The organism is [Clostridium] fimetarium (genome assembly GCF_900111235.1).
In the GTDB taxonomy this organism is placed as follows: domain Bacteria; phylum Bacillota; class Clostridia; order Lachnospirales; family Lachnospiraceae; genus Clostridium_N; species Clostridium_N fimetarium.
Genome location: NZ_FOJI01000022.1, coordinates 1 through 57671, shown reverse-complemented (window position 1 = coordinate 57671; position 57671 = coordinate 1). Strand labels below are relative to the sequence as shown.

Below are 57671 nucleotides of genomic sequence, written 5' to 3'. Positions count from 1 at the left end.
GTTGCATCAATTCCCATAAAACTACTGTCAATTAGTATATTTCTATGGTTAATGTCTTCTGGTAAATATTTTGCATATCTCATTTGATAAGCCGCTCTTGCTTTATCAACTTCATAAATCATTTTTCGGGCGACATCTTGCTTCATATGTAAATATTCCACACAATTTAAAAATCTATTTTCATAAGGAGCATATATATATATGTTCATCAAGTTTTCTTTGTCTTGTAAAATATAATCCGCACATCTTCCAACAATAATACAACTTTCTTTTTCTGCTAATTCAGTTATTATTTTTCTTTGTACATCAAAGATATGGTCCTGTATATCTGATGTGTTATTTCCCAAAGGAAGTTTCATATAAAAGAAGTTACTTCTTGCAATCTCTTCTTGATTACTGACTGTTGAAACAGGAAGTTTTATTTTTTTTGCTGCTTCATCCACAATTTCTCGATCATAATATTCTATTCCTAAAATTTCAGACATTTTTTTAGCAATTGGTCTTCCTAAGCTTCCAAATTGCCTCGTAATAGTAATTGTGTACTTCTTCATATATGCCTCCTCGTCTATTTTTTACTTTTATATTTATCCATTGTCTCAGCATTGATTCCAAGCGGCGGTTTTGTACCTTCTGGGAGCAACGAACGATACGTTCTTCCATTCATTCTTTCGCACCACTCTTTCTGCGCCTTGACAATTATATCTGGCTGCAAAAACAAATCAATTCCTGATACCGCTAATAATTTAGCTGCCTGAATCATAGATTTCATACCAATACTACTTCCTACACTAGAGGTAACCTTCCAGTTATGCCATCCCCCCTCCGGTGCTGCTGTCATCCAAAAGGTTGCATATGGAGCATTCCAACTGAATTCTGAGGTGTCACATAATACAGTTCCACTTGTTCCAAACTCCATGATATCCGTATCTAAACCAGTTTCTTCTACTTCATCTGCCTTTTGCATTGATCTAGCCATGCTCTGTTCTTCTTCTGTAAATGCTGGAGCTCCCAACTCTACAAAATTATCATATAATACTCTAGACAGTATTTTATTAGGTATTTTTTCATGACTTGCTGTAATAAATTCCCTTTCAACACTTGTATCGGTTGCTAATGCTCCACCCTGTGCACATTTATCAACACGATCAAGGATATCTTCCAACTGTTTTGAAGTATTAAACCTTCCAATGCACCACAACGTAGCTTTATCTGGTACAACACTTGGAAACTCCGGACCTGTTTCAGAAAACGTATAATTAATTGTATTGGCTCTATCGGCTGCTGCCGGCTCATAATGTTCTCGTAGAAATTCAATGGATGTACCCATAAGTATTGCTGCATCCAACGCACTTCTACCTTGCCAAGGAGAATTCCCATGACAATTTTTCCCTTTAAAATGATATTTCACACTAAAATAAGCGCCGCAAGTATCATAGTGTGCTTTGTTATAGCTCCATGGATGCCAATCTAAAAAACAATCAACGTTTTTATAACAACCGTCTTTTGCCATAAATGGTTTCCCTACACACAATTCTTCAGCTGGTGAGCCAAATACTTTTATTGTTCCAGGAATATTTTTTTCTTCCAATACAAAACGCAACGCCACTGCTGCTAGGACTTGCGATGTTCCTAATATATTATGGCCACATCCATGCCCAGGTGCCCCTTTTATGATTGCTTTTTTATTATCTGTCATACACTCTTGAGACAATCCAGGAAGGCAATCATATTCAGCATTATAAGCAATAATAGGTTTTCCATTCCCATATTCAGCAATAAATGAGGTTGGCATTCCTGATAAGCCTCTTTTGACTTGAAACCCATATTTTTCTAATGTTTTTACTAAAATATCAGAAGCCTCATATTCTTCTAGTCCTAATTCAGGATTTTCCCATATATACTTTGCAATATCACTGAATTCCTCCTGATGATGATCAATCCAAGAGAGCATTTCATTTTTTAACTCTTTCATTTTCATCATTAATTCTCCTATCATTCATCTTCATTTTGAATCAACATAGCCATACCTTGACCACCGCCGATACACATAGTAACTAACCCATTCTTGACTTTTCTTCTTTTCATTTCATATATTAATTTAGTAATTAGTATTGCACCTGTAGCAGAAAGTGGATGTCCTAAGGCAATCGCTCCTCCATTTACATTTACAATATCTCGATTAAAGTTTAATGTCCTTAGGCATGCAATTGACTGACTTGCAAATGCTTCATTCAATTCAATCAAATCTATTTCTTCTTTTTTAATACCAGTTTTAGCAAGTAGTTTTTCTACTGCATAGATAGGACCTAAACCCATCTTTTTATAATCTAAACCAACAGCCGCTGCCGAATGAACACTTACCATAATTTTACATCCAAGCTGGTTTGCTTTTCTACGGCTCATAACAACCAATGCCGAAGCTCCATCGTTCATGGAGCAACTATTTCCAGCGGTCACTTTCCCACCTGTACGGAATAATGGTCTCAATTTTGCAAGTTTTTCCGGACTCGTTTCTATTCTTGGTCCCTCATCTAGATCAAAGCAAATGCTTCTTTTTTTTTCTAAAATCTCTACCGGTACAATCTGATTTTTAAAGACTTGATGTTCTATAGCTGCCAGTGCTTTTTGATGGCTTTCATATGCATACTGATCTAATTCTTCTCTAGATATATCATACTCATCCAAAATATTTTCAGCAGTATCACCCATTCCAATTTGTTCAAACCCAACTTCTGGTACAAACATATTCCCTAAAAAATGCGGTGGGTTACCATCATACCCACGTGTCTGTTTCGCCATATAGTAAGGTCGATTTGTCATGCTTTCACAGCCTCCGACTATATATACCTCTCCCATACCGCTTCGAATCATTGCCGTAGCAATACTTAGTGCTTCTAAACTTGATGCACATTGCCTATCTATAGTAACTGCAGGCACATGATCTGGTAACCCAGCCGCCATCGCTGCAACCTTAGCAACATTTCCTGGCACCCCTAGTAAATTACCAAAATAAACATCATCAATTTCATTTCCCGATAATCCTGCCCGTCTGATTGCTTCTTTGATAACAATACCACCCAATTCATAATCTTTACAAGGTGCTAGAGTTCCCGCATATTTACCAACTGCTGTTCTAACTGCTGAAACGATAACTACATCGTTTTCCATTTATATCACCTCATTTTCAGAAAGTTCTATCGGTATAATTTTAATTTGTTTATCCACTATAATTTCTGCTTCTGTCTTATCTATTACTTCCTGCACCGTTGTATCCGCAAATATCTCTTTTAATACCAGTTTTTGATTCTCAAACTGAAAAACTGCCATATCAGTAATAATCATATCCACACAATTTTTTGCCGTAATTGGCAATGTACAATTTTTTCGTATTTTTGACTCTCCCTTTTTATCTGTTTGCATTGAAAGTATAATTACTTTTTTTGCATTTTGTGCCAGTTCCATTCCCCCACCCATTCCGGGTACTATTTTACCAGGAACAATCCAGTTAGCCAAATTAGCATCCTGATCCACTTCCAATGCTCCTAAAAAAGAAATATCAATATGACCTTTACGAATCATCCCAAATGAAGTTCCACTATCAAAAAAAGAACCCCCTTTTACTAATGTACATGGAATTCCACCTGCATTAATAATATTGGGGTCTTCCATTCCAGCGTTTGGAGCTTTTCCTATTCCAAGAAGTCCATTTTCTCCTTGAATCATTACATACTTCTCTTCTGGGAGATAATTTGCTACCATAGTTGGAATTCCGATACCAAGATTGATCACACTATATGAAGGAACTTCCATCGCTGCACGTTTTGCCATTAATTCTTTTTTTCCCATGCCCATTTCCATTCGCCTCCTTTTCCTGAAATAATCATATCTACATAGATTCCAGATGTTATAATTTCTTCTGGATCCAGTTCACCTAACGCAACAATTTCGTCTGCCTGTACGATGACATAATCGCAGGCCGCTGCCATAATCGGATTGCTGCATCTAGCAGTCTTATCATAAACAAGGTTTCCGTATGTATCTGCCTTTTTTGCATAAATGATTGCAACTTCTGCTGTTATTGCAGGTGCAATCATATAATCTTTATTGTTTAATTTATATTTTTCATAGCCCTCGGCAATAATCGTATCAATTCCTGTATCAATCAATACTCCACCAAGACCCATAGCGCCAGCACGGATTTGTTCGCAAAATGTTCCCTGCGGTATGAATGTCACTTCCATCAGTTTATCGTTCATTCTCTTTCCGGCAAATGGATTGGAACCAATGTGCGTGGTAATCATTTTTTTCACTTGACCATTACATACAATAGGACCAACTCCTACATTCGGAAAACTTGCGTCGTTACTAATCAAGGTTATATCCCGCACATTTTTATCTAGGATACCCTTGCAAAGCAAGGGTGGAGCTCCAACGCCACCAAATCCGCCTACCATGAGGGTTACTCCATCCTGAATATGTTCCATTGCTTTATCTAATGTTTGAATTTTTTTAAATATATTTTCTATCATAATTAGCACCTCATAATCCCAGTTGTTTTTCAATCTGTATGATTGAATGATCAATCCGTCTTACAATTTCATCAATTTCTTCTAATGTTACTATGTAAGCTGGTGCTATCATCGCCATATCTCCCTTATTACCATGGTTGCAACCTGTACTTGTTTCTATAAACATATTTTCGCTTAAAACTGCTTTTGAAAACATTGCGCTCACTTTTTGTTCTGGTGGAAATGACTCTTTCGTATCTTTATCCATTACAAATTCGATTCCAACCATGAGACCCATGCCTCTGACATCTCCAATGATTTTATGCTTTTGGGCTACTTCTAGCAGTTTGTTTTTTAGATATTCCCCTTTTTCGGATACGGACTCCACTAATTTCTCTCTTTTTAAAATTTCAAAGTTTTTGCAAACAACAGCCGCTCCTAATGGATTCCCTGCCCATGAATATCCTGCTGGAAACTCTGCTGTGTTAGCATCAATTGCATCATAGACTTTCTGTGAGCACGCAACTGCTCCTACTGGAAAATATCCTCCAGATATTGCCTTTCCTAAAGCAACGATATCAGGCTTTACATCAAAATTCTGATATGCAAATACTTCTCCTGTTCTTCCAATTCCACACATTACTTCGTCAAAAATAAGGAGTACATCATATTTATCACAAATCTGTCGTATTTTCTTAAAATATTCTTTATCTCCATGTGCTCCAACCAAAGACATACCAGATACAGGTTCCATAATGAAAGCCGCTACTGTGTCAGGTCCCTGCTTTAATATTTCTTCTTCTAATGCTTCTGCACATTCATGATTACAGGAATTGCAGTCTTTTCCATACCAACAACGATAGCAATAAGCCGGTGCAATATGTCCCTGATTAAACAAATAATCTTTATAGCCTTCCTGTCTTGCTGGAAAAGCAGTCAAGGAAAGGGCACCCATCGTACTCCCATGGTAACTTTGATGTCTGGAAATTAATTTAAATTTTTCTTTTTTCCCCAAATTCAAGAAATAACGTCTTGCCAACTTCATAGATATTTCTACAGCTTCCGAACCCCCGCAGACAAAAAACACTTTCGTGAAATCGCCATCTGATACATCACACACACATTTACTTGCATCTTCTAGAACTTGTGTTATACAATCCCATCGATATGCAAATGAAATTTTATCAGCCTGCGCTTTTAATGTTTCTCCCATTTCACTTTGTCCATGACCGAGACTTATCAAAACAGATCCACTCGATCCATCAATAATTTCTTTTCCATCTTCGGTATACATATAGATTCCATTTCCACTTTCAATGACAGGGTAATCTTTTTTAAAATATGGATTTAATATATTTGTGTTTCTTTTCATAATTCGTTTTCTTCCTTATCCCAAAATAATGTTACTACTTAAAAAACTCTGAAGACGTTTGTGTTGTGGATTACTAAAGATTTGTTCTGGATTTCCTTCTTCTGCAACTAATCCTTCATGTAAGAAAATAACCCGATCCGAGACTTCTTTTGCGAATCCCATCTCGTGTGTCACAATGATCATAGTCATACCCTCATTTGCCATTTTCTTAATTACACTAAGTACTTCTACTACCAGTTCAGGGTCAAGCGCGGAGGTTGGCTCATCAAAAAGGACCACCTCTGGATACATCGCCAATGTTCTGGCTATTGCAGCTCTTTGCTGTTGACCTCCAGATAGTTTACTTGGATATACATTCGCTTTTTCCTCCAAGCCAACCTTTTTGAGCATTTCCAAAGCTATTTTTCTTGCTACTTCTTTATTCTTCTTTTGGACGATTAATGGCCCACTCATCACGTTCTTTAGAATAGTCATATTGGAAAATAAATTAAAGCTTTGAAATACCATTCCAACTTTCTGTTGTAACAAATGGATACTTTTCGCATTCTTTCCAATGATTTTACTATCGAAAATAATATCACCTAATGTTTTTTCCTCTAAAAAATTCAAACATCTTAAAAATGTACTTTTCCCAGAGCCACTAGATCCAATGATACTTACGACTTCACCTTTACTTATGGAAAAATCAATTCCTTTTAACACTTCCAAATCACCAAATGTTTTAACCAAATTTTTAGTTTCAATTATTTTGTTCATCGTTCGTTCACCCTCAATCTCTGCTCTAATTTTTTTAATAAGTACCCTAATGAATAGGTAAGTATCATATATATAATAGCTGCGTCAAAGTAAATTGGGAAGATTGCATAGGTTGCTGAAGCCAACTGCTTTGCTTTCATCATTGTTTCCGTTATTGTAATTACACTAACTAAAGATGAATCTAAAATTGCTAGTAAAAACTGATTTCCAAGAGCCGGTACCGAAATTTTAAAAGCCTGAGGGAAGATAACATGAATAAATGACTCAAATTTGGTCATTCCAATGGCCGTTGCCGCCTCTTGCTGTCCATATGATATTGATAAAATTGAGCCTCTAAATATTTCGCTTATATAAGCCGCGCTATGGAGCGCCAGTCCCATAACCGCGGTCATATAACTGCTAAAATAAATACCAAGCTGTGGTAATCCATAAAATATAAAAAATAACTGGAGCAACAATGGAGTACCTCTTATGATTGCTACATAGCCTCCAGCTATCCCTTTTAGAATCTTTATTTTAGACATCTTCATTGCACATATCAAAACACCAATAACTGTACCTAATAAAATGGACCAAATTGAAAGACTCAATGTCATCAGAATACTATTTGTAAATTTCGGAAGATTTTCAAACGCTGTCATAAAAAATTCTGTTAATCCACTTAACATTCTGTTCACCAACTTTCAATTCTTCTATTTTGTTTCAAGGATATTGCATCCAAAGTATTTTTCACTAATTTTATCATATGTTCCGTTATCAATTATTGTTTTCAACGCTGTATTTAGCTGATCTAATAATTCAGTATTTTCTTTTGTTACTGCAATTCCAATTTTTTCGTTATATAACAAATCTCCTACTGCTACCAAATTGTATTCCTTAGGCGCTTGTAGTCCAACAAAACGACTAGTAATGAGGCCATCTGTTCTTCCTTGATTTGCTGCAATGAAATTTTCCACATCACTGGAAAAATTAAGTACATCCTTAACATTTGAATATTTTTCTAACTCTTTCTGGAATGTTGTTCCTGTTACGACTCCAACTTTAGTTACTGCCGAATCAGCTAAAGACTTAAACCCTTTATTTTGTGGAGCAAAAAACTGTGCACCATCATAATAATATGGATTTGTAAAATTAACTTGCTCTAACCTTGCATCTGTTATTGCCATACTTCCAATAACTGTATCAAATCTCTTTGCAGTAAGACCTCCTAGAATACCATCCCACTCTGTTGTAATTCCCTCTGCTTTCACTCCCATGACTTCTGCAAGCGCATTTGCAATATCAACATCAAATCCAACTAATTTTCCACTATCATCAATATAGTTGAATGGTGGATATCCACCTGAACAAGCAAAAGTGAATTTTCCTTCTTTTTTAATGGCACTCCAAGTAGAAGTGTCTACCTTTCCACATCCTGCAATACTCATAATTGTTATCAACATCAGTAACATTGCTACCATTCTCATTACTCTTTTTTTCATAATTTCTCTCCTTTGATTTAATTATTATAAAAAAAAACAGAGAGGACCTATTTATCCTCTCTGATTTTTTTATGCACCTTAATTGGCTACAAACTTTATTTAATTTTTATCATTATAACAATCAATTATTATAAATTCAATAGACACGCTCCCAATCATTTTTATGCACGCGCATAACTCATAGCAAATCATGTATTAATAAGCAGATCTGTATTTTTAACCGATCACTCCAATCTTCCAAATTTAAATCTATTATTTTTTCGATTTTTTTTAAATTGTAAGTGATTGTATTTCTATGTACAAAATTTTCCTTTGCCATATTTTGAATCCCTCCATTGAGGCTCATATATTGTTTTAAATATGTGATTGAATCGGTTTGATTTATTTTGTCATACTCATCCAATCGTCCTAAAATATCATTATAATAATCTTTTAATACAGTTGTATGATTGATAACTAATAATAGTTTGTAAATATCTAATTCATCATAAAATAAATAATTTTGTTTTGTACGCTTTGCCAAAAGTAAAGCAGTATCCATATCTTTATAATATCTTCCGATATCTAAAAATTCCATGTTCTTTGGTCCCATCAGCATAAATATATTATAATTATTATATTTTTTCAAAATCATCTCATGTATAGTTTCTATAATCCTTTTCATTTCTATATGATTTTTATCTATGATCAAAACAATCAGTTGGTCATAATGAGATATTATCACATAACGCTCATGATATAAATTAAGGCTTTTTTCAACATCATTATGGATGCTTTCAATTGGAACCTCCAATGTATTATTAATTTCATCCGCCTTATATTCAAATAATAACATTTGATATTTCTCTATTTCTCTAAAGCCGTTTTTTTCTAAAATATCTTTACGTTCCTGTTTAAGTTCCGCTGAAAAAATATAATCCTTAAAAATCTCCGCAATATTTTCTTTCATATGTGAACTATATATCATTAATTGATCAATTTCATTTATTATATCAATTAGTCTTACTTCCCATGGTAATGAGAAAAGCGGAAATTTCTTACTTTTGCAATAATCAATTACACTTTCGGGTATTTCAGATATATATGGTCCAATATTTATGATAAAACCACTGACTGATTGCTCCTGTAACAAAATACAGGTTTGTAACAATTCGGTTTCATTTTTGATTGCGAACCCCGTTGTAACAGCCAATTCAGTGGCCCTCATATATGGAATAACATCATTATTATCAATAACACTCATCCATTGCACCATATTATGAATTCCCTTTTCTCCGGAAATTAATTTTAGCTGATACTTATCTTTTAGTACCTGATACATTTTTTCTACCGTCACTGACAATATTTACCCCTCCCTAGTTCTATTTTCTCTGATGTACTATCTTTTTCAATTACATCCGTAAGGAAGTTTCTCCATTCGTATAATATAAGTTTAACATATATCTCTCCATATCAATACATTATTATCATTTCGAACCAATAGCACCCATCTGGAATACCTGGTCGGCATCCTCAATCGTAGACAACCTATGTGCAATAATAATCGTAGTCCTTGTTTTTCCATAGTTGCGTAGTGTTTCTTTAATTAATCTCTCTGATTCTGTATCAAGTGCGGAAGTAGCTTCATCCAACAAAAGAATCGGTGCATTCTTAAGAATTGCCCTTGCGATTGCGATTCTTTGACATTGTCCACCTGAAAGTCGAATGCCCCTTTCACCAACCTGAGTCTCATAACCATTTTCCTGTTCAAGTATAAAATCATGCGCATTTGCGGATTTTGCGGCTTCAACTACCTCATCGTCCGTCGCATCCGATTTTCCATATCTAATATTATCCATGATAGATACACCAAATAGCATAGCTTCCTGAGGAACATAGGACACCTGACCACGCATTTCTTCTAGTGTCATATCCGAAATATTTTTTCCAGCGATTGATATGCTTCCGCTTTGTGGCATATAGAATCCCATCAGCAATTTCGCGACAGAACTCTTTCCACTCCCACTTTCCCCTACAATTGCAAAGGTCTGTCCCTTATTTACCTTCATATTAAAGTCAGTTAGTACTGGGTTTTCTTTCTCATATCCAAATGTAACATTTCTAAATTCTATGTACCCAGGTTCCTCCATCCTATCTAGTGGATAAGCTTTTTTCTCCTCTTCGAGATCCAGAAATTCATATACTCGTTCGGTTCCAGCCAAACAGTTATATAATTGTGGAAAATATTCTGCGAATTCTCTAAAATTCAGATCCAAGGCTGTTTGTAAACTCATAATTCCTAAGATATCACCAAATGTGGTGAGCTTATATTGAACCATAATTGTACCTAACACCAAAAACACAGTCATCTGAATCATAGATACCAGGAAAATATAGGAAGTCAGAAATGCGGTAGTTTTACTGTTTCTTTTGTTTAAATGTGATACCACCTTATTATTCTTCCTAAAATCCTCTTCCATTCGTTTCGCCTGATGATATATTCTAATTACAGACATTCCGCTTAAAATATCAGAAATTGTGGCATTCATATTTGCCAATTCATTTTGAATCGTCTTCGATCTAGCTCTCATTTTCTTTGCAATTGAGGTATTCACCCAGAGCGTTAAAATATTTAGTACAAAAATAATACAAGTTAGACGATAATCAAATAGGAGCATTGGCACTAAATATATAATGATTGTAGTTAATGATGCCACTGTTCTTCTCAAATGACGCATAAATATAACTGATAGAACCCAGCTATCATTATACAAAACTGACATAATCTTGCCGCTGTGATTCTTCTCATAATAACCAACTGGTATCTTCCCAAATTTCCCGTATATTACCTTATTAACATTGCCATGCCCATATTTTGCTGTTCCATTGAACATAAATGTAAACTTAGGAAGGAATTTCCATATCAAAATCAGATAAATCAGTACTGCACCGGTAATATACATAATCACTTCCATATTTACCTTTGAATTCAAATTCAAGAGTCTCTTTATCAGGTATGATTCCAAAATTGCTGTACTCGCATATAAAAGTGTCATCCCTATAATTCCTGAATAATATTCCAAATAATGCCCTTTTAAAAATACCATGGTATTTTTCAAGTCTTTAAATAATCGAATCACAGGACACCTCCTGATTTTTATAGAGTTTTGCATAGAGACCTGCCCCTGAAATCAACTGCTTGTGATTTCCAGTTTCTGCAACTTTTCCTTCATTTAGCACTACAATCTTGTCAGCATTTACAATGGTAGATAATCTGTGTGCAATAATAATCACTGTCTTTGATTTGCTATAATCTTCAATCGCCCTCTGAATTGATTTTTCTGACTCAACATCCAATGCAGAAGTCATCTCATCTAATATGAAAATTGGGGCATCCTTTAAAAATGCTCTGGCAATTGAAATTCTCTGTCTTTGTCCACCTGATAGATTTCCACCCCACTCTGATAACTGTGTCTGAAATCCTTCAGGCATTTCCATAATAAAATCATAAGCAAATGCCTTTTGAGAAGCCTGTACTATCTCCTCAAATGTTGCATCCGGTTTTCCATATCCAATATTTTCTGCAACTGAGCCGTTGAACAAATATGTTTCCTGCGATACATAAGAAATCTTCTCTCTGGCCGCTTCAATATTCCAGTCCTGCAAATCCATCCCATAAAGCTTCACTTTCCCCGCATTAGGAACATGAAAGCCCAGCATTAATTTAAACAAAGTACTTTTTCCATTTCCACTTGGTCCGGCTATTGCTACCGTTTTTCCACGCTCAATCGATAGGTTCAAATTCTCAAGCACCGCTTTTCCTTCATCTGAATATGAAAAGCAGACATCTTCAAGTTCAAAAACATCTTTACTTGTCTCATCAAAAACATCTTTACTTGTCTCATCTGCAACTCCAGTTCCAAATTGCTCGTCCTCGTACTGAAACAGTTCAAGCACTCTGTTCATCGAAACCGTCGCTTCTTTTAACTCAATCATATATTGTGGCAAGGTAGAAAGTGGATTAGACACATTTCTCATAAGTAGTATAAATGCGATAAATTCGCCACTTGTCATCTTGCCAAAATAAGCATTAATAAATCCAACAATAATACAGATAAATGTTGGTGCTGCTTTTATCAAATATTTATATGGACCCGCGTTAATTACACGTCGCTCATATTCTCTATAACACTCTGTTGCCTCATCCATATTTTTCTTAAAATACTCATTTCGAACTTTATACAGATTATAAGCTTTCTCTACCTTAATTCCTGTAACAGAATCCTGTCCGATTTCTGATACCTCATCCATCTTATTTTCAAATTTTTCCATTGTTTTATATGTAGGCGCTGCAACCTTCTTCGTAAGAAAGAATGCTGCTGGGACGCAAATCGAGCACACCAATGTCATTGACAAATTTACTGTCAACAGATATGCAAAGCTCAATGTAAACATAATCATGCTACTAATGAAAGCAGGAAAACTACCAGACATATAGCTTGCCACATTTCCCATATCATAGTTCATTTTGTTTTTTATCGTACCCGAGTGCTCATTTTCAAAATATGAATATTTGCAATTGAGCATCTTTGAAACCAGCATTCCTCTCATCTTTTCCACCAGATTAATGGAATAAATGGATCTTGCATATACACCTATGTAGTTCATTAACATCCCCACACATGTAATCCCCAAAATCACCATAAGAGTCTTACTGATATCACTGATTTCTAATCCAATATCCACAACATTCTTTGCAAAATCACTGACCCAGATAGAGATCAAAACAATTCCGATATTCATTATAATCTGCACTGCCACAAGATATTTTTTTCTAGATAACTTCCAAATACTTAACACTTACTCACCCCTCTATTTATCCTTCTAAAAAAGCTATAAACTCCTGCTGGGAGTTTATAGCTTTTTCACTAATAAATTTACCTTAATTTCCCTCAATTATTTTATTATATTCTTAGTTCTCTTTGTTATCAAGAAATAATTACATATTATCTTCCTGATTATAATATGCTCTTTTCTAGGCACCTCATATTTTTCGTTCCATACAGATGGAATCTGGCATATCCGCATACTGACCATAATTAGGAATAATTTTATATCCTGCTTTATTGTACATATGAAATGCTGCTTCCAACTGTTTTCCAGTTTCTAAAATACACCATTTATATCCTAAGATTTTTGCCTTTGATTCTAATCGCCTTACCATTTCTGCACCTAATCCTATATTTCGACAAAATGTATCTGTAAATATACGTTTTAACTCTGCATGTTCTTCGTCATACATTTTAAATGCACCACAGGCAACCGGAATTCCATCTCGATAAGCCACAATCACATTATGAATATTATCTCTTTGGTTATACTGATCATACTGACTTCTCTGAGATTTGGTGCCAACAAGTTCATCCAACGCATCGTCTAGTTTTCTGCAAAGAAGAATAAAATCCGGATCTGATCCATCTGTATCTTTAAAATGTAGCTCAGATAACTCTGAAAATTGCATTCTTGCCTTTTTAATAAGTTTTCCTATTATCGCATCGTAAGCTTCATCAATCATTTGGAATAATAATTCCATATCTAAGAAGCGATCTAAGTTAATGGTATTCCAATATGGCTGTTGAACTGGTGGACAATGATATCCTCGTACCACCAGCTCTGGATAAAGCTGCCTATAAAGATTCGCCTTTTCTGGTTCACACTTTAATGTAATTTTATAAAACTTTTCTTCTGGATTAAACTGAGCGAATATTTTCCCCATTACCCGATAGCAGATTGGATACTTCCCAAATGGTCTTGTCTCATATGCTCCTGGCAGATTCAAACAATATTCTTCTATTGACTGAATTATTCTTTTGTTATTTTGCATAAATAATCTCCTTGATTTGATACACGTCCTAAATAAATATGGAATTTATTTGGAATTTGTAATTATTTTAAATTATGTACCATTATATATTCCTCTTCATTTTCATCTACAATTTGAAAACCTACAAATATGTACATTTTCACAGCATAATTATCTTTCTGCACAGCTAATGAAGTTTTTGAGTATCCTCTTTGTTTCAGATGCACTATCATCGTTTTCATCATTTGCATTCCAATGCCATGTCCTCTGAATTTTTTATAAAGCGAAATCGCAAATTCTGGCGTATTATTATCAATACTTCCATAGGCACTAATATTTCTAACCCACACCGCACCAACTATTTCCCCATGAACTTCTGCACAAAAGCAATAATCATCCTTCTCATTTCCAAAGTTCTGAATATATACCTTTAGTTCTGGTTTTTCAATTACTGATTTGGGTAATAAATTCATTTCATCACGTTGAAATATAGCTTCGTATAAAAAACATCCAGCAACGGATATTCAAAGGATTCCATTTCTCTAATATTGTATTCCATATAATCCTCCGATTTTACATTTTAATTGCACTTATTTGTGCTTAATTTCTGTTTGCATAGATTATAATTTTTATAATATTATATCACTCACTATTCAGTAAGTCATCAAGAATAATTGAAGTCTTTAGTGCTATAACGAGCAGAGGAAAGAAAATTATCCATAATTGATAATTTTCTTTCCTCTGCTCGTTATATAAGGGCGAGTAATATTTTATGCTTTGCTAAATCGAGGTAGATAACATTTTACGTCTTGTTACTTCTTTTTCCGTGAACAAATGACGCTCTGAAGTACAATAAAGAAGCAGAGCATTGCCGCACGTGTGATCTGTGGCCACCATGGATCCTGGCTACCTATTGCAGTAACGATTAGTAATACGATACCGCTTGTTAATACACCAAATAAAGTACCAAAGATATTACCTATTCCACCCGTAAGCAATGTTCCACCAATAATAGACGCGGCTATAGCATCCATTTCGAGGCCTGTTGCCTGCTGAACCGATCCGGACCGCGTGTGAAAAAGGTATATGAACCCCCCGATACCTGCAAGCAGACCACAAAGCAAATGGGCATAGAACCTAGTTCTCTTGACGTTTATACCAAGCATCATGGCGCTTTGTGAATTTCCACCCACGGCGTAAAAACTGCGTCCGAGCTTTGTCTTCTTTAGCAACAAGAACATCAAAAATACGATGATAAGTGCTACAATAACACCATACTCTAGCTTTGATTGAATAAAAACACCTTTTTTATTAATATCGCCCAATAATGGTATCAGTATTCTCGCACCCGACAACTTCTCAAATCCAGGGTTAATAACCTGTATCTGATTGACTTCTATCAGAGCAACTAAACCTCGACCTAAGAACATTCCTGCCAGAGTAACGATAAATGGCTGCATCTCCAGATACGCGATTAAAAACCCTTGCACCGCGCCGAACGTGATACCGATTGCCAAGGCCAAAACTAAAGTTGTTACAAAATCGAACCCATAATTATTAAGACAAACGATACAGGATGTACAAATAAGTGCGGTGGAACCACCTACAGAAATATCAATACTTCCTGTTATCATAACAATCGAAAGTCCGCAGGCAATTATGATCAGCGCGGCATTTTCGTTCAAGAGGTTAAAAAACATTTGAATCTTACTGAAACCTTTATCTCCAAGGAATATAATGGAGAGAATATAGAGTGCAATAAACAATGAAATAGTAATTGTCAGTAAGAAAGCTGTATCAGTCAGAGCCTTTTCTCGTTTCAGCTTGTTCTGGATAACTCCTATACTTTCGGTTCCCTGCGCTTTTTTTAAAAATAACATATTAACCACGCTCCTTTCCATCGCCTACGGCCAATTTGGAAAATTTGACTCTATTGCTGAAGAAACTTTTAACAATTGGAGTTTGAATGGCTACAAGTATAATAATTATTACAGCTTTGAATACAGGAACGGCATTTGTATTAACATTAAGTGTGGTCAACATAGAGGTCAAAGTCTGAATGGTATACGCTCCAATAATTGAGCCCATCATATTGAATTTGCCGCCACCGAGTGAATTGGCACCAAGGGCAACTGCCAAAATAACATCCATTTCAATACTAGGCACTATTGTGTACGGATTTACAGTCTGTACCCTGCTTGACTGAACAAAACCGGCAATACCAACGCAAAGGCCCATAATAACAAATGCCAAGAATTTAATCATTGCAGGATTAAGACCATTCAGGCTTGATGCTTTATCATTAATACCTACAGCCCTAGTGTAGAGACCAAGATTGGTTTTTTTCAACACGAGGAATGTTAGCGCGACAACAACAATCGTAATAAGTATTGGGGTCGGAACAGGAAATCCTGGAATAAAGTTGCCGTAATAACCAAATGAAGGCACAGCTTTGGGCTTAAGCCCACCCATAGCCATTGAGCCTATCGACCTTCCGGCCGTAAAGAGGATTAGCGTTGCTACCATAGGCTGTATTTTGAATTTTGCAACAAGTAAACCATTAAAAGCTCCACAAGCCATACCAGCAAGGCAGCCGAGTATGAATGCAACAATAATCGGTGCATGTAACATGGCTGGCTGGGTTTCGCTCCCGCACAGGACCCTCATAACCACTCCGCCGACTATCGCGACTGTAGCGCCTACACTGATGTCCTGACCTCTGGAAGCAGATGTAACGAGTGTCATTCCGATAGCAAGAATAACAAGTTCAGTCGCATTGCTCAGAATATTGATTAGATTCCCGATCAAGACATTATTACCATTACTGTCGCTGCCCATGCTAATTCTAAGAAAACCCGGATTGATGAACACATTAATTAATAGAAGAAATGTTAGAAACGCAATAGGTATAAACAATTTGTTTCTGATTAATGCTTTAAAAATAGATCTAAAATAGTTGGTATTAAGTTTATTACTATTTTTGGACATTATTACTTACACCCCCCGCTATGGTATACATTATTTTATCCTGTGTCATATCATCACCCTTTAATTCTCCAACTACATAAAGGTCACGCATAACAATTAGTCTGGAACAGGTTCGCAGCATTTCTTCAATCTCAGACGAAATGAATGTGATACTCATACCCTCTGATGCAAGCTTTAGCACTAGTTTTTGAATTTCAACCTTCGTGCCAATATCAATTCCGCGTGTCGGCTCGTCAAGAATAAGATAATCGGGATTAGTGAGCAGCCAACGAGCAAGAATTACCTTTTGCTGATTTCCACCGGACAATGAGTTGATTGTGGTATCCGATGAAGCGGTTTTTATGCCGAGCAGACTGATATACTCATCTGCAAATGCTTGCGCCTGAGCCTTAGAAAATGGCTTAAAGAAACCTTTCATAACCTGCAGCGCGAGTATGATATTCTCGCGGACTGACAAGTCACCAATAATCCCATCGCACTTGCGATCTTCGGAAAGATATCCAATTCCTTTCTTCATCGCTTTTATTGGCGAAGTAATTTTGACATTCTCGCCTTTGATTTTCAACTTGCCTTTCATGATCTTGTCTGCGCCGAAGATTGCACGCACGCACTCGCTACGCCCAGATCCGAGTAGCCCGGCATAGCCCGTCACCTCGCCCTTGTACGCAATGAAATTGAACGGCTTTATTCCAGAAGTACTAGAAAGCTCATGCGTTTCGATAATCACTTCTTTCGAGTCACCAGTACCAAGTTGCTCTTCGTTATGTATGTCAGCCAAATCGCCAAGTTCTTTGCCCATCATTTTGGCAACAAGCTCTACCCGAGGCAATTCCTTAATTTGATATTCTCCTACAAGCTCGCCATTACGTAGTACTGTAATTTTATCACACAGCTCATACACTTGTTCAAGGAAATGGGTAACAAAGATTATGCCTACCCCCCTGCCCTTGAGTTCGCGCATCAGGGTAAACAACTTGGTGACCTCTAGTTTATCCAACGATGAAGTAGGCTCATCAAGTATCAATACCTTGCAATCCATATCAATGGCACGGGCGATTGCTACCATCTGCTGAACCGCTAAAGAGCAGTTTGATAATTGCTGCGTTGGTTCTACCGCTATCCCCAAGCCTTTTAGAATGCTTTCTGCCCTGTTGTTGATTTTCTTCCAATTAACGATTAAATCATTGGTTCTGCCAATAAACAGATTTTCGGCAACCGTCAAGTTCGGGCATAAGGTAATTTCCTGATACACCGTGCTTATTCCGAGTCTTTGGGCCTCCTGAGTCGACTTGATATGAACTGGTTTATTGATTCCTTTAATGCAGATTTCTCCGGCATCCTTAAAATATACTCCGGTCAAAACCTTAATCAAGGTTGACTTTCCGGCACCATTTTCGCCCATCAAAGCGTGAATTTCACCTTCACATAAAGTGAAATCCACATTTTGTAAGGCCAGTACGCCAGGAAAGCTTTTATAGATATTCCTCATTGTAAGTACTTTGTCCTGCATAGTTATAGTCAAACCTCCGATCAGACACGATACCAAGATATCAAGATATCAAGACATTATCCTGTCAGTTCTATAATTTATTTTAATTTAATAAATACGCGGTACCAAAATCTGTGAAAATATCCACAGACCTGGTACCGTGTTTTACAATCAATATTTTTTTACTTGCTCAAAATCTCCGGATATTCAACAGAAACGATTATTAATATTTACGTGCATCAATAATGGCTTGTGTGATAGAATTAATGTCAAATGTTGTTTCATCAACATATGCATTCTGCTCAACCTTTTCCCCAGCCTTAAGACTATTAATAAGCTTAACAATACGAGGTCCATGGAGAGGATTACACTCTACATCAAGGCTGAATTTACCAGAGAGAACATTCTGAAGGCCCCACTTATTTGCATCAAAAGCGATAACTTTTACAGTACCATTTTTACCATATGTAATACCAGCAGCATCCATAGCAGTGCAAGCACCACGAGCCATGTTGTCGTTCTCAGCATAGATAACAGTGAATTTCGTTCCTGTAGCAATAAGATCAGCAACAGCCTGCTTTGCAAGCGTTTCGTCCCAACCTTTCATATTTTGGTTGAATACAATATCCCATTTGTTTGCTTTTGCGCCGTCTTCAATCGCTTTGGAACGACCGAGCTGAGCGGAAGAACCTGTGTCGCCACCAAGCACAACGATCTTGTAAGCATCGAGTTTTTGAGTCTTCAACCAATCAACTGCCTTATTGCCTTCAGCTAGAAAATCGGAACACACCATTGCTGTATAAAGATTCTCCGACAAGTCAAGTTTACGGTCAGCCATAATAAATGGTATTCCGGCTGTCTTAGCTGCCTTTGCCACATCTTCCCAACCAGCCGACTGTAATCCTAAAACAACAAGATAGTCAACCTCTTCTTGGATAAGCTGCTGTGCCTGTGAAATCTGTTTTGCGTGGTCACCCTCACCGAAAACCATTTTAAGTTCAAAACCAGCTGTCGCAAAAGCCTCGTTGAATGATTTTGTGTTTGCAGTACGCCAGTCTGACTCGTTCGCATTTGTCTGCACTACACCTACTGTGATTTTTTTGTCTTCTTTGGTGGCTGAAGTCTCAGCATCTTTCTTGCCACATGCAGCAAGTAGTGTAAACATGAGCATCAATACAAGAGCGGTAGAAAAAATTTTTTTCATAGATATCTCCTCCAATCAATTTAACCAAAACATTCAGTTCAGTTATAGGATAACTATATATAACTTATACACATAAAAATACGGAAATTAATCCTAACTTTGTAGTTTTTTTTACTGTACTTCTGTTGTGTTTCATTTTTGGTTGATAATTCTATGAATTATGTTTGTTATTTTACGTTTTAGCGTATGATATTAAATTTATTTTTAAAAAAAGAACAGGGTACATATTTCTACATACGCTGTTCTTGAAACCCATATAGTATATTATCTAAACTAAATCACATTGCTAATAGCTCCGCGCAAAACGTTCTATACCAGCATCTTTTGCTTCAAAAACCTGCTCTTTCACATAGGATATTTTCTCAAATGCTTCCCCTTTTTCTAAACATTCTATTATCTGTGCAATCCGTGGTCCCTGTAATGGATTACATTCAATATCCACATTAATTAATCCGGCTTCCATCATATCAAAAGCCTTTGATACCGCATCAAAAGAAATGACTTTAATCTTACCGTTTACCCCACATTTTAATCCAGCTTCTTGTATCGCCTCTATCGCACCAAACGTCATATCATCATTTTGTGAAACCAAAATATCAATATCATCAAATTTCTGTAAATACTTCAACATTACTTCCTTGCCCTTTGCCTTAGTAAAGTCACCATTTTCAAATGCAAGAATATTCCAATTCTCATGAAGTACGGCTATATCCTCAAATCCTTTCGATCGTCCAATCTGAGCCGTTGAATTTAAAGTTCCCTCAAGTACAACGATATTTATAATATCCGTATTTTGTCCACTCTCATCCTGCAATGTCACCTCCGAAAAAGGATCATTTTCCTGCAAAGCATCATACCCACTTTTCTGTTCCTTCAGATATTTTTCCAGCCACAGTCCAGCCGTCTTGCCTTCTGCATATTTATCAGTACCCACGCTTGCGACATAAAGACTCTCATCTTCTGTATCAATCATACGATCCAAAATTATAACTGGAATACCGGCTTCCCTTGCCTCATTCAACACCGTATCCCATCCAGTCTCCGTTACCGGAGCAATTATAATATAATCTACCTCTTGAAAAATAAAACTCCTTACATCCTTAATCTGATTTTCCTGGCTCTGTCTTCCATTAGAAAAAATCAACGAGAATCCATTTTCTTTTGTGAGTGCATTCTGGATAGATTTCGTATTTGCAGAACGCCAGTCTGATTCAGAACCTAGCTGGGAGAAACCAACAACAATCAAATCAGAATCAATATCTTCTGTATTTTCTGATTCACTATTTTGAAGGCTTTTCATCGGCATAAGACTCCAAGTAGCAATCACTATCAACCCAATAAAAAAGGCCCATAATATTATTTTGATTTTTTTATTCATATCCTACCTCAATTCGTTCATTCTCCTGCAGCCTTGCCGGAATTTTGATTATGATATCTGTGCCTTCTCCTTTTTTGCTTTGAATATCCAGTCTATACATATTACCATAGTTCAATTTGATTCGTTTATTGACATTTGCAAGACCAAAACCGGTACTCAGCTCGCTACCTGGCATTTCAACTTCTTTTCTTAAAGCATTTAACTCCTCTTCATTCATTCCTATTCCATTATCAATCACATGAAAACAGATGACCTCACCCATAATTTCACCTGTTACCGTTATTTTCCCTCTTGCCCTTAACATTTTAATACCATGGTATATAGAATTTTCAATGAGTGGTTGCAGAGTCATCTTCAAAATTTGATATCCGTATAGTTCTTCCGGGATATTAATCTCATAATCCAGAATATCTTTATATCGTGACTGTTGTATCTGCAGATAACTTTTAATATGTATTTCCTCTTCACGAATTGTAATGAAATCTTTTCCTTTACTCACAACAATCCTAAAAAATTCAGAAAGGGATACAACGATATCGATTGCTTCTTTATTTTTATCTCCTTCTATTAGCCAGATAATTGTATCTAATGTATTATATAAAAAATGAGGATTAATCTGCGCTTGTAGAAGCTTTGATTCCATATACCTTAAGTTTTCCTGTTCCAGCCTGATGCTTTTAACCTGCTGTTCCAGTTTGAAAGCCATATGGTTAAAGCTATCGGATAATATTGATAATTCATCATGATTTGCGCAGGTTGCTCTCGTTGTGAAATCTCCCCTTGCCACCATTGCAGTCTTATCGCATAACATCCTGATTGGTTTTGTAATGCTATCTGTTACAAGGATATTAACCAAGACGGATGCAATTATAATGGAATATAATGCCACTATCATGGTCTGAATTACATATTTCACCTGCTCATCTAGGCTCTGCCTTATCGCCTCAAAATTCTGGGTTTCATAATAAATATAATTCTGGATTTCTTCCTGAAACAGTTCTGTCAAAATATAGATATCAGATTCCAGCATTTTAATATTTTCTTCATAGTGGCCTGTCTGCTTCAGATTTTCACGTATTTCATTAATTCTATCCTTTAGGGTATCAAGATTGAGCAGAATACGTTTAATCCAATCAAGACTTTCTCTGCTTGATGTTATTTCCTGCAGATTAGTAAAACTGTCTTTTGCTGCTTCTATTAACTTATACGGATTTTTTAAATCGTAATTGTCATCAATGGATTCGAACGATTCTGCTTCAACAACGATTTTATACATGCTTTCGTCCATTTCCTGTTTGAAATTGAGGTTATAATTATTAGCTGAAGTAATCCTTCGTACTATCGTATCATATGCTGTACTATAATTATGCAGAGCCACAATCTGGTAAACCGATAGAATAATCATCGGTATGATTATGACAACGGATACCAAGAAGAGCTTCACCCTTAAAGGGTATTTGATTGGTTTTCCATTATTATAGTTTCTCATTCTTGCTCCAATTCGCCGCTTCAGCGGCACTCAAAATCAGGGATATGAAAGATTTATCTTTCATAATTCATCCTTACCCTGTAGCCTGTATTGTGATGGTGTACAATTCTGTGTCTTTTTAAATATGTAACTGAAATAATGGGAATCCTGATATCCTACTGAAAATCCAATATCAGTTATCTTTCTACCCGAACATCTTAAATAATCTTTCGCCTTTTCCATACGGATATCCGTTAGATATTCGATAAAAGTCATCCCAGTCTCCTGATTGAATAGTGAACTGAAATAATTGGGGCTGACATTAACCGTAGATGCAACCTTATCCAGCGTAAGATCACTCATTGAAAATTTTTGATGAATATATTCCCTTGCCTTTTCGATGAGAGCAACATATCTTTTCTGACTGTTCTTATTACGCAAATCAATTACTTCCTTTAGTATTGATTTATAAAATTTAGAGCAGTCCTCCAAGCTAGAAAGCTGCTCAGCGACAGTATTCATACTCTTAAGGCTTTTGTCTATCTTTTCCTTTGGATAATTAAGCGTTTTAAGGAATTTCATAATAACAGTATATCCATCCATTATGATATACTGTCGAAAAATGGCTGAACTGATTGCATTAGAACCGAATCCGTCAAAATAGCTGTCTACAAATCCATCAACATCATGTATGGTCCCCCTCTTCAAAAACTCTTCCAATAGATTCCTATCAAGCTTCTCAAGATTCAACTCACTGACATTAATCCGACTTCCCATCTGCGCCTTAATATTACGCACCTCATTATAAGATAAGAACTGATCCCTACTTTCAAAATAACGCATGGAAAAAGCACTGTTAGCATCGAGATATGACTGCCGTAAATCACGGACACGATAAACATCCCGACCAATTCCACCAAAATAATGTACCTTGTCATCACAGATATGAATTAATAAATCACACAATTTCTTGGTTAAAGCATTAATCTGCAATTCATTTTCGCCCAGAAGGATAAACGCCCAACCATCCATACCACGTTCAAATACTTTTATGTCAGCATATTTCGTTAGATCTTGCGTCATTCTTGCTTCACATTGTGCTATTTCATCAGAATATTCATACATATCTTCGTTTACTTTGAATTGAAATAGGAAAACGCAAAAAGCACTTGCCACCATATTGATTCCAAGTTCAACCTCCTGTTCAATAATCTGTGAAAGAGACATTTTCCCACTGACTAAAGAATGAAAAAAATCTTTTCTTTTTTCGCCCTGTTTCTGATAAACCAAATGCTTATACTGTTCCAGTATCTGTTTTTCATTTCGTTCCTTTTCAATTGCTACCGCTGCATTTTTAACTGCCTCCACCAACTTAATTGATATAACCGGTTTTAGCAGATATTCGCTGATGCCAATGTCAATTGCTCGTTGCGCATATCCAAAGTCACTATATCCGCTGATAATAATAATTTTTAACTGCGGCATATCTTTTTTTAATAATTTACTTAACTCAAGACCGTCCATGAACGGCATTTTTATATCTGTAATCAGAATATCTGGCTGTTCCCTTATTATCATCGGATATGCCAATTCACCGTCACTTTCATCCCCTACTATTTCAAATCCCTCTTCATCCCAGTGAATTATGTTCTTGATACCTTCTCGTATTATAATTTCATCTTCCACTAAAAAAACCTTATACATAATTTTCCTCCCCCGAAAAACTTCATAAAATATATATCTTAAGATTTAATACCGTCATCTATATATAATCAGGTACATTGTAATGAGTTTAACTTGTTAAAATGGTTCTAAAGCCAATCGTAGGGTGCAACCCAACGGAACTGCACCCCAACACTTAGCAATGAATACTATCATTAATTTTTTGATTAAAACACCACTACTGGAATGGTTACTCTCAATTTTTCTTATTTGACTTGTCTTTATATTATATAAAAATTATACGGAATTTATATTCTATTGTCAATTGGATTGTTAAGATTTTTCCACAACCATTGCCACCTAAAATCAAAAATACTATAGTCTTTTTTAGGATTCAATAGCAATATATACATCCATATAAGAAACACCGTCTTTTTCATACACTTTTTCAAAACATGACAGCACATCTTTTATTTGTTTGTGTTTGAAATTGTTTACATCCATATAGCGCATAAGTGTCTTATATGCATTAGGAATCAATGAAAATGGTGCCTTGAAAGGCTCTTTAATTGTAATGACTGCATATTGCTGATCGGTTTGTGTAATCACCTCAATCTCTGATGAAGTTGTAATAAAATCTTTGGGTATAATACACGCGGCTGCATACCCATGCATATGATACACATTTATTTGTTCCTGAGATACCTTGGGGAAATCCCATCCAATAATTTCTGGCTGTTCAATTTTGTAAGAAGAGGCCCAATCTTTGATATGCTTTATCGCATCATCTTCAGGCGAACCACTAATTACTACATATCTGGTATATCGGAATGGAAGCACCTTTTCTACCCGCATATTTGTATACGCCTCACTGTCTGAATTCATATTTTTCCTTAGCAATTCATCCAAGGAGCAAGCAAATAGATTGCACAGCGCGATAGCCTTTTCCATTTCTGGAAAAGCAGAATCTATTTCCCATTTTGATATTGTCTGTCGTGATACCCCCATTTTTTCTGCTAAATCCTCCTGCGTCATACCTTTACGCATTTTTCTAAGAAACTGCAAATTTTGTCCAAAACTCATTTCATTATTCTCCTTCCTATTTGATAAATACACTATACCAAATGGAAAATGGTAAATAAACCAACTTGCATTTTCTCTTTGACAAATAAATGCTACCTGAAGTTGCGCACATATATCCGTTCTATTTCTGAGTAGCGTATTCATTCTGTGGAACTGTTTACAATCAAATAATACCAACTCATATTAAGTGCACCCTTATGCTGAACAACAATTACTTTTTGTCCGCTTATAGCAGACTTATAACTTTCTTTATCAACTTCAATGTCAACATTTTCTTTCTGATTATCCCAAGGTGTTACAGTTACATATAAAGTTTGTGCCTTTCCTGATGTAACATATTTATCAACAATAGATACCCAATACCCCCGTGGCTTGCTAAAATCAAACGAACTATTTATATTGCAAAGAGAACCAAAAGTGAAGAAAATAATACAAAATGAAAATCCCAGTGCAATTGTTATCTTCTTTCTATACTCCTTTGTGAAAATAAAAAACGGTACATTAAAAATAATGGGTATTGCTGTAAGCAACGACCAAAACAATGTGCTATATTCATGATTGTGAAAACCCCAAATCGTGAACAAAAATGAAGGCGCTAACATTGCTGCCACGGTTGGTGAAAAATCATTTTTGGTTTCGCCACTAAAGCTTATCCTGTCATTATAGCGAATATATCTATAAATAGCTAAAACAGGAAAAATAATTGCGGCAGCCGTAAAAATAAAGCTTATGTATGTGGAAATCCAAAGCAGTAATAAACTAAGGTATGTAAGTGTCTTATAAAATTGCGTTCTTCTGTCGCCATTTTTGCACTTTTTGGCGAAACACTTGTAAAAAGGAGCTTTGGTGGGGATTTTATTAATAATGGATAGCCTTATCCCACTATTGTCACAATAAAATATTACAATTAACATCACCAAAAATAAGATGGGTTGCATTATAGATGTGGGAGTCTTCCAAGTAATCCATATCCATGCACACATGCCAAAAAGGCATAATAAAAAGCATATTATTACGCCGCTCCAATCAGAAAAACTATTCTTCTTTGCGATTTTACTTTTCATCTTCTTACCCCTATTATATTTCTTATAATCTTGCTTACATAATTGGAAGTTATTTGATAGTCATCAAATATATCACCAGAACAAAAATCACAAGCGCGCCCACGATACCGACGATTTGCGCTATCTTTCCCGAACCTATATGATAATCAAACTTATTCTTTTTGATTATCATATAAAGCAGAAGCACCTCCAACAAAATACAGATTCCTAATACAATGCGCAGCTTATATAAATTGCTACCTATTGTATCAATATAATACTGCTGGATTATATGAAATTCTAGACCATTTTTCGAAAACGTATCTTTCACTTCATTTAATCTGGTCTTGGCTTGATCCGGAAGTTCCTTGATTCTTCCCTTGATGATAACTTTTTCTGTGCTTTTCCAGACGGAATCAAATGATTCTCCAAAATTTTTATCCGCTCTTATGGTAATTGCGGTGGAATAGTCATCTGACAAAATCAGGTAATAGTATTCATTCCCTACCGGAATTAAATGGTCAATCTTATGATCAATTTCCAAAAATGCAGGTGACGCCGCCTCTACACTTCCCTCAAATAGATTTCCTTTTTCAAATGACTGTGTAAATACCTGATTCAATGATTGTTTATCGTTTTCGATGATTCCCCATACACCTGAAGCAATACAGTAAATTCCTGTGCCAATCACAATCAACACAAAGAGAAACATCTGTAGTGGTGTTACTTCCCTCTTATTTTTCATAATACTCAACATTTCCTACTTTCAGTAATATTTTTTTAAGTTAACTTTGCTGACTTTGAATATTAATAATAACTTTATTAACGATTTGTATTTATTTACTTTGCTCTAACTAATTTTATAATGAAAAATATCATTGATCCAAATTCTAAAATCAAAAATATAGGCAGAAACCACACGGACAATGATATTGCCTGGGAAGAATTTATAGTTAAATACACAAAAACTGCTACCGTTATTAATTTAACTGTATTCAATAAATTCTTTGTAATTCGATATACACGTTCTTTGTTTTCTTCTGTCACTGTAACACCTGTATTCCAAATCTGTGGAAATTTTTCAATTACTGTCAAAAATAAGTATATCAGCCAACCAATAATCGGAAGTATCAACAATTCACCCTTACTTCCCATTCTATCAATCTGCCCCATTGCATTATAATGGCCTGGAATCTTATCTGGAATAGTACTCCAATTTAGATATAAGTATATCGATACTCCTATTAGTAAAGTTAAGCATACTATTTCTACAAATATATCATACTTAGTCTTTTTCACTTTCATTATAAAAATCTCCTCCGTTTCAAATTATAGTTAATGCTCTAACATTAAGTCATTCAAATAATCTAATAATAGTGTTTTCAAAAATGCTTAACTGAACATTTACCTTTGTTCAAATACAATTGTCCAAATTTTGCCGCATCTTTAGGCGACATTGAGTCCTCATAAATTATTAATTACCATCGTCCCATATTTTTTCGATCACGATACTTTGCATCGTCCGTTTTCCATTTGCAATATTTTGTCTGCATGTTCTATAGTAGATTCACGGTGAGCAATTACAAGGCTTGTGCAGTTCTTCATCAGCCTGTTAAAAGCTTCTTGTATAAGCTGTTCAGACTCATAATCTAGTGCCGAGGTGGCTTCGTCTAAAAGCAAAATAGGTGCATTTTTAATAATTGCTCTTGCAATTGCAATACGCTGGCGTTGTCCGCCCGAAAGCTGGCTGCCACGTTCACCAACCAGTGTGTCATAGCCGTCTTTAAGGTTAACTATAAACTGGTGTGCATTAGCAGCTTTAGCAGCCTCGATTATATCCTCGTCAGTAGCCTCTGGTCTACCGTAACGAATATTTTCGGTAATCGTTCCATCAAACAAAAATGCATTTTGCGGTACATACGAAATTTTACTTCTCAGTTGTTCTAGGCTATAATCACCTATCGATTTACCATCTACCATGATTGCTCCGCTTGTTGCAGGGTAAAACCCAAGCAGTAGCTTAGCAACTGTTGATTTACCACTGCCGCTTTCGCCAGTAAGAGCAACTGAATCCCCTTGTTTAACAAAAAAGCTTAAGTCATTTAAAACGCAATCATCCTCACCATAGCAAAAGGTTACACCGTCAAACTCTATCATGTTAGTCGTCTGCTTAGAGTCCATTTCATAACGCTTTTCTTCTTCTTGCTCGTCTATTATTTCGTATATAATGTCTACCGTTGCAAACGAGCCAAGCATAGCTCCCCAGCTTCGCCCAAAGTTAGTAAATATCCAAGAAAGCCTACCTTGCAACCCAATAATACCTACAACAGTACCTATAGAAACATATCCGTAAACCGACATTACTACACCAATTATAACAAATACAACATTAATAATAAAGCCAAAAAATTCATTCGAGCATTCTACTATAGCACTATTTTTAGCTCTTTTTATAATGTCGCCATAAAGCTCAGCATTTTCTGTAACATAACGTTCGGAAATGCTTTTCCCTTCTCTAAACATTTTAATTTCACGAAATCCCGCCAATATGTCCGAAAGTTTAGCCGAAAGCCCAGCAGTGTTTTTCTGAATATCCTTACCAATTGCACGCTGTGGTTTTGAGAGCACAGTTGTAACCTTAACCGATAAAAGCCCTACTATAATCATCATAGTACCCAAACGCCAATCCATAATTAAAATAGTAACAATTGCTGTTATACCTGCCATTAAGCTGTATACAAACCTTGGTATTATATTAGATAGTGCTCTTTTATAATCTTCTACAGCATTGTTAAGACGGTGTATGCTTTGCCCGCTGTGGTGTGTATCAAAATACCTAATTGGTAGGTTTTGTAGGTGCATAAACATTTTCAAACGTATATCATGCATAATATCACGCATACACAAGGTTTCTATAAGGTGAATACGATTTGATATTATTGCCATTAGAAATATGGGTGCAGCAAAATAAACCGATTTAATAAATTGGCTGTTATCACCCTTTTGTGCCGCATCAAGCATATTCTTTATCATGAATGCAAGCATTGGGGCAGCTAGATTTTCTACTAGCCTGCCTATAAACAAACAGCTAACATAAGTTTTTCTTTTAACATTTATTAATCCTATGAATTTTTTGATTTCTTTCAATCTTTTTATATCTTTCAATTTTTTTATATCTTTCGTTTTTTTCATTATAAAACCTCCTCCGCATTTAATGCAGCTGAGTAAAGCCTTGCATAAAGTCCATTTTTCATTAGCAGCTCCTCGTGTGTACCCTGCTCCCCAATTTGCCCTTTATCTAGCACTAAAATAACATCTGCATTTTGTATGGTCGAAAGCCTATGCGCAACAACAATTACCGTTCTGTTATTGCTTAAATTGTCTAATGCTTGTTGAATTTGTAGCTCGCTTTGTCTGTCCAAGCTTGCTGTAGCTTCGTCAAGTAGCAACACCGGTGCATCTTTTAAAAATGCACGTGCAATAGACATTCTTTGGTTTTGTCCACCTGAAAAATTGCCACCTCGTTCTTCTACAATTGTATCATAGCCGTTTGCAGAATCATTTATAAACTCGTCGGCAAACGCAAGCTTCGAGGCTTCTATTATCTCTTCACGTGTTGCTTTGTCTCGTCCAAGTCCTATATTGTCGGCAATTGAGATAGGAAACAAATACGACGTTTGAGAAACATATGCTATTTTATCACGCATAGTGTCTATATCCCAATCCTCAACATCTTTGCCCATAAAGCTTATACTGCCACTTATAGGCCTGTAAAAGCCACACAACATATTTAATATTGATGATTTACCGCCACCGCTTGGCCCCACTATAGCAACTGTCTGCCCTTTGTAAACTTCAAAGCTAAGCTCATTAATAACAGATACATTTTCGCTATATTCAAAACCTACATTTTTAAATTTCACAATAGGTTCTTTTTGCAAATCAATGTAATCTTTGCCAATATAGCTACCGGAATGTTCAACCGGGTAGTCTAAAACCGTAAACACACGCTCTGCGGCTACCAATGTCGCTTTTGCCTCAAAAAACATATAAGACATATCCATTAATGGACGTAGTGCTAAACCAAGTACTGCATAAAACGCAACTAGCGAGCCCAAATCAAGTCTGCCAATTATGCTTAAATATCCGCCTAAAATCAAGCAACCAAGCGTAGCAAAATTTTGGGCTAATTGAAATGCCAATTGCCCGTTAATAAGGTTTTTATCATTCGTTTTTGCTTGGCTTGTAGCATATTCAAGCTTTTTTTCGTAGTCTTTGTTTAAAGAAGGCTCGAGGCAAAACGATTTTACAATTGCAATACCTCCAATCATATCGCTTATTGAGTTATTAAGTTGTCCCATGTATTGCATATACTTTTTCGAGCCCGCTTTAAATTTGGTCGAAAGCCTATATCCTATTGTAAAAAACACAGGATATGTAATAAAGCTAGTTACAAAAAGCAAAGGATTAATCAATATCAAGTATATTGCGTAAAAAACAATCATAAATGGTATAATTAATGTATAGTTTATACCATTCTGTAAAAACCCCTGAATAGTGTTAGTATCATTACTAAGCTTAGACATTATCTCACCTGTTTTGTTATGGTCTAGGTACGAAACAGGTAGCTTTGAAACATGCTTAATACTGTCATCTTTAATCGTACGCAGTACGGCGTTAGAAAACATATTTGCTGTAATTTCGCTTAAATAAACAAATATTATCATAATAGGCAAAAATATTGCCGCTATTATAGCATACAGTTTAATTGTATTAAGGTCAGAGGTTTGTGCTGCGTTTACTATTCTTCTAAGTATCTCTGAGTTAATTACGCCAATTAAAGCAGTTGCTGCTGTGCTTACTAAGGTTAAAATAACCATATGTTTATGCTTTGAAACATATGTTAACAGACGTTTAACTTCTGACGATTTTTGTTTTTTTGTCACTTCTTTTTCCCCCAATTTCTTTTCATTAATCATTCGTTATATTTCCTTAATTTGTAAATCCTCTCCAAATTGAATATGTATTATCATTTCTATCTTTAATCAATATTCTGTATATATCTACATCGAGGATAATTTGAACAACCATAAAAACTCTTTCCAGCATTCGAACCCGTTCTTGCTACACGTTGCATAAGTTTTTCGCTGCAGCGTGGGCATATTAAAGGACTATTACTATTATGAACTTCTTGGATTGGTTTCTTCTCTGCCATCTTGTATTTAACATTGATCTTTTCCACATGAGCCGCTTTAATTGCCCCATCAACATTAGTCAGTACTTCAAGTCTTTCGTAAACTGCATTTATTTTTTTCTCGTCAAGTTTATCCTCCGAATCATCCCACATATTACGAATAACTGCATATAATTTGTCTCGTTTAATAACATGAATATCTGAACTTTCTATCGTTACTTTTTTCAACTCGCATCGTTCAGAGAAAGTAACAATAGAAAATAACGGAATATCGTCATTTAAAAATTGTCCCAGCCATTTTATATGAGTTCTATTTTGTTTGACTGGATTATAAAATTTGTTTTTTTCCTTATTTGGCAACATTGCGGTCCAATATGAAGATTTTTCATCGCCAAAAATCCACCCCGAATAATTCTTGCTTTCTATAACAAAAATACCTTTTTGTGTTATAAATACAACATCTATCTCTGATGTTTCACCATTCGTTTTTGGCACATAAATATTTCGCAGAACCTTACCATTACGGCCAAACAACTTAACAAGATTAAGCTCTCGCTCCGTTAATTTTTCGCCACGCTTACCAGCCCAGTCCGCATCAAATATAGTATCTAATAATAAGTCTATAAGTCCTTTTGACATTTCTTCCCCCATTTTCAAATATGATCCACTCGATTTGCTCATAATAAATGATTTGTATACATTGATGGTTAACTAATATTTTCCGACTCAAAATCTATAACTAATCCCACATATAGTTGATGAACCATTTCTCCTAACTCCTCCTGCAAAATATCAAATGACCGTTTCCCTGTACAATGCCCAGTATAAATAGCCTCGACACCTGTCATTCTAATTCTTCGCGCAAGCTCTCTGACTTCAGTTTTGGATTTATTATAAATATGAAAACCACCAACTAATGCTTTAATTCTTTTACCAGGAAAGGTAGCGGCAACTTCATTAATGATATTATCCGCTCCACCGTGAGAACAGCTATTAAAGATAACAATACCTGATGATGTTTCAAGAACAAGACTTTGCTCATGAGAAAAATCATCCGGCTTCCAGCCTTTTTCACTACGTATGTACATCATGTTTTTCTTACCAATTTCTGAAAGTCTATCCGTTTTATGTGGAATCAATGATGCCCCAGGAAATAGGGTATAATCTCCCTTTACGTAAACAATGCGCTCATTATATTCATTCAGCACGTTCTTGGGAATACCTATATATTTATGGAAAATCCACTTTTTCATATAGCAATTTTCTTTACAACCATACCGTAAATAAAACTTTGCCTTATCATTTGTCTTAAAAAAATACTTCATACCATCTGCATGATCATAATGTGCATGAGACAAAATAGCATAATCTGTATTTTGAATATTAACCCCAAGTCTTCTTGCATTCTCTAAAAACAGTCCTGATGCACCAGTATCAAGCAATATGTTCTTTTCGCCATACTCGATATTTATGCATAATCCCCATTCTCCCGATATATTCTCCTTTGAAATGTTATCAACAACAACTGTAGCTTTCATAATGTAATTCTCCTTTTTCGTACTAATACTAATTCCTATTTTTCAGTATGTTATATAAATAATATATCTTTAGGATATCCAACCAAGTTCACCCTCTGCATTCTCTTGATTAACATGAATACTTACCGCGCCAATATGCATAGCCTTCAAAATGATAGCAAATTCATAATAATCATAGTAAACAAAGAGAATTAAATTGCATTAATTACTTTTTGTATACTCTCTTCTAAATTACGATTATCAACTCTTATAACAGGGCATGTCACTTTTTTTAGCCATGCTTCATGTTTCTGTAGACTTCGCCCGTTTTTTGTTCCCAAATCATATGCGGATGCCCATTCAATGAAATCCAAACTTTTTTGATACCGGTCTCCCCCAATCAACATTCTATCACCGTATCTTTCATATTCTCGTTTCTTTAATCGTTCCATTCTAATATCTTGTGGAACATATACAAACACCACCAAATCAAATAATGGCAATAGCATTTCACCCCAGCCAGTAATTGAGAAGCTTAGAATCCACTGATTATGAGATTGAAAATCATTCTGTATTAAGCGCATACACTCTTGCCTATCTCTTACCATAGTAAATGGATCAGTAGTAGGTAACCAAAAATAATTATCTGAATCGAAATTCTGGTAACCTATTTTTTTGCAAATTCCTTGTGCAATTGTCGTTGTACCAGAGCCCGAAGCACCAAATATATGGATATGTTGTTTCATATGAACCTCCACGTCATGAATTTTTTTAATAATTCCCGGCTATAATTCCGTGTGTGTAATAACTCCATAATCAAAAATATCTTTGCTAGTAAAAATAATAAAAATATTAATCCAATTATTAACAAATTTATATTTTATATAATTTACACTTTATTATAACGTCCTCGAATCTTAAGCAAAATGAAACTTATTCTTTCCATATATGTGGCAATAAATCTTCTAATGTCAAAATTCCAGAATCTAATTGTATCTGAGTTCTTAAATTTTCATAATTAATATGATACATAAACTCTCTGCATCTTCCACAAGGTGAAACAATACCTTTTCCATCGCATACTGTCACTATTTTTTCAATTCGACTTTCACCCGCAGTTAACATTGCAGCAATTGCCGCATGTTCCGCGCAAAAGCCCATCGAGCATGGTGTATCAATGCACACTCCTTTGTAGACATTCCCATTATTGGTTACTAACGCTGCTGCAACAGAGCCAGCATAAGAATCATCCGATAATTTTCTTGGATTTAATGTTTCATTAGCTGTTCTTATTAATTCTTCAAAATTCATTTTTTTCCCCTTTACAAAATTTAGGTTAACTCTCTAGTAAACTCTCAATAACCCGAAAGTTGTCTATTGTTTCTCTTTCAATTGAAATTTAGCTCTTTTTAGAATCTATAATTATATCTGTTATTTTCTTAATAGATTTATTGATTTCATTTTCTTCCCAACCTAAGTTCCATCCCTTTTCATTAAGAATATCTGTAACTATGTATATAGCTGAAGCCATACATTTTCTATACTTAGCTATTGTAAAAAGACCAACGCCTTCCATTTCCACACATAATGCCCCCTTAGCGCGATAATCTAAAACTTGTCCCCAAGTTTCACGATATCCTGCATCGGTTGTCCAGTGTTTTCCTCTCTTAGCCTCTACAAAACTATTTTTTAACAAAGTGCCTAGTTCATCTGTTAATATTTTAGATGTTTCTATAAAATCTTGGTCAAATTCATAGAGTCTTGCAACAGCTGTATCATTATATGCACCGTCTGTAATAATAACTTCTCCAATACTCATATCTGGTTGTAAACCACCAGCCAAACCAACATGGATTAACTCTTTAGCCCCACCAGCAATTAAATCTTCTGCTTGTATAGCAATTCCTGGTGAACACATTTTCCCCTTAATAAAACCTATATCTAGATTATCATTAAATACATATAACTTACCGCCTAAAGGATACTTATAAGTTCCACATTTTTTTACTAACATAGCTTCAAATATGCTATCAGCTAATAAAAAGACTCTTTTAGGAATTTTAATATTATCTAAATCAAATCCTGCTTTTTTTAATTCAATACGAATCAAATCTTTTGGTTCTGTCATTACATAATCTCTATCCATTTTTTCCCCTATAAAATTTATGTATTTTTACATTTCATTTTTTACATTGTTGTTTCATTGAATTTTGATATCATAACCGCTTTTTTATAGTTCAGACACAACTTGCAAGAACAGCCTTTTCAAACGAGTCTAGCACAATTATAAAATACCCGTGTGTTTCCTACATTTGATAAGAAATATTCTACCATCTTTTGAATACACATTCATGTAAAAATTTCCAAATTCATATTTTTCTATATTTTGTATTAATATCTCTTCAACTTCCAATGGTCTTTTATCCAAAGAAGCGAAGACAATTTCTGCTTCACAATTTATGCATGCGAATATTTTGGAAAATATAGTTTTTCTGTTTCAATACGTTCCATTTGTTCCCCTAAGCAAAATAATCTGTAATCATTTTTACCATTATACGGCTGTGATTCAACTAAATCAATATCCTCTTTACATGGTGTAAATCCGAGAATCACGTTAGCATACTCTCCCTTAATATGGGCCAGTATCTGTTCTAAACGAATTTTTTTCGTACAGATTACACTCTGCAGATAAAGTGTGCCTTTCTGTTCTTCCATGACTACATAGCAATCCAGTTTTATACTGTAATAGACCTTTTTCATTCCTGAAGTATGGAACATCTGCAAACCATATTTGTTTTTCTGTTCCAGCGTAGCATTAACAGCACTATTTCGCACTGCATACGTATATCCACTTTTTTGTAGTTGATTTTTTGAGTCTACCAATTGAAAATAATCTAACGCTTCTAGTTTATTTTCATTTTCCTGATGCATCATTCTTACATCACTTCTCAATATATACTGATACTGCATCCCTCTGGAAAAGCCCATCTTATCATAAAATCCCAAAGCACTAAGATTTCCAAATAAATAGATACCATCACAAATTTCAATATAATCTGCAATCACCTTCTCCATCAGTTCTCTTGCATATCCTCGATTTCTAAATTCCTTACCTGTCATTACAGTCCCAATTTGTATGTAATATTTTTCTATCCCATTTTGTATAAACTTCATCTGGTTCACAGATACATTTGCTATCACTTTACCATTTTCTTCATAAGAATACGGGATGTACGCTCCTTCGTAATATCCGTTCTTTACCCAATTCTCAAAATCGAATCCAAAGTTTTCTTGGGTTAACACATTTAATGCATGACGCAGAGTATCATCACGCATATAATCTTTTACAAACCTCATTTTGTTTTACTTCCTTATCCTTGATTGATGGTCATTCAATTTCTTTTCATTACTTTTGTTCTTATCCTATAGCTTAAGTACCAGCTCTTCAGCATATTTGACAATTTCCTCTGGAAATCCAATATACCCAAGAAGTTTGATAGCATTTTTTGATTTAGATACGCCCATCTTTACTTTGTAATCAAACAAAATATCTTCTTTCTTCCAAACTTCACTAAAATGAAAATTCTTGAATTTTCCATCCAACATTTCCGAAATCTTGATATCATGTGATGCCACAATTGCAAGACAATTCCTATTATTTAAATAGTTAAGTATAGCGACTGATGCAGCAATTCTTTCCTCAGTATTTGTGCCTCTTAAAATTTCATCCACGATACATACGGTGAGCTTGTCCTCATTTAGCTGAGTTACTATTCTTTTTAGATAATTAATCTCTTTTATGTAATAGCTTTCACCTGATATAATATCATCTCTTACTGCCATTGAAGTTAAAATATTTGCATATGGTATATTTGCACTTTTTGCCAATGCCATATTAATGGATTGTGCGAGGATCATGTTTATCGCAACAGCTTTGATATAGGTTGATTTTCCAGATGCATTCGATCCAGTTATTATGTAATTTGACTCCATTTTAACGTCGTTACAAACTGGATTACTAATTAATGGATGGTACATCTGAGTAAAGTGAATGGTATTATCTTCATGGAAACATGCTTGACAATAATGCGGGATACTCGCCCTAAACGATGCAATACTTATAGTGGCATCTATCTCCCCTATATATGTATAAAGTTTCATGAATTCGTCTTTGTTGACCGTAAGCATTTTTACAATCCTGTTGAAAATATGAAAATCCCACAAAGTACTGCCTATCAAATAATCAGCGATTAACGCCCCCATATCACCTGACGATGCTGTTTCCATCTTCCTCTGGATAATTGCAATTCGATTGACTGCTTTACTCATTCCTTTCGCACTTTCAATACTTTCTTTCGCTAACTCTCCATCACCTAGTTTATACTTCTGTATCAGCGTATTGGCAATTACCACGACATTAACAACCGATACAAGCATTCCAAGTTGTAACTCAAAACGCTGTTTCCCTAATGTATAAAGTGCCACATTAATCAGGGCTATTATGAAAAGAATATACTGGAACGGCTGATTTAGGGTAATTGCCAAAATCAATGAACCTGCCAGAAGAAAGCTCATTACTTTGTAAAACCAAATGTTCGTTATCTTGAACATATCGATATCATTGATGAACTGAGGCAAATAATAGCTGTACTTCCGTCTTCCAATGCTTTCCAAAAGCACCTGAACATCTTCTCTTCGCTTCGTATCCGCCAAAAACTCTTGGATCATCTTCTCTGTTTTTTCAAATTCTTTACCATCATGGTCAATAGAATGTAGCCTTCTATAAAGTACCTGCTCCCCAATAAACGAATTACAGTTATTGATTCTTGAATAAACTTTATCCATATCCAGGTCATTCCATGTAATTTCGTCTATGTCTAATTCTTTTCTCTCGCTATCAATCAGATGCCCGACATCCTCTCGGACAAATTCTCTATCCGGAGCAGTACCAAACCGAGTTCTAATTCTATAGAGCATTTTCTTCCTATTTTGAGACTTAGAATACCTCATAGCAAATATAAGACCAACTACTGCAATTACTCCTAATATTATATAATTCATAATCCCCCCCCCCTTTTTGAACTAGAATGCCTGTAAATAATAAACTATTTATCTTTTCGTAATAAGGCAGCCGCAATAATTGCGCTATTAGAAATACATGTCATAACCACTACAAATATAATTATAATAATCCCTTTTATTTTTTCTGTAGTCGTTGAATAGCCTATACCTGACATTAAAAAAATAACAGTTATTGCAAGCGCTGTGACAATACAAAACAAAGCAATCATAAAATTATCAATTTTTATATTTTTTGACTCCATCTGTTCAACTGCAACTGTGATATTTTCTTCTGCCTCCATTTTATAATTTTCCTCATTCAATCTTTTACCTGAAATAATTTCATTAATGCTGATTTTATATATATCACTTAATCGTTTTAAACATTCAATAGGTGGCATATAATTTCCTGTTTCCCATCTTGAGACCGTCTTATTTGTCACAACAAGTCTTTCACCGAGTTGTTCCTGCGTCATATTATTTTGCTTTCTAAGCTCCTTTAAAAACATACCGATTTTTTTTGTATCCATGTGTGATATCTCCTCTGCACTTTATATAACAACTATACGAAAGTTCTTTGTGAAAATACATCCCATATATGGCGATATTAAATAAAATCAGCAAATTCCACAAATATCGCGATAGACAAAATGATTCTATAAATTCATATTGAACAAAATCGCTGCGCAATAGCCTACTAAGGCACATATATCATAAAGACGATACTCACTTTAACGGTATAGCAGATATTAGTTCGCGGTATAGTTGCTCTGTATTTGTGCTGTTACGAAGACTAATATATACATCTTTCTTTTCAATGCGCTCTATCTTTATTGTGGGTGATGTCTTCGACTGTACAAATAGCAAAGTTTTACCATTGATATCTGATTCAAAATTTCCTTTCAACGTTTCTCCGAAGCCACCGTATCCGTCAGTCCTTGTACCAGCACCGATATTGTCCATGCTTTTCTCTATAAGAGATATATTGGTAATTTCTGAAAAATCAATATTTACACCATACATGGCTTTTATTTGTATGCTATTGTCAAGAATGTTCACAACCGGATTTTTTAAGCCATAATACTCCATTGTGCCTACCAAAACAAATATTATTAACACAAAGCCAATAATAGCGATAATAACCGCTTTGGGCGTCTTTGCTGTTGAATCACTAATTTTATGAGTTGTTGATGTGCTTCTATATTTTTTGTAAATCACATTATAAGCGATGATTAAAGCAATAGTGCCGGGAGCGCAAATAATTACTAATAAAATCACCCCTATTATGATATTAAAAAGCGATACTATTCCTATCATAACCATACAAACGGTGTAAATTAACCACATCAAACCATTCGCGCGGTTATACGCAGGAATATTAGTTATTTCCTCTGGATTTACGGTACTTCCTGACCAAAAGTGTATTGGATTTTTACTTTTGAATGCCCAAATTGCGATTGCTCCAAAAGATAATGAACACAGCAAACATATAGCTGCAAAAAAAATATTTGAAAACGACATTACTTGCTCCCCCTTTTTTAACTAGAAAATATTTAATGTTCTGATTACCAAATTCTTGTTTCTATGTTACTTTATGCACTCATAATATTATCTGTTGTAAATATAATGGGAAGTTCATTACCCTGCAAAATGGAATTTGTCACAACCACAACTTACCAAACATTCTTATGTATTCTTTCAGTTATAGAGTATTCTATTTGCTCCACAAATGAAGCATTTGCACTCGCTTTTCCCACAGCTATAAAACACGGCATTAGGTAATCCTCTGGAAAATTCAAAACTTTTCTTGCCCAGTCTCCCTCATCTCCTAACGGAATACGCAAGGCTGATGTATATCCCTCAGCAGTTATTGCTAGAAACATATTCTCAATACAACACCAAATGGATGCATAACCATTCAAGTGCGAAAGATTTTCAGGATGCAATATATCTATCTTTTGTTTAAGCAATGGAATAATCACACAAGCTGCCTCTGCTAACATTTGATACTGTTTTGGGATTGCATCTTTGTAAGCATTTTGTTGACAAGTATCATCTAAGTTCCAATCTCGTAATATTGCACTGATTTCCTCATCAGATATTTGCTCTGGTATTTTATTGATCAATTTAACGACAGTATTCTTATCCTTAATAACAATAAAATGCCAATCTCTCATGTGGTCATTTGTAGGTGCCTTCATTCCTGCGGAAATAATTCTTTCAATGACTTCATCATCTATGGACTCATTTTCAAAATCTCTAGTTGTTCGTCTTGAATTAACTACATCATAAAAATCTTTCATAGCATTCCCTCACTTAATTCAAATTTTCTATATGCTAGGTTTTAATTTATAAATATACTGGGACGTTGGTTTATCTTATCTAACTTGGATTTTACTCATAATCTAATTTTTATTAATGTTCATACTAAATAGCCTTAAGCCGCTCAATATCGGTAGGGAGATTATCAATCCCCTTAAACTCTGAAACTACAATAGACAATATATTTTCTTTTATTTCTTTATTTACTTTTGTAATGCACATTTGCCATACCCCTCCGATACTTTTACAATCATCTTCAATCAAAATGTCTGGTTGCAACATTTCTACTATGTCTTTATAACTCTCTTTTTGCTCTCTTGATACCAAGAAAGAGCCAGCAAAGCCATATCTTTTTAAGAGGGTTGCAATATCATCCGCTTGTCTTTTCTTTCGTGAAGTACAGTAAATGATATTTGCGCCTTGTTGTTCCCACTCCTTTATGATTTTAACAGCATTTCCAATAGGGATATATGCATTATGATTATATAGAGAAAACCATGATTTCGGTTTTATAATAGTCCCCTCCACAAATAACATTATTGATAAATCGGTATAGTGATTTTCATTTAGTAAGTTTTTTCTCATAATGATACCTTTCAATTTCTTGTTTGCATAAATATTATGTAATTGCCTACTCTGTAACTGAACCATTGATTTCATTTCTGAACCTCACTGCAATTATCCATCCTGAAATGATGATTCACAAAAGCTCCCAACCTATCCTTTAAGGATGTAACAAACTTTTCCGATTGAAAAATCTCCATAAATTCTGACTTGTTTATCCATTTATATCCAATGGTTTCATCTTCCTGCAGTATTATAGAATCTTTTGAAATATCTGTCCTACACAGATATCCTTTATAAATCGTATCATGAGTTACTACGCTGTATGTAGGTTCTAATTTTGTTGCAACAATACCTGTCTCTTCCCAAAGTTCCCTCTTTGCCCCTTCAAAAAAGCTTTCTCCTTTTAGCACAGCACCACCTGCACCGCTTTCCCAATATCCAGGATAATTCGGTTTATTCCTATCTCTTTGCATCAATAATATAGTTCCTTCTTCATGAAAAACAAAAACCTCTGCAACTGCATGTCTGAAACCTTCTGGTATTTTTTCTCCGCGAATCAAATCCACACCCGCCAGTGTCCCATCTATGTTATATGCATCCCATAATTCCATTTCAATTACCCCATTGTTTTAATTTTATTATGTCTCTTCTTTTCTTATGTTCTTCTGGTGATTTTCCTGATTCCGAATTTCCAGATTCCAACAAATCATAACTAATCATGTAGCCCCCCCCGTTTGAATTAAGTTTATTAATCTCAATAATCCTTATTCTTTTACAGCCATTCCATTCGTCAAGTCGATAATCTCATCAATCACACTTCCGATATATTCTATTGTATCAAGAAGCGGTTGATCTGTTGTAATATCTACACCAGCCATCTTGGCCAATTCTACAGGAGTTTTTGTTGAACCTGCTTTAAGTACTTCTAGCCAGTCAAGAATTGCGGGTTGCCCTTCATTTAAAATTCTTTTGCTAACCTGTGTCGCAATCGTAAGCCCTGCACTATAAGTATAAGAATACAGTCCCATATAATAATGAGGCTGCCTCATCCATGTAAGTTCAGCTCCATCAACAATATCTACTGCATCACCCCAGAATTTTTCCAGTACATCTTTATTTATCTTACTAAGTGTATCCGCCTGAACACTCCCACCTTCATCTAAGATTTTATAAACTTCTCTTTGGTAAGCAGCTTCTAATAAATGAGTAACAAAATTATGATAATAGGTATGCCCTATCATAGACGATAATACCCATCGTCTAAAGCGCTTATCCTGACTGGTTGATAAAAGATAGTTTGCCATTAGAAGTTCATTCAATGTGGATGGTGCTTCTACAAAATAAGTAGAAACCTCTGTATCAAATATATTTTGGGCTTCATTGCACAGTCTAAAATGTCCAGCATGTCCTAATTCATGAGCCAGAGTAAATACCTCAGCCATTTTCTCACTCCATGAAAGTAGTATAAATGAATTTTTCCCATATGGACTTGAGCAAAAACCCCCAGTTGATTTTCCCTTGTTTTGTGCGAAATCAATCCAACGATCATTATATGCCGACTTTACCATATCTAAGTAGTCATCACCTAATACATTCAAAGCGCCTTCCATATATGCTTTTGATCCTTCAATGGTTACTGTTGGATCATATTCTGGATCAACTGCTATTTTTAGATCGGCAAATGTCATTTTATCCAGCTTATGAATGCTTTTTAACAGCTTTGCATATTTTCTCATATGAGGTGCTAGTTTTTCCATGATTAAATCAATTTGTCTATTATAAAGATTTCGATCCACCTTTTGTGAAAAAAGAAGGCTGTCAAAAACAGAATTAAAACCACGCAAGTTAGCTATTGTTTTTTCCTTTTGGACCTGAGTTTGATATGCCGCCGCAGTAGTATACTGATATTCTTTCAATTTATTTGAAAATACGTTAAATGCTTCTCTTCTTACTTTTGTGTTAATTTCATATTCATATTCATTTTCAAACATTGCATATCCCAATGGATATGTTTTTCCATCTACAACAAAAAGCGGAAAGTCCATATCTGCCAACTTAGTCTGTTCATATATATGATATGGCGCATCCAGTGTATTAGAAAGTGCTGACAATACCCGCTCTACCTCTGGATGTAATGCATATGCCTTTTCTTTTTTTATATCTTCTAAGTAAACAGCGTTTTTCTTCGAACTATAGATTGCTTTATCTATTTCCTCATCCAATGATTCCATTAGTTCACTCTTAATAAAACTAAGTCTGCTTAAGACATCAGAAATCTTATTTCTTGTTTCTACATATCTTGCCTGATTATCATTGTTTGAATAATCTACAGAAACTGCTAATTCTACATAGTTGCTTGTCAAACAGATTAATTCAGTAACTTTTCCATACAAATCCAAACAAGAATTTATGCTTTTTGCAGTGTTTATTTTCCCTCTATATTCCATTTCAATTTCAGAAGTCAAACGATTCATATTTTCTAATGCAACTACGAACTCATCATTTGTCTTAAATATTGATGTTAAATCCCATGTCAAATTGATATCTACATCTTTTCTTTTTATAATTACATTCTCCATTAGGTCTCTCTTTCTAAGTTTTTACTATTTGATATTAATTTTCTACATATAAAAAGTAATTTTTTACCACTTAATGTATAGGTTCATTATACTATAAGGCAAGATGTAATATCAATTTACTCATACATATATTTTTATTTGTTTTCACCTAATATTAAGTTAAATATAACTGATCAAGTGACTTTATTCTTCAGGAGTAATTAGCCCATATACTTATAAACATTTAAATATAACGCCTTACTTTATTCATATAATTTATGTACTCTTCCCCAAATTTCTTTACGCACCATCTTTCTTCAGATAGGATAATCCAATGCGCTGATATTTGAAAAACTAATAGTATTGCAAGTAATATAAACGACTGAGTAAGCAGCACGCAGCCTAAAAAATATATAAAATATGCAACATACATCGGATTGCGTGATACCAGGTAAATCCCGTTAAGATTGATACCATTTTCCGCAGGTTTTGCAAAATTTGAAACGGACACAATGCATAATAAGATTCCTAATCCATATATCATTAAACCTGCATAAAGCCAGTATGGATCACCTGTAATCTTGAGGAAGCACAAATAAATAAAAAACAATATGTTTGAAATTTCATAAAACCAGTATGCCGTCTTTTCTTTTCTAATCAATGGAGCGAATAAAGCCGCACGTTTCATCGCCTTCTTATCTAATATACTTAAAAGTACAAACCTTATAAGTATAAATGGTATTACTAATAGAATTGCATTCATGTACCCACGCTTTCTTAACTGTTTACATTTACAGTTCTTCCTTCAAAATTGCTTCAATGTAAAAGTGCTTATTATTCTGTTTACTTCCATCAAAGAAACAATTGTCAATATGCCTAATCTGTATAATGTTAAAATTACATAGTAATTTTATAATATCGTTTAATTCAACAAAATAATGAGGAATGTCCTTTTCAGGCCAATCTATTTTCATAATTGTATTTTCATCAATAACTGGAAATCCAGCTTCCTTATATTCATAACTTTCCTTAGAGCATAAAGTAAAGTAGATATTTCCACCAGGCTTTAACACCCGCTCTATTTCATTTAAGATTGTCAAAAACCCTTCTGTATCAGTATGCGAAATAACATGGAATGACCAAATGCAATCAAACACATTATTCGTAAAGGGCAATTGATTCATATCACATACTTTAGTCAATATTTCCAAACCAACTTTATGCTTCCATTCATTTAAAAACTTGACACCATCTTGAGATAAGTCGACTGCCGTTACATCAAAACCTTGCTCTGCAAATAAAATGGAATGCCTCCCCAATCCACACCCCAAATCAAGAATCGTTTTTTTCCCTTCCCTTTTCCACTTGTTTGCATAGTAGTAACTCTCCTCACAAGGATTCGTCCAAAATAATTTATCTGCTTCTTTCCAATTCCATTCCTTTGATTTCACCATATTTTGCTCCTCTTAATAACGATATCTACATTTTCCTTTGGGTTGTCAAATGAATAAATTCAACAAATTCCGAATTATCTGTTTTTTTATTCCTGCTCACATTCTCTGTATGGTTGTCTGTTTAAATATAATGGGAAGTTAATTCGTCTTCCACTATGCTCATTTTACTTTGTATATGCTCCGCCAGTATTACTATTGTTCAATGTGCCTTCAACTTCAATCAATAAACACTTAACCAGTGATTTACATACTGGCCGATGTTTTGTACCTTTAGGAATTATAATAAAGTCACCTTCACATAAATGAGTTAGACCATCATGAAATTCAATATCAAACTCACCTTCAATGCAATAAAACATCTCATCTGAATTTTCATGAGTATGAAAATCTAATGTTCGATTTTCTGCTTTTAATACATTAAGCATATGATCATTTAATTTTCCTACTCTCAAATATGTAAATAAGGAATCAATCGAGCTTACCTTATCCCTTAAGTTTATTTTATTCACCATAATCTTTCCTCCGATTCAGATAATACAAATAATGTTAATAATTTAAGAATGCTAAATACTACAATTCACTAGTAACGATATGTTCTATCTGTTGAGGCATATTTTTTAACTTCTCATTTAAAAACGTTGGATAAACTGTATGTTTATTTAGTTCACAAATGGGAATCCAGGTCATGTATTCCTTACCTTCAGAACACATACCATTACAATTAATAACTTGTGAGCCTTTAGATTTCATTAAAAAATAAAATGCTATCTCATGACACTTTAATCCTAAAATTTTTCCATCTCCGTAAAAGAAATTTTCATGTATAAAAATCAGCCTGTCTATTTCATAATTAATACCAGTTTCCTCAAACACTTCTCTTAAAACAGCCTCTTCTGCCGTCTCGCCTAAATGTACACCTCCGCCAACCGAATAAAAATAATCCGACATTTCATTACTGGCTAATAAAATGCTGTTATTTTCAATAATAATTGCTGTTGCTCGATATCTAAACCAGTTTCTTTCTGTAGTAATACAGCAATCCTTGTTATAATCAAGTTCCATAGGTTCACCTTTCAATTCGTTCCATTTGAATTTTCTGCATTTCTTTGAATGCGAAATTACTCATTGCTTCAGCCTCCATTTATAACTAAACCTCTGTTCTGTTCTTTTTCACCGGTACAGACTCAACTTTAATAGCTTACATATCCACATAATTCAGTACCTCAAGCGGTTTTTCCATTTGGAAGAAGTCATGTTTTCGCTTTGAAGGTTGTGTTATTCCTTCTTGTAAATACCAGGCTGCTTGAACTGCCTCCATCCCAAGATTTCTAGCAGTTTCCAACTCTTCGCTGCCCCCATCTCCAACATATATACAGTCTTGTGCTTTCACAGAAAATCCATACATACATCTTAGGAAAATCTCCTCTTCTGGTTTTTGAATTCCCTGTTCATATGAAAGATAAACAGCGTCAAAATATGGAAATAATTCACTTCTACGGATTGCATCAGCTTCCTCTGAAAAACAGTTACTAATTAATCCGACCAAAACTCCCTTTTTTTTCAATGTTGAAAGCATAGGAATAATTTCAGAATGTAAATGTCTAAAGCACTCTTCCTTTGCCGCTATACGTTTTTCCACGATTTTCTTTATAAGTATTTCGGAGTAGCAATGATTCTCTCTAAGAACTATTTCCAATGCTTCCTCTAAAGTCAACTCTCCTATAGAGCGTTCATGTTCAGTCGGACGCCATAGTGCCTGAAATTTGTCTTCTGAAATTCCTGCGTCTTCCGCCATCTGTGTTCCAAAATATAGTGGACTATGATAGTGCGTAATTAAAGTTTCAAACATATCAAAAATTACTGCCCGTATCAAATTATTTACCTTCTTCCGCTCCTATAATCAAAGCCAAATATCCCCATTCCCATATTAAGTTTTCAAAACTTTTTTCCAGATATTCACAGATATCTTCTTGGTCATATCCCATCATTCGTGATATAACAACAATATAATTACGCACCACCGTATAAGACAGTTTTTCTTGTTCATCCAGTAACCAGCCTAGAAAGATTGAGTGCCTCATCATCGCATATTCCATAGCAATCCACTGAAACATAACAACTATGCTTTCCAAATCCGATTCTGGCATCAGACTATTTGAGAAAATTTCCACAACAAGGTAATTACGAAATAACTTTTCATAAGAAGAAAACTGCTTTTCGAATTCCTGTAATTTTACGCTCATTTTATGCTTATCATAGTCTCTCGATAAGTTTTCCGCTATCACAGCTATTGGTTCCAGATAACTTGAATATTGCTCTTGCTTTCGATAATTTTCAGTCATGTCTAAAAAAAGTTCATTATTTTCTTCAAAAGTATCCAAACTTAGAAATTGCATGTTATCTATGGCCTCTGATAATTCTTTTAAACCAGCTTCGTCCTTATATTCGTCTATATCTTTTTTTAATATAGATTCCTTTTGATGAATATCCAGAAGAATATAAAAAAGCATCATCACACTCTTTGAAATAGAGAAGTGCTGATTTTGCATAATAGTAATCATCATCGTTCGAATCTGCAACAAAATGTCTCCATCCATATCTAACATATTCTTCGTAAAACAAATTTTATCCTGCTGATTAATCAAATCCACAACTTCTGGGCAGCAAGATACCAAAGAATATTCTTTTCTATCTGCAAATTCGTGTGTCTGCCTTGGAAAAATCGCACAGGTTTCAGACAAAACTTCATCTCCTAAATTCAATACTAGATTGCAAAGTTTCTGCTCATTTAAGAACGGACACTGCTTCTGTTCATTCAATGCAATAACACGTGTGCCATCTTTTTGTTTTACATATTGATCTAAATAATTATTGTTTTGCTTTGTTAAGCTTAATCGATTCCATTTTATATAAGTATCATCATCTACTTCAATCTTCCACTCTTGACAACAAGTAAATGAACACTTATCTGCAATACAGGTGAAATTGTCATAGTAGTCCGTTTTGATTTCTTTCTTCATAATCATCTCCTAAAGTGCACTGATAGAGTCATTTTATGTACTTTTTACTATCTCCGTATTTTTTTTAATCCAGTATATAACTATATTGTTTTTTAAAATTGCCCATGACTGTGATTGTCTGCCTGACTGTACTGCTGACCTGTCTGTTAATCCCAAGCTTTATGGTTTATAAAATGGTATTTTGTTACTACATTTAGGACACTTTAACATTATTTTCATCCCCTTTAGACTTTAGTCCCCCTTTATTTATACTATCTTTTTACTTAGTGTTATTTAAAACCCATAGCTTGTTTAACATTTTCCATCAGTTCCATAGATGTCAATAATTCTAATAGCTTAAAAGCTACACCTGGTGCTGTTTCAGGACAATACGAAGTGATCACATTCCGATCAACTACTATGGGTTCATTTATTACATTTACATGAAATTCCTTCAATTGATTTTGTCTTTTTCCTCCATCCAAATGGTAGGTAGTTGCCTTTCGACCATTTAAAATCCCACTTTTACCTAAAGGTAAGGCTGCAACACAAATTGTAGCAATTATTTTATTTTTTGCATTAAATTCTCGTATCAAACTTAGAAATCGCTCATCATATGCATCTTCATAGAATCCAAACTCTTCAAACCCACCTGGGATTGCTAAAGCATCATAATCATTTATATTAATTTCATCAAATATTTTAGAGACTATTACTGGGATATTAAAAGTACTCAAAACCTGCCTTGTAAATCCACATGTCACAACAGTAACATCTACTCCATAATCATTTTTTGCCCATCCCATAACATCTACAAACGGACTAAATTCCATAGTTTCAAAACCCTTCACTAAAAACAACAAAATCTTCATTTAATTCTCCTTGCTACTAATTTTTTTATTATACTTTATAAATATATATACTGCATTACATTGTTGTTCTATCATTTATCTATTAACAGGAATCTCCCTAGCGTAATCCATTGGGTTCAAGCATGAATGTCCTTCTTTTAAACTTTCATTTAAATCACTAACTATAGCTAAATGCATTGTTCTAGATGCCATAATTTATCCCATCCTAAGTAAATATTTTTGTTTTTCGTATGAAGCTTCTAAATATAGAATCTCAGATTTATTCATCAGCCATATTGTATCCAGAATTTTTCATAAGTTCAATTAGATTTGAAGTAATATTACTTTTTAAAACTCCATACTTTTCTTCTGAGAACTCATATTGACTACTATTTCTTTGTTCTTTCGGATAAAAATAAGATGGTCTACACTTATTTTTATCAGGTTCCCAATCATAGCGTGATTCAATATGTGCATGTAAATAATTATCTAAATTCATTAATATAGAATAATTTATTCTTAATGGATTACAGGTCTTAATAATGGCGTCACCTATAAGAGTCATATCTATTAAATATTGCGTTCTATCTGCCAAAGATAACTCATTTAATGAACTTGCCTTAGGAAATCCAAGAAGGACACAATATCCTGGCAAAAATTGATAATCCCCCATAACTGCAAATCCACTTTTCATTTTTACCATTACTGTCGGATTTTCGCCCATTTCAGCAGAGTAAATCCTATCAATTTTCCAATTATCCATAACTTCACTCCTCCATAAATGTATTTACTCTAGATTTTCATTCAACTTCATGTTATGTAAGTAATCGTATTGTCTTTTTCTTGATGTCAAAATTTAACCCTCCAGATATTCAAATTTTCCTATGTGCTAGATTTACGCTATAAAGTCCATTTGAACTCATTGAGGGGCATCTTTTATTTAAATTAAGGTAATGACTTATACACAAAATTTAATGTTGCATTAGTCCTTTTGGTAAAGAAATCCGGCAAAGTTGCTTGAAATGCAGGATCGTTGGTATAAAGTGTATACCCAGATGTTTCAAGCCAATAACCTAATATATAATAAAAATCACAGTCAATTTTAATATCAACACCTTCACCCGCACCTTGTATATATCCAGAGTAGTTAAGTTTATCGTTTATATATTGTATACCCAAATCCATTACGTCCAACATTTGTTCATATGCAGTTTGCCCTAATAAATTCTTTGCTTTTTCCTTATCTGCATCTCTTGGAAATATAGAATCGATTAGATTAGCATTTGTGTAATTAGGTTCTGCAATTGTATAATTACCGTCAATTATTACGTTGAAACCAAAGCCCAAAGCCGAATTATTTTCAGCAGATACTGTAAGTTGGCCATTATCTATTATAAAGGTAACAATTGCAGTCTTATTGGAATATTTATCTTTATAAGTAAAAATAGATTTATATTTATCAGTTATTTGCGCTGTTCCTGATATAATTCCGCTATGGGCACCATACCAACCTCTAAAATCAAAGTCAAAAAAATCATTTTTCTGGTTTGTAATTTTAATCCTACCACCAAATGCTTTAGGGATATTAGTACGATTCCATTCACCTTCAAAAGATGAACCATCTGCCAAATTGCTTGATTCAGTATTGGTTGATTCGGTTGATACTGTATTGTTTGATTCAGTCTTGTTTAATACTGTATTATCTGTAGTTTCATTTATTGTAATGTTTGACGTAGAATTATTTGATGCAGTCTTATCAATGATATGACCACAAGCGCAAAGTGAAACCACGAATGATGCTATTATAAATAGTACAAATTTTCTTCTAATTTTCATATTAATTCCCCATAAATATTTCTTATTAAAAATTCTGTTTTCTCTTTATTTAATACTCCCATACCTTGAATTATACGTTCACCACTATTCTTTGTAACTCTTATCACTGGTGCTCCTCTAGCCTCTGAGCATCTGCTTAAATAAACCTGAATTCACTTTTTCCTTTATTATGCCTTTTTGTGCGAAGCAAACATATATATATTACGATCTTGTTATTTAAATGCGATTAAATTCCTTTAAGAAAAGCATTTTTTCAATGCATTTTCTTGCTTTTGCCATATGTAAGCTAATTGTTTCTTCTTTTGGATATAGCTTCGCATTATTAAACCAACGCCACGAAACTGGCCAAACATTATTCGTTGGAAGTGTCTTTATCAGGAAATCACATTCTTTCTCGACTATCTCTTCGTTTCCTTTTCGAAACATACTATTCTTCGTCTTGATAAAGTCGGAAGGACGATATCCATAGTTTCCCCACTGTTTCTCCTCTTTTTGCATTGTCTGATTAACTATTGTAATCAGTCTCTGCTGTAATTTCGCATAGTCATATCCTTTTATCCCCATCTTCTCTATTGCATCTATAAGTGTAATATAACTAGATGGTCCCATGTCTCCCAAATTGTTTTCCTGAAACCTTGCAATATAAGAATCCAGTTGCTGCATCACAGTATCAAAAACTGATAAGTCCGAGGCGTACTTGATTACAAACGCACTTAACGACATAATGACTCCTGTACTCTCGACCTTGTTATATTGATCATCATAATTGTAAAAAGAAGCATGAGGATAATCGGCATTCGTTGGTAACGTAAAAATCCATTGCTCTGGACCTGTTGCATTCAGATACTTTCGGATTCCTTGATAGACCGGATGATTCATATCATAAAATCCAACCATCTCTAGTGCTTCAATTGCATAAAGACTGGCATACGGTACTGAATTCGCATTCCAGTTATCCGGGTCAAGTCCATGTCCAAAGCCACCATCTTCATTCTGATATGCTAACATCGCATCGGCCACTGCCACTGCGGCTCCATCTGCAAATAAGCAGTCCCAGATTTTCAAATCCAGTTCTCTTGCATTTCGATGCATCCAATTATTAACATGTTTTAAATCAATCTTGTTCATATAGTTAATCTCCTTATGTAGTAGTCAAACAACAAGTGGCCACATCTAATTTTTCTCTGTTATTAACAATAATAAATTCCCAAGGTTGTCTATTACCAGCCGTCGGGGCTGCCATTGCTGCTTTTAGTAAGATTACTAGTTTCTCATTTTCAAATTCCTTTGCAGTGTAATTCCTAATGCTTCGCCTTTTGAAAATAGAATCTATAAGGCTTTCATATTCCATTTGTCTTCCTCCTCTTGTATAATTTACTCTATTTATGATTCTTCCTATAAATATAACAATCAGCTTAGAATATCCCTGGCAATTTAAATAAAATCACTAATCCCATGATAAACGATGCAGAATTCGCAACGATTGAATAAACAGGTGCTATCCACTTTTTAATAGGTATATCTGTTTTTGCTTTCGAAAAATAAAGAGAATAGACAAAGGCCTCAATTAAAACGACAAGTAATTCCATCCAAATATAATTGAAAACAAAAGCATATCCACCACTTTTATAGTTGATTATGTTTAAAAGAATGTTAAGTGCAATCTGGGTAACCATGTTAATCGCGATGATAAATAAAAGAATATTTCTCTTTTTTAATCCAAAAAACAGGGCTACAAGAATTTCAACTGCCATGGTAAGAAGTATTCTCACCGATAAAGAGGTCATTTCAGCAGATGAATCATATTTTTTTTCTGTTACTATAGTAGTTTTATTATCTAATATGGATACTTTGTAATAACTGTCAAAAGCATATTTATATGAAATTTCTGTGGAGATGAATTTATCCTCCTTGGGAAAATAGATTAGTACCTTAAATGTACTTGGTGGATAGTAAGTCCAGTTAAATGTGTTTTGTTCGTTACAACGCTGAAAGTAATTAATAAAATAGAATCCATCCACATCCTTATAATTTCGAAAGGCCTGCCATGCATCAATGCCTTCTTCCTTATGTTCACGTACTAAATAATTATTTTCATCAATTGGTTTAGTACTGAAATAATGTGGACCCGTGCTTTGCTCTTCAGAAAGTAACGTTATGTAATATATTTGATTTTCTATTCCAACAAAGTCAATGTTTACCGAAGGCTTTGGCCCCATGTCTGCATAAACAGCCCTAGGAAAAAGTAAAACTATAACAATGACACTTAAAAGACCTGATATTATTTTTTTGCTCACCACTAGCACCTCTATTCATCTAATATTAATAATCTTCCCTTCAACTTCAAATTTATCTGTTTCAATACTTGTGTTTTTAAATATAATAGATAGTTAAATCCAACCAATAAATTTGAATCAAACAATTATTTAGCCAGATTTATTTCTTTTTCAAAGAATGCCTTTTCAAGAATGCTATATTCTTCATGTGAACATTTTATCTTACAATTTCTTTTATATTCTTCAGAACGTATAAGCATATGATTTATTTTTTCACATGGATACTTACGACATTGGTTACACTTATTTACGTTATGTTCCTGAATACACTCTACTAATCTATAAGTACATTGTTTATGAGAAGAACAACCCAAACAGCTAATTTCCACATTAGAAACAACTGTATTTCTCCAACCAACTCTATACCATAATTCGGCAACCTTCTTTAGTTCTTCATCACTTTTTGCATTATACCTCGGACACACCAAACAGTTATCTCCACATAATGTGATTTTTTCTTCCATAAATTGTTTGTCCTTTCATGTATCAATTACACATTTTGATGTAAATCTTTAAAATAAAATCAGCTTTTAGTTTACAATATCATGAATATTAAACTAGTTATGTAAATTTACTGTAGATTATACTTATTTTGAACGTAATTCCCACCATGTTTCGTTTTGTATAGGATAAAATCCGATATTATAGTAGAACTGCTGTGACGAAAGAACGTAAGCTTGTTTTGCTCCGAGTTTACCACACCTGTTTACACCTTCAAGTACAGCTGCTTTTCCCAAACCCATTTTACGATATTCTGGCAAAGTAAATACTGGTTCTACATAAGCATATCCACTATCAGGAATGCACCACATTCCACAATGAGCAGCATAGTCACCGTTCGGGGCTACTACTAATATCCGCAAATACAGGTTTAGGTGTGGGGCATCAAAACCTTCACGTTTCCTCATAGATTCTATTTCTTTTTCATTTCGTTGACGCTGGTTGTTAAAGCCTCTCCATATTGCATTGTAATATCGTTCAACATCAAAACTTTTGTCATCAAAACTAATAATTTTATAACCTTCTGGGAGCGTATAGTAGTTATTATTAATCTCAATTATCGCCACCGAAGACTTCTGAGTTGTAGGAATAAAGCCTTTTTGAATAGCAACTTGCTGATATCCTAAGTCTCCATCTGGTAATGTGATTTTTAAATTTCCATGCAAACTCAAATTCTGCAAGGCATAATCAATAAGCTGAGGTTTCAAATAATTGTACTTCTCGTCTAAGCAGAAATAAGACTCACCGAGATTATTTTCATAAGTTACAAGCCCAACAATGATTCCATCATTTTCGACAATACCAATATGTGACAAATATTCCATACTCATATATGGACCAAATTGCCATACCCATCTTGCCCATAAATAGTTAGGAGTAATAACATTATCCTTATTTATACGAATTAAAAAATCACACACTTTATGAAAATCATCTGTATACCCTAATTCACAAGTGTAGTTTCTAATTATAGCGCTCATATTAAACCTCCAAGATTTCAATAATGACTTTAGTTCTGAAATTATTAGTTTTCTTTTTAATTGTAAATTCAAATTTGTTTGTTTCATATTTTATTTAAATATAATGGGAAGTTCACTGGATTCACTTTATTACATGTTATTTTTTTTATTAACCCTATATTCCCTTAATATCAATATTAATACTACAGTACTAATCAATGCTGACACTTTTGTCATCAGCATTAGACTAATTGGCAGTATTATACCTATCAAAAATATAATAACAGAAACTGCATCGAGTACATATGTCATTCTACGCAGATTATTATGATGAATAATACAGAATATTGCTATTCCCATTATATAAATACATTCCATATAAAATATTATCATTGTTCCTCCTCTTAAAGAAAACAGGCTCCTTCATTTTATCAAATATCCCCATCTTATTTTTCACCTCCACCATATACAAAATGCAATTTTATTGCGCGGCAGTTTCGCTTGCAGCAGTAGCTGCAGTGGCACTTTCAAGGTATGACTTAAGATCAAAATTTTCACCATTTCTAACTTTATCCATCAGTTCACTTGCTCTATTGATTGAATTGTAGTCTGGTAAAATAATAGACATTTCCCTGAGTAAAGGATCATTTGGATATAGGTTCGAAGGACCATAGTTATCACCAAAACCGGTTGTATTATAGGTCTGAACATTCCATGATTTCGGATTGTTTAGCATATCTTTAATAACCGCTGAAATGTTTGATTGAAGCATATTTGTTGAAAACATTCCAGATAAAGAATCCATTAAGCTCGGATAAGTTGTAAGTATTGAAGGTGATGAGGCTTTTGCAATTAAAGCCTGGAGTGCAAACATCTGATTGCGGCCACGTTGGTTATCACCAAGCGCTTTAAATGCCATACGTTCTCTGCAAAAAGTGAGTACTTTTTCACCGCTACAATTAGAATTTAGGCCGGCTGAAAAGTGGTATAAATTCATACATGTATCATAAGTTGAATTAAAGTCTAGCTCAGAGTTAATATCCAGACCACCAAGTGCATCGACTATTTTTATTGTACCAGAAAAGTTTATTCTCGCAAAATAATCGATATTTACTCCATATAGATTACCTAGGGTTTCCATTACGGCATCTGTTCCGAAGTTTCCGGCATGAGTGAGTTTGTCTGTCTTAATTCCACTTTGTGATAAGGTGTATATCTTACAATAATAATCACGAGGTGTAGTTACAAGAATGGCTTGTCTAGTAATGGGGTTAAAGGTAGCAACAATATTGACATCATTTTTTGTTGAATCTCCATCGAGGTTGCCATCTGTATCATTACCCCCAATAAATATTGTAAAGGGTTCAGTAACAAGGTTTTTTGCAACTCTTGTTATCTTAGATTCAAATTTGATGGTTTCAAGAACCTTTGTCTTTTCATTAAAATCACTAAACTGTTGTTCTATTTCAGATCTAAAAGATTCATTTAAAATGATTGCTTTTACGTTTTGATTATATAGAGCATTCACTAGTGTATTCCAGTCATCATAAGTTACGGTTTTGAGACTGATATTGAGGTCGTCGTTAATTTTTCGAACAACTTTTTCGCTGTTAGTATTATCATTTAAACCATTATATCCAAATATGTAAGTTTGTGCTTCGCTTAAAGTATCGGCTGTGTCTTTGTTTAGTACAATAACTGAAAAGTAATCAGTTTTGACGTTAGAACCAGATACGTCTTGTAACATATTATCGGTTTTGTAAATATATATGGAACCAACAAATAATATGATACTCAGAAAAACTGCGAGTACTTTTCCAAATATATGAGCCTTAGTGAGCTGAGAAAAGATATTGTATGCTGTGATTAAGAGCAAGACTATAACAATTACAATTATGTATTTATTAGGAATAATATTCAAATGGAATAAAAAAAACAAAAATACAATTGAAATAATGGTTTGCAGTGTAACTAGAATGAAACCAATCGTGCGATTTTGAATTTTTCTTTTCTTTTTCAATTCTTTTGGCGCAAGTGAAGATGAACGCGTAAAAAGTAATTTCATATTATCTTTAGTATTATTATTAATTTTTGAAAACAAATCTTTCATTCTTCTCTCCAATCTAGTGTAAGTACATTAAATATAACTATATATCAAATCTCAAATTATCTCCTTATCTTCATTTTTCAAGTGAGAAATAAGGTTCTTTTGCTTTAAAGCTATCATAAAAAACTTCTTAACTTTTCTATGGATGTGGTCTCATACCTCATATAAATTCTTATTCATCTATTTTTCCATAACTTAATAAATATAATGGGAAGCTCACAACTACTCGACAGTATCAAAAAACATGAATATCTCCTGTTAAATAAAGAGTTGCATACCCAGAAATCTTTACCCTATCTCCACAATTTTTGCAATAAAGTTTACCACCTCTTTTAGATAATTGAAAAGCTATCAAATCATCTTTATTTAACTTTTTTGACCAAAACGGAATTAACGTTGAATGAGATGATCCAGTCACAGAATCTTCAGGAATACCCGCATTAGGCGCAAAAAATCTTGAAACAAAATCAACTTTTTTCCCTTTTGCAGTTACAATTACAGCAAAACAGTTTGGAATAGTCTTTATTAATTCTAAATTTGGTGATATTTTTTTCACTTGTTCTTCTGTATCCACAAGCAAAAGCAGATCACGTGAGAGATGAGCTTCCAAGACTTTAGTCCCAATTGATTTTGACATTATAGACGAAATCTCTATTTGTTCAGATTTTCTTGATGGGAAGTCCATTTCAAACAAATCACCTGTTCTAATAACTGATAATAATCCACTTTTTGTATGAAAGTTAATTATATCAACCTTTTGATTAACAAAATTTGATATAACAAATGCGCTAGCTAATGTTGCATGTCCACATAAATCAATTTCAACTTCTGGTGTAAACCATCGAAGGTCATATTCATTATTGTTTTTAACGATAAAAGCAGTTTCAGCGAGGTTATTTTCTGCAGCGATATTTTGCAGAACAGAATCATCAAGCCATTTTTCCAATAAACAAACCCCAGCTTGATTTCCTTTAAATAGTTCATCCGTAAATGCATCTACAATATAGTATTTCACAATATACTCCCTCCACATTATATAAATACTTTCTCGGAATCTCTAGCCCTTATTCTATAAGGGTTTCAACTCCTATATTTTAAAAATCACCCACTTTTTTATCGAAAAGGCTTGACAAAT

57 protein-coding genes (1 of these 57 running past the window's edge) are annotated in these 57671 nt (G+C 34.4%); all 57 read right to left on the bottom strand.

The genetic code is table 11. From position 1 onward, the window contains the following. Nucleotides 1-551, bottom strand: partial view of a cytidylate kinase-like family protein gene (locus tag BMY18_RS19135; RefSeq protein WP_092457708.1) — the 5' portion only. The gene continues 43 nt to the left of window position 1, outside the view; only the first 551 of its 594 coding nucleotides appear in the window; it begins with the start codon at nucleotides 549-551; its stop codon lies beyond the left edge, outside the window. 14 nt (nucleotides 552-565) lie between these two features. Further along, nucleotides 566-1981, bottom strand: a complete 1416-nt coding sequence (locus tag BMY18_RS19130) for an amidohydrolase (RefSeq protein WP_170841503.1) — start codon at nucleotides 1979-1981, stop codon at nucleotides 566-568. Nucleotides 1982-1992: 11 nt separating this feature from the next. After that, nucleotides 1993-3168, bottom strand: a complete 1176-nt coding sequence (locus BMY18_RS19125) for a thiolase family protein (RefSeq protein ID WP_092457702.1) — start codon at nucleotides 3166-3168, stop codon at nucleotides 1993-1995. Next, a complete protein-coding gene (locus BMY18_RS19120; protein ID WP_092457699.1) occupies nucleotides 3169-3852 on the bottom strand; it encodes a 3-oxoacid CoA-transferase subunit B in 684 nt (227 codons plus the stop codon). It abuts the gene before it with no gap. After that, nucleotides 3828-4529, bottom strand: coding sequence for a CoA transferase subunit A (locus tag BMY18_RS19115; RefSeq protein ID WP_170841501.1), 702 nt, complete (start codon nucleotides 4527-4529; stop codon nucleotides 3828-3830). The genes BMY18_RS19120 and BMY18_RS19115 overlap by 25 nt, the downstream gene beginning before the upstream one ends. A gap of 10 nt (nucleotides 4530-4539) precedes the next feature. Continuing rightward, nucleotides 4540-5880 carry an aminotransferase family protein gene (locus BMY18_RS19110; RefSeq protein WP_092457696.1) on the bottom strand — a complete coding sequence of 447 codons (1341 nt, stop codon included), beginning with the start codon at nucleotides 5878-5880 and terminating at the stop codon, nucleotides 4540-4542. 15 nt (nucleotides 5881-5895) lie between these two features. Then, entirely contained in the window at nucleotides 5896-6636 is a 741-nt protein-coding gene (locus tag BMY18_RS19105) for an amino acid ABC transporter ATP-binding protein (protein WP_242941077.1), read from the bottom strand. Then, nucleotides 6633-7313, bottom strand: coding sequence for an amino acid ABC transporter permease (locus tag BMY18_RS19100; RefSeq protein ID WP_242941079.1), 681 nt, complete (start codon nucleotides 7311-7313; stop codon nucleotides 6633-6635). Before BMY18_RS19100 ends, BMY18_RS19105 begins: the two co-directional genes overlap by 4 nt. 15 nt (nucleotides 7314-7328) lie before the next feature. Continuing rightward, nucleotides 7329-8117 carry a transporter substrate-binding domain-containing protein gene (locus BMY18_RS19095; RefSeq protein ID WP_092457690.1) on the bottom strand — a complete coding sequence of 263 codons (789 nt, stop codon included), beginning with the start codon at nucleotides 8115-8117 and terminating at the stop codon, nucleotides 7329-7331. Nucleotides 8118-8295: 178 nt separating this feature from the next. After that, nucleotides 8296-9453, bottom strand: coding sequence for a PucR family transcriptional regulator (locus BMY18_RS19090; protein WP_242941078.1), 1158 nt, complete (start codon nucleotides 9451-9453; stop codon nucleotides 8296-8298). Nucleotides 9454-9583: 130 nt separating this feature from the next. After that, nucleotides 9584-11236 carry an ABC transporter ATP-binding protein gene (locus BMY18_RS19085; protein WP_170841500.1) on the bottom strand — a complete coding sequence of 551 codons (1653 nt, stop codon included), beginning with the start codon at nucleotides 11234-11236 and terminating at the stop codon, nucleotides 9584-9586. After that, nucleotides 11220-12956, bottom strand: a complete 1737-nt coding sequence (locus tag BMY18_RS19080) for an ABC transporter ATP-binding protein (protein WP_092457681.1) — start codon at nucleotides 12954-12956, stop codon at nucleotides 11220-11222. Before BMY18_RS19080 ends, BMY18_RS19085 begins: the two co-directional genes overlap by 17 nt. Before the next feature lie 184 nt (nucleotides 12957-13140). Further along, a complete protein-coding gene (locus tag BMY18_RS21205) occupies nucleotides 13141-13980 on the bottom strand; it encodes a GNAT family N-acetyltransferase (protein ID WP_170841499.1) in 840 nt (279 codons plus the stop codon). A 62-nt stretch (nucleotides 13981-14042) separates the two neighbouring features. Beyond that, nucleotides 14043-14432, bottom strand: coding sequence for a GNAT family N-acetyltransferase (locus BMY18_RS19070; protein WP_330386019.1), 390 nt, complete (start codon nucleotides 14430-14432; stop codon nucleotides 14043-14045). Between the two features lie 339 nt (nucleotides 14433-14771). Beyond that, nucleotides 14772-15839 carry an ABC transporter permease subunit gene (locus tag BMY18_RS19065; protein ID WP_092457678.1) on the bottom strand — a complete coding sequence of 356 codons (1068 nt, stop codon included), beginning with the start codon at nucleotides 15837-15839 and terminating at the stop codon, nucleotides 14772-14774. Nucleotide 15840: 1 nt separating this feature from the next. After that, complete coding sequence (locus tag BMY18_RS19060; protein WP_092457676.1) at nucleotides 15841-16947, bottom strand: ABC transporter permease; 1107 nt, start codon at nucleotides 16945-16947, stop codon at nucleotides 15841-15843. Next, nucleotides 16934-18457, bottom strand: coding sequence for a sugar ABC transporter ATP-binding protein (locus BMY18_RS19055; RefSeq protein WP_092457673.1), 1524 nt, complete (start codon nucleotides 18455-18457; stop codon nucleotides 16934-16936). Before BMY18_RS19055 ends, BMY18_RS19060 begins: the two co-directional genes overlap by 14 nt. A 202-nt stretch (nucleotides 18458-18659) precedes the next feature. After that, nucleotides 18660-19607, bottom strand: coding sequence for a substrate-binding domain-containing protein (locus BMY18_RS19050; protein ID WP_170841498.1), 948 nt, complete (start codon nucleotides 19605-19607; stop codon nucleotides 18660-18662). A 319-nt stretch (nucleotides 19608-19926) separates the two neighbouring features. Next, complete coding sequence (locus BMY18_RS19045) at nucleotides 19927-21018, bottom strand: ABC transporter substrate-binding protein (RefSeq protein ID WP_092457668.1); 1092 nt, start codon at nucleotides 21016-21018, stop codon at nucleotides 19927-19929. Beyond that, entirely contained in the window at nucleotides 21011-22507 is a 1497-nt protein-coding gene (locus BMY18_RS19040; RefSeq protein ID WP_092457665.1) for a sensor histidine kinase, read from the bottom strand. Before BMY18_RS19040 ends, BMY18_RS19045 begins: the two co-directional genes overlap by 8 nt. A 60-nt stretch (nucleotides 22508-22567) precedes the next feature. Then, a complete protein-coding gene (locus tag BMY18_RS19035) occupies nucleotides 22568-24190 on the bottom strand; it encodes a response regulator (protein WP_092457662.1) in 1623 nt (540 codons plus the stop codon). A 345-nt stretch (nucleotides 24191-24535) separates the two neighbouring features. After that, the gene (locus BMY18_RS19030; RefSeq protein ID WP_092457732.1) at nucleotides 24536-25231 is read right to left on the bottom strand and encodes a helix-turn-helix domain-containing protein; all 696 of its coding nucleotides are present in this window, start codon (nucleotides 25229-25231) and stop codon (nucleotides 24536-24538) included. A 140-nt stretch (nucleotides 25232-25371) separates the two neighbouring features. Then, nucleotides 25372-26295: a hypothetical protein gene (locus BMY18_RS19025; protein ID WP_092457659.1), complete on the bottom strand. Its 924-nt coding sequence runs from the start codon at nucleotides 26293-26295 to the stop codon at nucleotides 25372-25374. Nucleotides 26296-26344: 49 nt separating this feature from the next. Beyond that, nucleotides 26345-27019 carry a hypothetical protein gene (locus tag BMY18_RS19020; RefSeq protein WP_092457656.1) on the bottom strand — a complete coding sequence of 225 codons (675 nt, stop codon included), beginning with the start codon at nucleotides 27017-27019 and terminating at the stop codon, nucleotides 26345-26347. Nucleotides 27020-27114: 95 nt separating this feature from the next. Next, a complete protein-coding gene (locus BMY18_RS19015; RefSeq protein ID WP_092457653.1) occupies nucleotides 27115-27579 on the bottom strand; it encodes a DUF1648 domain-containing protein in 465 nt (154 codons plus the stop codon). A 198-nt stretch (nucleotides 27580-27777) separates the two neighbouring features. Then, nucleotides 27778-29466 carry an ABC transporter ATP-binding protein gene (locus BMY18_RS19010; protein ID WP_092457650.1) on the bottom strand — a complete coding sequence of 563 codons (1689 nt, stop codon included), beginning with the start codon at nucleotides 29464-29466 and terminating at the stop codon, nucleotides 27778-27780. After that, nucleotides 29466-31253, bottom strand: a complete 1788-nt coding sequence (locus BMY18_RS19005; RefSeq protein ID WP_092457647.1) for an ABC transporter ATP-binding protein — start codon at nucleotides 31251-31253, stop codon at nucleotides 29466-29468. The genes BMY18_RS19010 and BMY18_RS19005 overlap by 1 nt, the downstream gene beginning before the upstream one ends. Before the next feature lie 62 nt (nucleotides 31254-31315). Continuing rightward, complete coding sequence (locus BMY18_RS19000; protein WP_092457644.1) at nucleotides 31316-32107, bottom strand: NERD domain-containing protein; 792 nt, start codon at nucleotides 32105-32107, stop codon at nucleotides 31316-31318. 68 nt (nucleotides 32108-32175) lie between these two features. Continuing rightward, nucleotides 32176-33006, bottom strand: a complete 831-nt coding sequence (locus tag BMY18_RS18995; RefSeq protein ID WP_092457641.1) for an MBL fold metallo-hydrolase — start codon at nucleotides 33004-33006, stop codon at nucleotides 32176-32178. 191 nt (nucleotides 33007-33197) lie between these two features. Next, entirely contained in the window at nucleotides 33198-33731 is a 534-nt protein-coding gene (locus tag BMY18_RS18990) for an AAA family ATPase (RefSeq protein WP_092457638.1), read from the bottom strand. 187 nt (nucleotides 33732-33918) lie between these two features. Beyond that, on the bottom strand, nucleotides 33919-34296 hold the full coding sequence (locus BMY18_RS18985; protein WP_092457635.1) for a cytidine deaminase family protein: 378 nt from the start codon (nucleotides 34294-34296) through the stop codon (nucleotides 33919-33921). Nucleotides 34297-34384: 88 nt separating this feature from the next. Then, complete coding sequence (locus tag BMY18_RS18980) at nucleotides 34385-35131, bottom strand: nucleoside phosphorylase (protein ID WP_092457633.1); 747 nt, start codon at nucleotides 35129-35131, stop codon at nucleotides 34385-34387. Between the two features lie 311 nt (nucleotides 35132-35442). After that, nucleotides 35443-36342: a GNAT family N-acetyltransferase gene (locus BMY18_RS18975; RefSeq protein WP_092457630.1), complete on the bottom strand. Its 900-nt coding sequence runs from the start codon at nucleotides 36340-36342 to the stop codon at nucleotides 35443-35445. 66 nt (nucleotides 36343-36408) lie between these two features. Continuing rightward, the gene (locus BMY18_RS18970; RefSeq protein WP_092457628.1) at nucleotides 36409-38046 is read right to left on the bottom strand and encodes a MutS-related protein; all 1638 of its coding nucleotides are present in this window, start codon (nucleotides 38044-38046) and stop codon (nucleotides 36409-36411) included. A gap of 44 nt (nucleotides 38047-38090) precedes the next feature. Beyond that, nucleotides 38091-38576: a helix-turn-helix domain-containing protein gene (locus BMY18_RS18965; RefSeq protein ID WP_092457625.1), complete on the bottom strand. Its 486-nt coding sequence runs from the start codon at nucleotides 38574-38576 to the stop codon at nucleotides 38091-38093. 196 nt (nucleotides 38577-38772) lie between these two features. Beyond that, on the bottom strand, nucleotides 38773-39567 hold the full coding sequence (locus BMY18_RS18960) for a hypothetical protein (protein WP_092457622.1): 795 nt from the start codon (nucleotides 39565-39567) through the stop codon (nucleotides 38773-38775). Nucleotides 39568-39719: 152 nt separating this feature from the next. Beyond that, nucleotides 39720-40349 carry a nitroreductase family protein gene (locus BMY18_RS18955; RefSeq protein WP_092457619.1) on the bottom strand — a complete coding sequence of 210 codons (630 nt, stop codon included), beginning with the start codon at nucleotides 40347-40349 and terminating at the stop codon, nucleotides 39720-39722. A gap of 124 nt (nucleotides 40350-40473) precedes the next feature. Next, nucleotides 40474-41028, bottom strand: coding sequence for a P-loop NTPase family protein (locus BMY18_RS18950; RefSeq protein WP_092457615.1), 555 nt, complete (start codon nucleotides 41026-41028; stop codon nucleotides 40474-40476). After that, complete coding sequence (locus tag BMY18_RS18945) at nucleotides 41025-41546, bottom strand: NUDIX hydrolase (protein ID WP_092457613.1); 522 nt, start codon at nucleotides 41544-41546, stop codon at nucleotides 41025-41027. The genes BMY18_RS18950 and BMY18_RS18945 overlap by 4 nt, the downstream gene beginning before the upstream one ends. Nucleotides 41547-41699: 153 nt before the next feature. Next, on the bottom strand, nucleotides 41700-43514 hold the full coding sequence (pepF, locus tag BMY18_RS18940) for an oligoendopeptidase F (protein ID WP_092457610.1): 1815 nt from the start codon (nucleotides 43512-43514) through the stop codon (nucleotides 41700-41702). A 223-nt stretch (nucleotides 43515-43737) separates the two neighbouring features. Then, nucleotides 43738-44256, bottom strand: coding sequence for a methyltransferase family protein (locus BMY18_RS18935; protein WP_092457607.1), 519 nt, complete (start codon nucleotides 44254-44256; stop codon nucleotides 43738-43740). A gap of 28 nt (nucleotides 44257-44284) precedes the next feature. After that, nucleotides 44285-44947, bottom strand: coding sequence for a class I SAM-dependent methyltransferase (locus BMY18_RS18930; protein WP_092457604.1), 663 nt, complete (start codon nucleotides 44945-44947; stop codon nucleotides 44285-44287). Between the two features lie 164 nt (nucleotides 44948-45111). Next, nucleotides 45112-45459, bottom strand: a complete 348-nt coding sequence (locus BMY18_RS18925) for a cupin domain-containing protein (protein ID WP_092457601.1) — start codon at nucleotides 45457-45459, stop codon at nucleotides 45112-45114. Between the two features lie 58 nt (nucleotides 45460-45517). Then, a complete protein-coding gene (locus BMY18_RS18920) occupies nucleotides 45518-46009 on the bottom strand; it encodes an NUDIX hydrolase (protein WP_092457599.1) in 492 nt (163 codons plus the stop codon). A 136-nt stretch (nucleotides 46010-46145) separates the two neighbouring features. Continuing rightward, entirely contained in the window at nucleotides 46146-46820 is a 675-nt protein-coding gene (locus tag BMY18_RS18915) for an HAD family hydrolase (RefSeq protein WP_092457596.1), read from the bottom strand. A gap of 1 nt (nucleotide 46821) precedes the next feature. Next, entirely contained in the window at nucleotides 46822-47967 is a 1146-nt protein-coding gene (fliB, locus tag BMY18_RS18910; RefSeq protein WP_092457593.1) for a flagellin lysine-N-methylase, read from the bottom strand. A 269-nt stretch (nucleotides 47968-48236) separates the two neighbouring features. Next, on the bottom strand, nucleotides 48237-48818 hold the full coding sequence (locus BMY18_RS18905; RefSeq protein WP_092457590.1) for a DJ-1/PfpI family protein: 582 nt from the start codon (nucleotides 48816-48818) through the stop codon (nucleotides 48237-48239). Between the two features lie 259 nt (nucleotides 48819-49077). Next, nucleotides 49078-49560, bottom strand: a complete 483-nt coding sequence (locus tag BMY18_RS18900) for a hypothetical protein (RefSeq protein ID WP_092457587.1) — start codon at nucleotides 49558-49560, stop codon at nucleotides 49078-49080. A gap of 182 nt (nucleotides 49561-49742) precedes the next feature. After that, on the bottom strand, nucleotides 49743-50633 hold the full coding sequence (locus tag BMY18_RS18895) for a hypothetical protein (RefSeq protein ID WP_092457583.1): 891 nt from the start codon (nucleotides 50631-50633) through the stop codon (nucleotides 49743-49745). Between the two features lie 216 nt (nucleotides 50634-50849). Beyond that, nucleotides 50850-51761: a hypothetical protein gene (locus BMY18_RS18890; protein ID WP_092457580.1), complete on the bottom strand. Its 912-nt coding sequence runs from the start codon at nucleotides 51759-51761 to the stop codon at nucleotides 50850-50852. 13 nt (nucleotides 51762-51774) lie between these two features. Continuing rightward, nucleotides 51775-51984 carry a nitroreductase family protein gene (locus tag BMY18_RS18885; RefSeq protein WP_242941076.1) on the bottom strand — a complete coding sequence of 70 codons (210 nt, stop codon included), beginning with the start codon at nucleotides 51982-51984 and terminating at the stop codon, nucleotides 51775-51777. Nucleotides 51985-52048: 64 nt separating this feature from the next. Then, nucleotides 52049-52930: a hypothetical protein gene (locus BMY18_RS18880; RefSeq protein WP_092457577.1), complete on the bottom strand. Its 882-nt coding sequence runs from the start codon at nucleotides 52928-52930 to the stop codon at nucleotides 52049-52051. A 125-nt stretch (nucleotides 52931-53055) separates the two neighbouring features. Continuing rightward, the gene (locus BMY18_RS18875) at nucleotides 53056-53433 is read right to left on the bottom strand and encodes a DUF3795 domain-containing protein (protein WP_092457574.1); all 378 of its coding nucleotides are present in this window, start codon (nucleotides 53431-53433) and stop codon (nucleotides 53056-53058) included. A 123-nt stretch (nucleotides 53434-53556) separates the two neighbouring features. Continuing rightward, nucleotides 53557-54450, bottom strand: a complete 894-nt coding sequence (locus BMY18_RS18870) for a GNAT family N-acetyltransferase (RefSeq protein ID WP_170841497.1) — start codon at nucleotides 54448-54450, stop codon at nucleotides 53557-53559. A gap of 129 nt (nucleotides 54451-54579) precedes the next feature. Continuing rightward, the gene (locus BMY18_RS18865) at nucleotides 54580-54822 is read right to left on the bottom strand and encodes a hypothetical protein (RefSeq protein ID WP_092457567.1); all 243 of its coding nucleotides are present in this window, start codon (nucleotides 54820-54822) and stop codon (nucleotides 54580-54582) included. Nucleotides 54823-54910: 88 nt separating this feature from the next. Next, on the bottom strand, nucleotides 54911-56539 hold the full coding sequence (locus tag BMY18_RS18860) for an LCP family protein (RefSeq protein WP_092457564.1): 1629 nt from the start codon (nucleotides 56537-56539) through the stop codon (nucleotides 54911-54913). A 232-nt stretch (nucleotides 56540-56771) separates the two neighbouring features. Then, nucleotides 56772-57551, bottom strand: a complete 780-nt coding sequence (locus BMY18_RS18855) for a PhzF family phenazine biosynthesis protein (protein ID WP_092457562.1) — start codon at nucleotides 57549-57551, stop codon at nucleotides 56772-56774. Nucleotides 57552-57671: the final 120 nt, after the last annotated feature.

Excerpts from the sequence above, each read along its gene's own strand:
- BMY18_RS19130 (WP_170841503.1), bottom strand. The coding sequence starts at position 1,981 with ATGATGAAAATGAAAGAGTTAAAAAATGAAATGCTCTCTTGGATTGAT.
- BMY18_RS19125 (WP_092457702.1), bottom strand. The coding sequence starts at position 3,168 with ATGGAAAACGATGTAGTTATCGTTTCAGCAGTTAGAACAGCAGTTGGT.
- BMY18_RS19120 (WP_092457699.1), bottom strand. The coding sequence starts at position 3,852 with ATGGGCATGGGAAAAAAAGAATTAATGGCAAAACGTGCAGCGATGGAA.
- BMY18_RS19115 (WP_170841501.1), bottom strand. The coding sequence starts at position 4,529 with ATGATAGAAAATATATTTAAAAAAATTCAAACATTAGATAAAGCAATG.
- BMY18_RS19110 (WP_092457696.1), bottom strand. The coding sequence starts at position 5,880 with ATGAAAAGAAACACAAATATATTAAATCCATATTTTAAAAAAGATTAC.
- BMY18_RS19105 (WP_242941077.1), bottom strand. The coding sequence starts at position 6,636 with ATGAACAAAATAATTGAAACTAAAAATTTGGTTAAAACATTTGGTGAT.
- BMY18_RS19095 (WP_092457690.1), bottom strand. The coding sequence starts at position 8,117 with ATGAAAAAAAGAGTAATGAGAATGGTAGCAATGTTACTGATGTTGATA.
- BMY18_RS21205 (WP_170841499.1), bottom strand. The coding sequence starts at position 13,980 with ATGCAAAATAACAAAAGAATAATTCAGTCAATAGAAGAATATTGTTTG.
- BMY18_RS19070 (WP_330386019.1), bottom strand. The coding sequence starts at position 14,432 with ATGAATTTATTACCCAAATCAGTAATTGAAAAACCAGAACTAAAGGTA.
- BMY18_RS19065 (WP_092457678.1), bottom strand. The coding sequence starts at position 15,839 with ATGTTATTTTTAAAAAAAGCGCAGGGAACCGAAAGTATAGGAGTTATC.
- BMY18_RS19060 (WP_092457676.1), bottom strand. The coding sequence starts at position 16,947 with ATGTCCAAAAATAGTAATAAACTTAATACCAACTATTTTAGATCTATT.
- BMY18_RS19055 (WP_092457673.1), bottom strand. The coding sequence starts at position 18,457 with ATGCAGGACAAAGTACTTACAATGAGGAATATCTATAAAAGCTTTCCT.
- BMY18_RS19050 (WP_170841498.1), bottom strand. The coding sequence starts at position 19,607 with ATGCTCATGTTTACACTACTTGCTGCATGTGGCAAGAAAGATGCTGAG.
- BMY18_RS19045 (WP_092457668.1), bottom strand. The coding sequence starts at position 21,018 with ATGAATAAAAAAATCAAAATAATATTATGGGCCTTTTTTATTGGGTTG.
- BMY18_RS19040 (WP_092457665.1), bottom strand. The coding sequence starts at position 22,507 with ATGAGAAACTATAATAATGGAAAACCAATCAAATACCCTTTAAGGGTG.
- BMY18_RS19035 (WP_092457662.1), bottom strand. The coding sequence starts at position 24,190 with ATGTATAAGGTTTTTTTAGTGGAAGATGAAATTATAATACGAGAAGGT.
- BMY18_RS19030 (WP_092457732.1), bottom strand. The coding sequence starts at position 25,231 with ATGAGTTTTGGACAAAATTTGCAGTTTCTTAGAAAAATGCGTAAAGGT.
- BMY18_RS19025 (WP_092457659.1), bottom strand. The coding sequence starts at position 26,295 with ATGAAAAGTAAAATCGCAAAGAAGAATAGTTTTTCTGATTGGAGCGGC.
- BMY18_RS19020 (WP_092457656.1), bottom strand. The coding sequence starts at position 27,019 with ATGAAAAATAAGAGGGAAGTAACACCACTACAGATGTTTCTCTTTGTG.
- BMY18_RS19015 (WP_092457653.1), bottom strand. The coding sequence starts at position 27,579 with ATGAAAGTGAAAAAGACTAAGTATGATATATTTGTAGAAATAGTATGC.
- BMY18_RS19010 (WP_092457650.1), bottom strand. The coding sequence starts at position 29,466 with ATGAAAAAAACGAAAGATATAAAAAAATTGAAAGATATAAAAAGATTG.
- BMY18_RS19005 (WP_092457647.1), bottom strand. The coding sequence starts at position 31,253 with ATGATTAATGAAAAGAAATTGGGGGAAAAAGAAGTGACAAAAAAACAA.
- BMY18_RS19000 (WP_092457644.1), bottom strand. The coding sequence starts at position 32,107 with ATGTCAAAAGGACTTATAGACTTATTATTAGATACTATATTTGATGCG.
- BMY18_RS18995 (WP_092457641.1), bottom strand. The coding sequence starts at position 33,006 with ATGAAAGCTACAGTTGTTGTTGATAACATTTCAAAGGAGAATATATCG.
- BMY18_RS18990 (WP_092457638.1), bottom strand. The coding sequence starts at position 33,731 with ATGAAACAACATATCCATATATTTGGTGCTTCGGGCTCTGGTACAACG.
- BMY18_RS18985 (WP_092457635.1), bottom strand. The coding sequence starts at position 34,296 with ATGAATTTTGAAGAATTAATAAGAACAGCTAATGAAACATTAAATCCA.
- BMY18_RS18980 (WP_092457633.1), bottom strand. The coding sequence starts at position 35,131 with ATGGATAGAGATTATGTAATGACAGAACCAAAAGATTTGATTCGTATT.
- BMY18_RS18975 (WP_092457630.1), bottom strand. The coding sequence starts at position 36,342 with ATGAGGTTTGTAAAAGATTATATGCGTGATGATACTCTGCGTCATGCA.
- BMY18_RS18970 (WP_092457628.1), bottom strand. The coding sequence starts at position 38,046 with ATGAATTATATAATATTAGGAGTAATTGCAGTAGTTGGTCTTATATTT.
- BMY18_RS18965 (WP_092457625.1), bottom strand. The coding sequence starts at position 38,576 with ATGGATACAAAAAAAATCGGTATGTTTTTAAAGGAGCTTAGAAAGCAA.
- BMY18_RS18960 (WP_092457622.1), bottom strand. The coding sequence starts at position 39,567 with ATGTCGTTTTCAAATATTTTTTTTGCAGCTATATGTTTGCTGTGTTCA.
- BMY18_RS18955 (WP_092457619.1), bottom strand. The coding sequence starts at position 40,349 with ATGAAAGATTTTTATGATGTAGTTAATTCAAGACGAACAACTAGAGAT.
- BMY18_RS18950 (WP_092457615.1), bottom strand. The coding sequence starts at position 41,028 with ATGAAATCAATGGTTCAGTTACAGAGTAGGCAATTACATAATATTTAT.
- BMY18_RS18945 (WP_092457613.1), bottom strand. The coding sequence starts at position 41,546 with ATGGAATTATGGGATGCATATAACATAGATGGGACACTGGCGGGTGTG.
- pepF (WP_092457610.1), bottom strand. The coding sequence starts at position 43,514 with ATGGAGAATGTAATTATAAAAAGAAAAGATGTAGATATCAATTTGACA.
- BMY18_RS18935 (WP_092457607.1), bottom strand. The coding sequence starts at position 44,256 with ATGAATGCAATTCTATTAGTAATACCATTTATACTTATAAGGTTTGTA.
- BMY18_RS18930 (WP_092457604.1), bottom strand. The coding sequence starts at position 44,947 with ATGGTGAAATCAAAGGAATGGAATTGGAAAGAAGCAGATAAATTATTT.
- BMY18_RS18925 (WP_092457601.1), bottom strand. The coding sequence starts at position 45,459 with ATGGTGAATAAAATAAACTTAAGGGATAAGGTAAGCTCGATTGATTCC.
- BMY18_RS18920 (WP_092457599.1), bottom strand. The coding sequence starts at position 46,009 with ATGGAACTTGATTATAACAAGGATTGCTGTATTACTACAGAAAGAAAC.
- fliB (WP_092457593.1), bottom strand. The coding sequence starts at position 47,967 with ATGAAGAAAGAAATCAAAACGGACTACTATGACAATTTCACCTGTATT.
- BMY18_RS18905 (WP_092457590.1), bottom strand. The coding sequence starts at position 48,818 with ATGAAGATTTTGTTGTTTTTAGTGAAGGGTTTTGAAACTATGGAATTT.
- BMY18_RS18900 (WP_092457587.1), bottom strand. The coding sequence starts at position 49,560 with ATGGATAATTGGAAAATTGATAGGATTTACTCTGCTGAAATGGGCGAA.
- BMY18_RS18895 (WP_092457583.1), bottom strand. The coding sequence starts at position 50,633 with ATGAAAATTAGAAGAAAATTTGTACTATTTATAATAGCATCATTCGTG.
- BMY18_RS18890 (WP_092457580.1), bottom strand. The coding sequence starts at position 51,761 with ATGAACAAGATTGATTTAAAACATGTTAATAATTGGATGCATCGAAAT.
- BMY18_RS18885 (WP_242941076.1), bottom strand. The coding sequence starts at position 51,984 with ATGGAATATGAAAGCCTTATAGATTCTATTTTCAAAAGGCGAAGCATT.
- BMY18_RS18875 (WP_092457574.1), bottom strand. The coding sequence starts at position 53,433 with ATGGAAGAAAAAATCACATTATGTGGAGATAACTGTTTGGTGTGTCCG.
- BMY18_RS18870 (WP_170841497.1), bottom strand. The coding sequence starts at position 54,450 with ATGAGCGCTATAATTAGAAACTACACTTGTGAATTAGGGTATACAGAT.
- BMY18_RS18865 (WP_092457567.1), bottom strand. The coding sequence starts at position 54,822 with ATGATAATATTTTATATGGAATGTATTTATATAATGGGAATAGCAATA.
- BMY18_RS18860 (WP_092457564.1), bottom strand. The coding sequence starts at position 56,539 with ATGAAAGATTTGTTTTCAAAAATTAATAATAATACTAAAGATAATATG.